This window comes from Ruegeria sp. CL7 (genome assembly GCF_056536445.1).
Genome location: NZ_JBQFPQ010000004.1, coordinates 1 through 54,152, shown reverse-complemented (window position 1 = coordinate 54,152; position 54,152 = coordinate 1). Strand labels below are relative to the sequence as shown.

At 57.2% G+C, this 54,152-nt stretch carries 61 protein-coding genes and 1 tRNA gene (1 of these 62 running past the window's edge); 41 read left to right on the top strand and 21 right to left on the bottom strand.

The genetic code is table 11. The features are described from left to right. On the bottom strand, positions 1 to 741 hold the 5' portion of the coding sequence (locus ACR0LI_RS12215; protein ID WP_480718587.1) for a hypothetical protein. The gene continues 381 nt to the left of window position 1, outside the view; only the first 741 of its 1,122 coding nucleotides appear in the window; the start codon lies at positions 739 to 741; its stop codon lies off the left edge, out of view. Between the two features lie 119 nt (positions 742 to 860). On the opposite strand from ACR0LI_RS12215, the gene lepA reads away from it, so the two are divergent. From lepA to ACR0LI_RS12190, 5 genes are all read left to right on the top strand, one after another. Continuing rightward, positions 861 to 2,660 (top strand): translation elongation factor 4, encoded by a 1,800-nt coding sequence (gene lepA, locus ACR0LI_RS12210; RefSeq protein ID WP_480718586.1) that lies wholly within the window; start codon positions 861 to 863, stop codon positions 2,658 to 2,660. A 383-nt stretch (positions 2,661 to 3,043) separates the two neighbouring features. Next, a complete protein-coding gene (locus tag ACR0LI_RS12205; protein WP_480718585.1) occupies positions 3,044 to 3,457 on the top strand; it encodes a hypothetical protein in 414 nt (137 codons plus the stop codon). Between the two features lie 343 nt (positions 3,458 to 3,800). Then, complete coding sequence (locus ACR0LI_RS12200; protein WP_171641127.1) at positions 3,801 to 4,154, top strand: hypothetical protein; 354 nt, start codon at positions 3,801 to 3,803, stop codon at positions 4,152 to 4,154. A gap of 83 nt (positions 4,155 to 4,237) precedes the next feature. Continuing rightward, positions 4,238 to 4,558, top strand: coding sequence for a hypothetical protein (locus ACR0LI_RS12195; RefSeq protein ID WP_170345061.1), 321 nt, complete (start codon positions 4,238 to 4,240; stop codon positions 4,556 to 4,558). A 106-nt stretch (positions 4,559 to 4,664) separates the two neighbouring features. Continuing rightward, the gene (locus ACR0LI_RS12190; protein ID WP_171724389.1) at positions 4,665 to 5,114 is read left to right on the top strand and encodes a hypothetical protein; all 450 of its coding nucleotides are present in this window, start codon (positions 4,665 to 4,667) and stop codon (positions 5,112 to 5,114) included. A 100-nt stretch (positions 5,115 to 5,214) separates the two neighbouring features. On the opposite strand, the gene ACR0LI_RS12185 is transcribed toward ACR0LI_RS12190, so the two are convergent. The 3 genes from ACR0LI_RS12185 to ACR0LI_RS12175 form a co-directional block, all read right to left on the bottom strand. Further along, positions 5,215 to 5,631, bottom strand: a complete 417-nt coding sequence (locus ACR0LI_RS12185; protein ID WP_171724388.1) for a type II toxin-antitoxin system Phd/YefM family antitoxin — start codon at positions 5,629 to 5,631, stop codon at positions 5,215 to 5,217. Between the two features lie 828 nt (positions 5,632 to 6,459). Beyond that, the gene (locus ACR0LI_RS12180; RefSeq protein ID WP_152457342.1) at positions 6,460 to 6,597 is read right to left on the bottom strand and encodes an entericidin A/B family lipoprotein; all 138 of its coding nucleotides are present in this window, start codon (positions 6,595 to 6,597) and stop codon (positions 6,460 to 6,462) included. 61 nt (positions 6,598 to 6,658) lie between these two features. After that, positions 6,659 to 7,000: an ArsR/SmtB family transcription factor gene (locus ACR0LI_RS12175; RefSeq protein WP_480486979.1), complete on the bottom strand. Its 342-nt coding sequence runs from the start codon at positions 6,998 to 7,000 to the stop codon at positions 6,659 to 6,661. Positions 7,001 to 7,368: 368 nt separating this feature from the next. On the opposite strand from ACR0LI_RS12175, the gene ACR0LI_RS12170 reads away from it, so the two are divergent. The 6 genes from ACR0LI_RS12170 to ACR0LI_RS12145 all read left to right on the top strand — a co-directional run bounded on the left by ACR0LI_RS12170 (position 7,369) and on the right by ACR0LI_RS12145 (position 11,249). Further along, on the top strand, positions 7,369 to 8,001 hold the full coding sequence (locus ACR0LI_RS12170; protein ID WP_117869644.1) for an ATP-dependent Clp protease proteolytic subunit: 633 nt from the start codon (positions 7,369 to 7,371) through the stop codon (positions 7,999 to 8,001). A 131-nt stretch (positions 8,002 to 8,132) separates the two neighbouring features. Beyond that, positions 8,133 to 9,401, top strand: a complete 1,269-nt coding sequence (clpX, locus tag ACR0LI_RS12165; protein ID WP_152457344.1) for an ATP-dependent Clp protease ATP-binding subunit ClpX — start codon at positions 8,133 to 8,135, stop codon at positions 9,399 to 9,401. 193 nt (positions 9,402 to 9,594) lie between these two features. Continuing rightward, positions 9,595 to 9,957 (top strand): RidA family protein, encoded by a 363-nt coding sequence (locus tag ACR0LI_RS12160; protein ID WP_171724386.1) that lies wholly within the window; start codon positions 9,595 to 9,597, stop codon positions 9,955 to 9,957. Positions 9,958 to 10,036: 79 nt separating this feature from the next. Continuing rightward, positions 10,037 to 10,420: an NADH:ubiquinone oxidoreductase subunit NDUFA12 gene (locus tag ACR0LI_RS12155; protein ID WP_152457346.1), complete on the top strand. Its 384-nt coding sequence runs from the start codon at positions 10,037 to 10,039 to the stop codon at positions 10,418 to 10,420. 11 nt (positions 10,421 to 10,431) lie between these two features. Continuing rightward, positions 10,432 to 10,884 carry an outer membrane lipid asymmetry maintenance protein MlaD gene (gene mlaD / locus ACR0LI_RS12150; RefSeq protein ID WP_480718584.1) on the top strand — a complete coding sequence of 151 codons (453 nt, stop codon included), beginning with the start codon at positions 10,432 to 10,434 and terminating at the stop codon, positions 10,882 to 10,884. After that, positions 10,881 to 11,249: a DUF2155 domain-containing protein gene (locus tag ACR0LI_RS12145; RefSeq protein WP_209547016.1), complete on the top strand. Its 369-nt coding sequence runs from the start codon at positions 10,881 to 10,883 to the stop codon at positions 11,247 to 11,249. Before mlaD ends, ACR0LI_RS12145 begins: the two co-directional genes overlap by 4 nt. On the opposite strand, the gene aat is transcribed toward ACR0LI_RS12145, so the two are convergent. The 4 genes from aat to ACR0LI_RS12125 all read right to left on the bottom strand — a co-directional run bounded on the left by aat (position 11,204) and on the right by ACR0LI_RS12125 (position 14,426). Next, a complete protein-coding gene (aat, locus tag ACR0LI_RS12140) occupies positions 11,204 to 11,836 on the bottom strand; it encodes a leucyl/phenylalanyl-tRNA--protein transferase (RefSeq protein WP_245218137.1) in 633 nt (210 codons plus the stop codon). The genes ACR0LI_RS12145 and aat overlap by 46 nt on opposite strands. Positions 11,837 to 11,884: 48 nt before the next feature. Then, entirely contained in the window at positions 11,885 to 13,234 is a 1,350-nt protein-coding gene (gene accC, locus ACR0LI_RS12135) for an acetyl-CoA carboxylase biotin carboxylase subunit (RefSeq protein WP_171638176.1), read from the bottom strand. A gap of 9 nt (positions 13,235 to 13,243) precedes the next feature. Beyond that, positions 13,244 to 13,738 (bottom strand): acetyl-CoA carboxylase biotin carboxyl carrier protein, encoded by a 495-nt coding sequence (accB, locus tag ACR0LI_RS12130; RefSeq protein ID WP_171638174.1) that lies wholly within the window; start codon positions 13,736 to 13,738, stop codon positions 13,244 to 13,246. Between the two features lie 151 nt (positions 13,739 to 13,889). Next, a complete protein-coding gene (locus ACR0LI_RS12125; protein ID WP_152457352.1) occupies positions 13,890 to 14,426 on the bottom strand; it encodes a LuxR C-terminal-related transcriptional regulator in 537 nt (178 codons plus the stop codon). A gap of 189 nt (positions 14,427 to 14,615) precedes the next feature. Here ACR0LI_RS12125 and ACR0LI_RS12120 point away from each other — a divergent pair, with 189 nt between their 5' ends. From ACR0LI_RS12120 to ACR0LI_RS12100, 5 genes are all read left to right on the top strand, one after another. Continuing rightward, complete coding sequence (locus ACR0LI_RS12120; RefSeq protein WP_209835007.1) at positions 14,616 to 15,908, top strand: helix-turn-helix domain-containing protein; 1,293 nt, start codon at positions 14,616 to 14,618, stop codon at positions 15,906 to 15,908. A gap of 78 nt (positions 15,909 to 15,986) precedes the next feature. Continuing rightward, complete coding sequence (locus tag ACR0LI_RS12115; protein WP_152457354.1) at positions 15,987 to 16,367, top strand: response regulator transcription factor; 381 nt, start codon at positions 15,987 to 15,989, stop codon at positions 16,365 to 16,367. Continuing rightward, positions 16,364 to 16,672: a hypothetical protein gene (locus tag ACR0LI_RS12110; RefSeq protein WP_245218138.1), complete on the top strand. Its 309-nt coding sequence runs from the start codon at positions 16,364 to 16,366 to the stop codon at positions 16,670 to 16,672. Before ACR0LI_RS12115 ends, ACR0LI_RS12110 begins: the two co-directional genes overlap by 4 nt. After that, the gene (locus tag ACR0LI_RS12105; RefSeq protein ID WP_171638170.1) at positions 16,672 to 19,350 is read left to right on the top strand and encodes a sensor histidine kinase; all 2,679 of its coding nucleotides are present in this window, start codon (positions 16,672 to 16,674) and stop codon (positions 19,348 to 19,350) included. The genes ACR0LI_RS12110 and ACR0LI_RS12105 overlap by 1 nt, the downstream gene beginning before the upstream one ends. A gap of 78 nt (positions 19,351 to 19,428) precedes the next feature. Further along, positions 19,429 to 20,532, top strand: a complete 1,104-nt coding sequence (locus ACR0LI_RS12100; RefSeq protein ID WP_480718583.1) for a FliM/FliN family flagellar motor C-terminal domain-containing protein — start codon at positions 19,429 to 19,431, stop codon at positions 20,530 to 20,532. Positions 20,533 to 20,535: 3 nt separating this feature from the next. Here the strand turns inward: ACR0LI_RS12100 and ACR0LI_RS12095 are convergent, their stop codons facing one another. From ACR0LI_RS12095 to ACR0LI_RS12080, 4 genes are read right to left on the bottom strand one after another with little or no spacing between them, the layout of a single operon-like run. Beyond that, positions 20,536 to 20,967 (bottom strand): protein tyrosine phosphatase family protein, encoded by a 432-nt coding sequence (locus ACR0LI_RS12095; RefSeq protein ID WP_171724383.1) that lies wholly within the window; start codon positions 20,965 to 20,967, stop codon positions 20,536 to 20,538. A gap of 9 nt (positions 20,968 to 20,976) precedes the next feature. Beyond that, positions 20,977 to 21,408, bottom strand: coding sequence for a DUF6691 family protein (locus ACR0LI_RS12090; RefSeq protein ID WP_171724382.1), 432 nt, complete (start codon positions 21,406 to 21,408; stop codon positions 20,977 to 20,979). Then, the gene (locus ACR0LI_RS12085; RefSeq protein WP_480718582.1) at positions 21,408 to 21,836 is read right to left on the bottom strand and encodes a YeeE/YedE family protein; all 429 of its coding nucleotides are present in this window, start codon (positions 21,834 to 21,836) and stop codon (positions 21,408 to 21,410) included. The genes ACR0LI_RS12090 and ACR0LI_RS12085 overlap by 1 nt, the downstream gene beginning before the upstream one ends. A gap of 35 nt (positions 21,837 to 21,871) precedes the next feature. After that, positions 21,872 to 22,735, bottom strand: a complete 864-nt coding sequence (locus ACR0LI_RS12080; RefSeq protein ID WP_171638162.1) for an MBL fold metallo-hydrolase — start codon at positions 22,733 to 22,735, stop codon at positions 21,872 to 21,874. 243 nt (positions 22,736 to 22,978) lie between these two features. Between ACR0LI_RS12080 and ACR0LI_RS12075 the strand changes: the two genes are divergently transcribed. Further along, positions 22,979 to 23,194, top strand: a complete 216-nt coding sequence (locus tag ACR0LI_RS12075; RefSeq protein WP_171638160.1) for a hypothetical protein — start codon at positions 22,979 to 22,981, stop codon at positions 23,192 to 23,194. A gap of 9 nt (positions 23,195 to 23,203) precedes the next feature. Here the strand turns inward: ACR0LI_RS12075 and ACR0LI_RS12070 are convergent, their stop codons facing one another. Continuing rightward, positions 23,204 to 23,422: a hypothetical protein gene (locus ACR0LI_RS12070; RefSeq protein ID WP_480718581.1), complete on the bottom strand. Its 219-nt coding sequence runs from the start codon at positions 23,420 to 23,422 to the stop codon at positions 23,204 to 23,206. A gap of 160 nt (positions 23,423 to 23,582) precedes the next feature. On the opposite strand from ACR0LI_RS12070, the gene ACR0LI_RS12065 reads away from it, so the two are divergent. Together ACR0LI_RS12065 and ACR0LI_RS12060 are read left to right on the top strand one after the other, a co-directional pair. Next, on the top strand, positions 23,583 to 23,771 hold the full coding sequence (locus ACR0LI_RS12065; RefSeq protein ID WP_171638158.1) for a hypothetical protein: 189 nt from the start codon (positions 23,583 to 23,585) through the stop codon (positions 23,769 to 23,771). Between the two features lie 79 nt (positions 23,772 to 23,850). Further along, a complete protein-coding gene (locus ACR0LI_RS12060) occupies positions 23,851 to 24,114 on the top strand; it encodes a DUF2312 domain-containing protein (RefSeq protein WP_480718580.1) in 264 nt (87 codons plus the stop codon). Positions 24,115 to 24,692: 578 nt separating this feature from the next. On the opposite strand, the gene ACR0LI_RS12055 is transcribed toward ACR0LI_RS12060, so the two are convergent. From ACR0LI_RS12055 to ACR0LI_RS12045, 3 genes are all read right to left on the bottom strand, one after another. Continuing rightward, on the bottom strand, positions 24,693 to 25,754 hold the full coding sequence (locus ACR0LI_RS12055) for a YeeE/YedE family protein (RefSeq protein ID WP_480718579.1): 1,062 nt from the start codon (positions 25,752 to 25,754) through the stop codon (positions 24,693 to 24,695). 41 nt (positions 25,755 to 25,795) lie between these two features. After that, entirely contained in the window at positions 25,796 to 26,104 is a 309-nt protein-coding gene (locus ACR0LI_RS12050) for an ArsR/SmtB family transcription factor (protein WP_152459831.1), read from the bottom strand. A gap of 100 nt (positions 26,105 to 26,204) precedes the next feature. Next, positions 26,205 to 26,579: a hypothetical protein gene (locus tag ACR0LI_RS12045; RefSeq protein ID WP_480718578.1), complete on the bottom strand. Its 375-nt coding sequence runs from the start codon at positions 26,577 to 26,579 to the stop codon at positions 26,205 to 26,207. Between the two features lie 80 nt (positions 26,580 to 26,659). On the opposite strand from ACR0LI_RS12045, the gene ACR0LI_RS12040 reads away from it, so the two are divergent. The 14 genes from ACR0LI_RS12040 to ACR0LI_RS11975 all read left to right on the top strand — a co-directional run bounded on the left by ACR0LI_RS12040 (position 26,660) and on the right by ACR0LI_RS11975 (position 39,584). Then, a complete protein-coding gene (locus ACR0LI_RS12040) occupies positions 26,660 to 27,400 on the top strand; it encodes a cytochrome c biogenesis CcdA family protein (protein WP_480718577.1) in 741 nt (246 codons plus the stop codon). Positions 27,401 to 27,414: 14 nt separating this feature from the next. Further along, on the top strand, positions 27,415 to 27,993 hold the full coding sequence (locus tag ACR0LI_RS12035) for a thioredoxin family protein (RefSeq protein WP_171724377.1): 579 nt from the start codon (positions 27,415 to 27,417) through the stop codon (positions 27,991 to 27,993). Between the two features lie 131 nt (positions 27,994 to 28,124). Beyond that, entirely contained in the window at positions 28,125 to 28,601 is a 477-nt protein-coding gene (gene soxX, locus ACR0LI_RS12030; RefSeq protein ID WP_171638149.1) for a sulfur oxidation c-type cytochrome SoxX, read from the top strand. Positions 28,602 to 28,648: 47 nt separating this feature from the next. Further along, positions 28,649 to 29,065, top strand: coding sequence for a thiosulfate oxidation carrier protein SoxY (gene soxY, locus ACR0LI_RS12025; protein WP_152457370.1), 417 nt, complete (start codon positions 28,649 to 28,651; stop codon positions 29,063 to 29,065). Between the two features lie 36 nt (positions 29,066 to 29,101). After that, positions 29,102 to 29,431 (top strand): thiosulfate oxidation carrier complex protein SoxZ, encoded by a 330-nt coding sequence (soxZ, locus tag ACR0LI_RS12020; protein ID WP_171724376.1) that lies wholly within the window; start codon positions 29,102 to 29,104, stop codon positions 29,429 to 29,431. A gap of 70 nt (positions 29,432 to 29,501) precedes the next feature. After that, complete coding sequence (gene soxA, locus ACR0LI_RS12015) at positions 29,502 to 30,347, top strand: sulfur oxidation c-type cytochrome SoxA (RefSeq protein ID WP_480491586.1); 846 nt, start codon at positions 29,502 to 29,504, stop codon at positions 30,345 to 30,347. Between the two features lie 88 nt (positions 30,348 to 30,435). Further along, positions 30,436 to 32,133 carry a thiosulfohydrolase SoxB gene (gene soxB, locus ACR0LI_RS12010; RefSeq protein WP_480718576.1) on the top strand — a complete coding sequence of 566 codons (1,698 nt, stop codon included), beginning with the start codon at positions 30,436 to 30,438 and terminating at the stop codon, positions 32,131 to 32,133. Between the two features lie 24 nt (positions 32,134 to 32,157). Further along, the gene (gene soxC / locus ACR0LI_RS12005; RefSeq protein WP_480718575.1) at positions 32,158 to 33,420 is read left to right on the top strand and encodes a sulfite dehydrogenase; all 1,263 of its coding nucleotides are present in this window, start codon (positions 32,158 to 32,160) and stop codon (positions 33,418 to 33,420) included. Continuing rightward, positions 33,404 to 34,729, top strand: coding sequence for a c-type cytochrome (locus ACR0LI_RS12000; RefSeq protein WP_480718574.1), 1,326 nt, complete (start codon positions 33,404 to 33,406; stop codon positions 34,727 to 34,729). The genes soxC and ACR0LI_RS12000 overlap by 17 nt, the downstream gene beginning before the upstream one ends. Before the next feature lie 2 nt (positions 34,730 to 34,731). Continuing rightward, the gene (locus tag ACR0LI_RS11995) at positions 34,732 to 35,439 is read left to right on the top strand and encodes a c-type cytochrome (protein ID WP_171724371.1); all 708 of its coding nucleotides are present in this window, start codon (positions 34,732 to 34,734) and stop codon (positions 35,437 to 35,439) included. Between the two features lie 24 nt (positions 35,440 to 35,463). Beyond that, positions 35,464 to 36,726, top strand: coding sequence for an NAD(P)/FAD-dependent oxidoreductase (locus ACR0LI_RS11990; RefSeq protein ID WP_171638135.1), 1,263 nt, complete (start codon positions 35,464 to 35,466; stop codon positions 36,724 to 36,726). Between the two features lie 81 nt (positions 36,727 to 36,807). Further along, positions 36,808 to 37,242: a DUF302 domain-containing protein gene (locus ACR0LI_RS11985; protein ID WP_480491590.1), complete on the top strand. Its 435-nt coding sequence runs from the start codon at positions 36,808 to 36,810 to the stop codon at positions 37,240 to 37,242. 1 nt (position 37,243) lies between these two features. Then, positions 37,244 to 38,467, top strand: a complete 1,224-nt coding sequence (gene hemA / locus ACR0LI_RS11980; protein WP_480718573.1) for a 5-aminolevulinate synthase — start codon at positions 37,244 to 37,246, stop codon at positions 38,465 to 38,467. A gap of 58 nt (positions 38,468 to 38,525) precedes the next feature. Further along, positions 38,526 to 39,584: a YeeE/YedE family protein gene (locus ACR0LI_RS11975; RefSeq protein WP_171724368.1), complete on the top strand. Its 1,059-nt coding sequence runs from the start codon at positions 38,526 to 38,528 to the stop codon at positions 39,582 to 39,584. Position 39,585: 1 nt separating this feature from the next. Here ACR0LI_RS11975 and ACR0LI_RS11970 read toward each other — a convergent pair whose 3' ends face one another. Next, positions 39,586 to 40,530 (bottom strand): MBL fold metallo-hydrolase, encoded by a 945-nt coding sequence (locus ACR0LI_RS11970; protein WP_480718572.1) that lies wholly within the window; start codon positions 40,528 to 40,530, stop codon positions 39,586 to 39,588. Next, positions 40,527 to 41,453 (bottom strand): MBL fold metallo-hydrolase, encoded by a 927-nt coding sequence (locus tag ACR0LI_RS11965; RefSeq protein ID WP_480718571.1) that lies wholly within the window; start codon positions 41,451 to 41,453, stop codon positions 40,527 to 40,529. The genes ACR0LI_RS11970 and ACR0LI_RS11965 overlap by 4 nt, the downstream gene beginning before the upstream one ends. A gap of 386 nt (positions 41,454 to 41,839) precedes the next feature. Here ACR0LI_RS11965 and ACR0LI_RS11960 point away from each other — a divergent pair. Then, a tRNA-Leu gene (locus ACR0LI_RS11960) sits at positions 41,840 to 41,925 on the top strand. 96 nt (positions 41,926 to 42,021) lie between these two features. Here ACR0LI_RS11960 and ACR0LI_RS11955 read toward each other — a convergent pair. Next, positions 42,022 to 42,519, bottom strand: coding sequence for a hypothetical protein (locus tag ACR0LI_RS11955; RefSeq protein ID WP_245218139.1), 498 nt, complete (start codon positions 42,517 to 42,519; stop codon positions 42,022 to 42,024). After that, on the bottom strand, positions 42,512 to 43,102 hold the full coding sequence (locus ACR0LI_RS11950) for a helix-turn-helix transcriptional regulator (protein WP_480620881.1): 591 nt from the start codon (positions 43,100 to 43,102) through the stop codon (positions 42,512 to 42,514). Before ACR0LI_RS11950 ends, ACR0LI_RS11955 begins: the two co-directional genes overlap by 8 nt. Positions 43,103 to 43,865: 763 nt before the next feature. Between ACR0LI_RS11950 and ACR0LI_RS11945 the strand changes: the two genes are divergently transcribed. The 6 genes from ACR0LI_RS11945 (at position 43,866) to ACR0LI_RS11920 (ending at position 52,566) form a co-directional block, all read left to right on the top strand. Further along, positions 43,866 to 46,148: a hypothetical protein gene (locus ACR0LI_RS11945; protein ID WP_209835021.1), complete on the top strand. Its 2,283-nt coding sequence runs from the start codon at positions 43,866 to 43,868 to the stop codon at positions 46,146 to 46,148. Between the two features lie 131 nt (positions 46,149 to 46,279). Then, positions 46,280 to 48,220, top strand: a complete 1,941-nt coding sequence (locus ACR0LI_RS11940; RefSeq protein WP_480718570.1) for a type I secretion protein — start codon at positions 46,280 to 46,282, stop codon at positions 48,218 to 48,220. Positions 48,221 to 48,411: 191 nt separating this feature from the next. Then, positions 48,412 to 50,475, top strand: a complete 2,064-nt coding sequence (locus tag ACR0LI_RS11935) for a type I secretion system permease/ATPase (protein WP_480487012.1) — start codon at positions 48,412 to 48,414, stop codon at positions 50,473 to 50,475. A gap of 2 nt (positions 50,476 to 50,477) precedes the next feature. After that, positions 50,478 to 51,830: an HlyD family type I secretion periplasmic adaptor subunit gene (locus tag ACR0LI_RS11930; RefSeq protein ID WP_480620887.1), complete on the top strand. Its 1,353-nt coding sequence runs from the start codon at positions 50,478 to 50,480 to the stop codon at positions 51,828 to 51,830. Between the two features lie 79 nt (positions 51,831 to 51,909). After that, the gene (locus tag ACR0LI_RS11925) at positions 51,910 to 52,287 is read left to right on the top strand and encodes a rhodanese-like domain-containing protein (protein WP_209835025.1); all 378 of its coding nucleotides are present in this window, start codon (positions 51,910 to 51,912) and stop codon (positions 52,285 to 52,287) included. Between the two features lie 93 nt (positions 52,288 to 52,380). Beyond that, a complete protein-coding gene (locus ACR0LI_RS11920) occupies positions 52,381 to 52,566 on the top strand; it encodes a hypothetical protein (RefSeq protein WP_480718569.1) in 186 nt (61 codons plus the stop codon). Here ACR0LI_RS11920 and ACR0LI_RS11915 read toward each other — a convergent pair whose 3' ends face one another. Next, a complete protein-coding gene (locus ACR0LI_RS11915) occupies positions 52,567 to 53,325 on the bottom strand; it encodes an alpha/beta fold hydrolase (RefSeq protein ID WP_171724360.1) in 759 nt (252 codons plus the stop codon). Positions 53,326 to 53,416: 91 nt separating this feature from the next. On the opposite strand from ACR0LI_RS11915, the gene ACR0LI_RS11910 reads away from it, so the two are divergent. After that, positions 53,417 to 53,791 carry a hypothetical protein gene (locus ACR0LI_RS11910; RefSeq protein ID WP_209547087.1) on the top strand — a complete coding sequence of 125 codons (375 nt, stop codon included), beginning with the start codon at positions 53,417 to 53,419 and terminating at the stop codon, positions 53,789 to 53,791. Positions 53,792 to 54,152 lie beyond the last annotated feature (361 nt).

Below are 54,152 nucleotides of genomic sequence, written 5' to 3'. Positions count from 1 at the left end.
CGATAAGGCTTTCTCGACTTCCCACCTTGCCTGAATTTCCGCAATTTCTTCAGCAACAGCTTCCGGGCCTGCGTTCCAAATACTATTGCCAGTCAAAGCAACCCGCCGCTGAAGTTCCCAGTCCAACGGTTCACCCTTCAGCATTCCCTCGTACCATTCAGCCCAAAACTCCCATGGCGTCTCGGTGGCGTTTTCGGAAAACCGCTGCGACAAGCTGGCGTACGGCTCTGGTACTGCACCATGCCACAGTTCGGTGGCAAACACCTGCTCAGTTTCATCTGGTGTCGCGGCTAGCGCAATAGCATCGGCAGATAGCGCTTGGATAATTTCGGCACCGTAGGTGAATGCGTTGGCATTGAGATCTTGAATTGTTTCGGCAGGCGTGGCGCGCGTTGCATAGAAGGTTGCGGCGACGGCAGTAGCGACGTTGGATAAGGTCGGGTCGGTTAATGTACCGTACCCGTTTTCGGTATTGGCGGCGTCGAGGGTGCCTAGAGTACTAGAGGTGATCGAAGCTATTTCTGGGTAAAGCCCAGTACCAACGAGTCCAGAAACAATATTGGCTCTAAAGCAAGCTAGAAGAAATTGCGCCTGTTCGCGGCTGCTACTTTCTTGATCTGATAAAACAAAAGCATAGGGAAGAACTTGTAAGGCTGAACGCGTGGCAAATGCTTTCAGTGCCGTGTTTGAAAGCGAATTTAGCCAATCTTCAAACTCTTCTGGACGGGTTAAAATAACCATGTGCATTCCTGCTAATACAAGCGGTCCAATCTGCCCTCTTGAAGTTTAGCGGACAAGGCACCGAAACTCTGTCGCGTTTCTATTGACCAATCCACGATTCCTCTACATATCCCCAACCCATGACAGACCTCGCTCATATCCGCAATTTCTCCATCGTCGCGCATATCGACCATGGCAAATCCACCCTTGCTGACCGGCTCATCCAAGAGACCGGAACGGTGAAGGATCGCGACATGAAGGAACAGCTGCTCGACAGCATGGATATCGAGCGCGAACGTGGCATCACCATCAAGGCCAACACGGTTCGCATCGACTATACCGCCGACAATGGCGAGCAATACGTGCTGAACCTGATCGACACCCCCGGCCACGTGGACTTCGCCTATGAAGTCTCGCGGTCGATGCGCGCGGTCGAGGGCTCTCTGCTGGTGGTCGACTCGACCCAAGGGGTCGAGGCGCAGACGCTGGCGAATGTCTATCAGGCCATCGACGCCGATCATGAGATCGTGCCGGTGCTCAACAAGATCGACCTGCCCGCGTCCGACTGTGACCGCGTGGCCGAACAGATCGAAGATGTGATCGGTATCGACGCGACCGACGCCATTCAGGTTTCCGCCAAAACGGGGCAGGGCATCCACGAAACTCTGGAAGCAATCGTACAGCACCTGCCCGCACCGAAGGGCAATCTGGACGCACCGCTCAAGGCGATGCTGGTGGATTCGTGGTACGACGCCTATCTGGGCGTCATCGTTCTGGTCCGCATCATGGACGGCACGCTGAAAAAGGGGATGCGGGTCAAGTTCATGTCAAACAACACCCTGCACCATGTCGACCGTGTCGGCGTCTTCCGCCCCGAGATGCAGATGGTCGACTCGCTTGGCCCCGGCGAGATCGGATTCCTGACCGCATCCATCAAACAGGTCCGCGACACCCGCGTAGGTGACACCATCACCAATGACCGCAACGGGACCGAAGTCGCACTGCCGGGCTTCAAACCCGCGCAGCCGGTGGTGTTCTGCGGTCTGTTCCCAGTGGACAGCGCCGAATTCGAAGACCTGCGGGATGCAATCGACAAACTGGCGCTCAACGATGCCAGCTTCAGCTTTGAAATGGAAACTTCGGCCGCGCTTGGCTTTGGCTTCCGCTGCGGTTTCCTGGGCCTGCTGCATCTTGAGGTCATCCGCGACCGCATCGAACGCGAATACGATATCGAGCTCATCACCACCGCGCCGTCGGTGATCTATCACGTCTACATGAAAGACGGCGAGATGATCGAGCTGCACAACCCCGCCGACATGCCCGACCCGTCGAAGGTCGACCATATCGAGGAACCGCGCATCAAGGCGACCATTCTGGTGCCCGATGAATACCTCGGCGACGTGCTGAAACTGTGTCAGGACCGCCGCGGCATCCAGCTGGACCTGACCTATGCGGGCAGCCGCGCCATGGTCGTCTATGACCTGCCCCTGAACGAGGTCGTCTTTGACTTCTACGACCGCCTGAAATCGGTGACCAAGGGCTATGCCAGCTTCGACTACCAGATGACGGGCTACCGCGAGGACAATCTGGTCAAGATGTCGATCCTTGTGAATGACGAACCGGTCGATGCGCTGTCGACCATGGTTCACCGCGACCGGGCCGAGATGCGGGGCCGCGCGATGTGCGAAAAGCTCAAGGACCTGATCCCGCGCCACATGTTCAAAATCCCGATCCAGGCCGCCATCGGAGGCAAGGTCATCGCCCGCGAGACCCTCTCGGCGCTGCGCAAGGACGTGACCGCCAAATGCTACGGAGGCGACGCCACGCGGAAACGCAAACTGCTGGACAAGCAGAAGGCGGGTAAGAAGAAGATGCGTCAGTTCGGGAAAGTGGATATCCCGCAGGAGGCGTTTATTTCTGCGTTGAAGATGGACAGCTAATGGAAGTCCTAGTCGATTTTTACAATAGGCACAGGTGGCTTATCGTTTGGTCGGCGGTGATTTTTGGCGCATTTAGCGTTTTTTCCTATTCTGTTTTATTGGAGTTTCCGCAACACGTCCGGCAAGCCGTTGGAGTGCAAATACTAGTGTATTGCACTCAAGACGCAATTTTTCGAGTTGCTTTTGCGGTTTTTTTGGCAAGGGCCGCGACACTTGTACTCTACGACCCGATATTCGGCCTTGCTAGGCTGCTGATAGTCCAATTTCCTTGGTCCGCTTCAAGAATTCTTCCCGCCCAAGCTAAGCGTTGGTCACGGAAGTACATAGTTAAGTGTAGAAGGCTACTCGACGCGGTACTACTTATATGGGTCGGTAGGCCTGTCTTGATTTCGTCAATCTTTGCTTTTGGCATTTTCTTTTTCACCCTAATTGGAGAGTTCCGATTTCTGATAGCAATTGCATTCATTTTGGCGATTGTAATTTTGGGCGGCTATCAAGCAGAAAAACTTTTTGAAGAAAGAAAATGGAGAGTGCGTTTTGTTTATTCAAATAGGCGAGTAGACCTGAGTGAAATAAAGGCCATGGGGGCTTCCACAGCTGTCCTTTTGTGCTCTTGGTTGATTGGCACTGCAGAGGGTCGGGCTCTTGAAAGGAACGCACCGGAGATCAAACTGTCTGGAGAAAAGCAAAAACTTATATTCGTTGACTCAGAGCTTTTCGTAACTCGCCGAACAATAGAGGATGACGATATCTGGATCTTAAATGATATTCAGAATATCGGTGAAATTATTAACTAGGAACCAACGCGCTCATAATAGTAGTAGAGTTCGCTAGTCAACCCACCCGCCCGGCGGCACCGCCGGGCCGCGCCGACCCGCCCCCATGGGGCGGTGCGTTTGCGCCTCCCCTCGGGTCGGTCGCGGCCCTCATCTCTCTTGATCAACCGTTGCAAGCGCGCTTGCGCCCCGGAGCTCCGCCCGTTCGCGGCTGAATTCGTCCACTGGACGAATTCCGAGACGCCGCTCATCCCCTCGGGTCGGCGCGGCCCTCGGTTCTACCCGACCCCCCCAATTTCTGAAATCCAGCCAAAAGTGCTAGACTCCCCGCATTCCAAACAGATTTTTCAAAGGGGGAAGTGTTATGGACCCGCAATTGCGTTCCGAGATTTCGATGCGCCGTCTTGACCATTATTACGACGTCATGCGCACCTCGATCTTTGCCTATGTCGCCATCGCCGCGGTCATTGGGTTTGGGGCCGAAGGAGTTGCTCTGCCGCTGATCGTGCTGGTGCTTGTGATCACCACCTATGGTGTTCTGGCGGGCAAGACCGCGCTGGAAGATGTTGAAAACCTGCGCGGCGACATGACCGAGGAGTTTGCGCAGACCAGCTTTGCCCAAGGATTGAAGGCGCGTAACCTGAAAGGGCTGATCCTGACGTCGAATGTGTTGCTGGGTCTGATTGGGCTGTCCGAACTCATCGCAATCGTGTTCTGACCGAAGTCTGTGATCAACCTCACAGCTTCAACTTCGCCCACCTGCTAAAGTTGACGCGACGGCAACCTCGGCAGGAGGCCCTTATGTCCACATCGCTCATCCCTCTCATCGCCCTCGGGTCGGCGGGTCTTTATTCCGTTGCCATGATCTCGATGAAGTTCTGGTGGAAAATTCCCGGTGTTGGCCTGACCCTTCTGATTGTTGCCACGCTGCTGGCCGCCGCGACGCTGGAACTTGCCGCGCTGCGCAACGAACGGTTGGGCATCATCTATACCGGCATTCTGGGGGCCGAGGTCGTGCTGATCGCCATCGCCTCGTATTTCCTGTTTGGCGAGAACTTTTCCTATCGCGAGGGGATTGGCATCGCGCTGGTCATTGTCGGGACAGCTTTGGCCTGGGCCTGAAACTCCATTCTAAGCCCCCGCTGAACCAATCATGAAGTTTCCCTTAAGTAAGTTGTAACCGGTTCGGGCGGTCCCAATCTGTTGACCAGACAGAAGGAGAGAGCCCATGACCAGATACATGACTGCCGGAGCAGCCGCTTTGGCCACGACCCTCGCCCTTGGAACGGCCGCGCTGGCCGATACCACGCCCGACCTGCGCGGCACCTGGCTGGGGTCTTACACGACCGTTCAGCCCAGCCATTACTACAAAGGCGATCAGCCCCGGTTCAATCAGGCCGAATGGATGCTGGATGTGCAGCTTCAGGACGGCAACGTTTTCTGGGGGCACAGCAAATGGCGTCGCGATGGCGATTCCGACTGGAATGAATACGAGGCCACCGGCACCATCAGCCTCGATGGGACGGGCAGCATCGGCATCGTCGAAACCTCACCTCTGCTGATCGGCGCGAATGCGTTGATCGATGCGCGGTACGAAGATGGCAAGATCTTTGCCGATTTCCGTAGCCTGCGGAACGGAACGACCTACAGCACCGTTCTGGAACGTCAGGTGAACTGAAGCGCGTCCGGCCCGGACGATTGTAGGGGGTAAGTATCGCTGCTGCAATTTTGACTGCGGCGGAGGTTAGTAGGTTGCCACGTGCGGGTCGGACCGCTTCTCAAAAACGGAACAATCGTCTCCACAGCGCGGAGACGGGCCGGGCGGCCAGTTCACCGCCTGCGATAGGAACCAGACCACCCCGCGCAAGAATGCGGCGTTCCTCGGCGCGGGTCATCTGGATCTCGCGAACCTTCAGCGCGGCTTCGCGCGCGGTGACATAGCTGCCGTCCGGTCCCGGTTCCATTCCGGGGATGTTGCGTCCCCGCGACCACATTCCGCGAATGCCCGACAGCGGGTGTTTCCACCCGATCTCGTCATCATCCTGCAAATGCCAGATCCGCTTCGCTTCTGCGACCGAGACCAGAGCGGCCAGCGGTTTGCCGTGCCGGGTCAGTATGATCACTTCGCGCGGGTCCTGTGCGCGGGTGACCAAAGCGCCCAAATGGGCGCGCGCATGGGAAATGGTGCAACGCATCGGCGAATCTCCGTATGTACGATTCGAAAGATTGGTGGTCCGAGAGTTGTACAAACCCCGCAATTCTCAACTAATGGCGCGTGCGGTGGCCTTTGCGCCCGCAGCATTGGGCCAAAAGCCGGGCTCAGGTTCAGGCCTGAAAATGTCCCGGGACAAACATGCGTGGAGTCGAAACTTCTCGGATTATCCACAAAGATTTCCCGGCAGATACCAACAATTTATCCCCGTCTAATTTTCATGCTGCAGTGCTATTTTCTTGTCAGATACAAGGCATGCTGCAACAGTCTGAACACCACACAGGTTCTTCGGAACCGAAGGTGGGACGCAAAGGCCCGGGGGTCTTGGCAGAGAGACTGGATCTTAGGATTTGCGTTGAACTGCAATGGCTTACCGGTGGGTGATCAGCTGAACGAGGGTTTCGTGCCCAAGTCGGATGGCCACTTTCTCAGAAGGCCGATGCACGTTGTGATGTCTCTTCGGGGACAATGCAGCCGCTGCAGTCTCTCAGGGGGCTGTAGCAACTGGATCGGGTGCTCTTCGGAGCGCATCGACCCGGTAAGGCGTCAGGAGTGTCCGAAAGGACGCATGCAAAGACCGCGTCTGCGCACCTGGCGCCTTTTCCTTTGCCGGATTTCGGTTTCATACAGGCTACCACTCACCCCTGCCGAAAGGGACCGGGGCTCTTCTGCGTGTGCGAAAGAGCCCCGATTTAGCGTCAGATGATGCAATGCCGCGTCTATGCACCTGTAAGGGAAAGCTACCGCGGCATGCCATGTCTTTCAACTACATATTGAGAGAAGGCCCGCGCGCGGCGCAAAATAAAGTGTATTACAGGCTTTCCTGCACGTCGGTTGCTGCGCCTTGGATGGCATCTCCGGCTTTTTCGATATCCTTGCCGGCGCCTTTGGCGGTTTCGCAGGCAGTCAGTGCAAACAGGCTCAGGCCCATCAGAATTACGCGGATCATGTTCGTCTCCTTGGTGCTCGATTATTTTTCGGTAGCACCTTTTTTCAGCCGGAGCCAGTTCCTAGGTCGGGCCGTCGCCGCAGAAGAGCTCGTAAACGACTTCGAGCATGCGGCGGGGACGATCATCCGCCAGACGATAGTAGATGGCTTTACCTTCCCTGCGAGGTATCACCAACCCTTCAAGTCGCAGACGGGAAAGTTGCTGTGATACAGCGGCTTGTCTGGCGGACAGCAATTCTTCCAGTTCGGTGACGGATTTTTCACCGGACACCAGATGGCAGAGGATCATCAATCTGCCTTCGTGGCTTATCGCTTTGAGAAAATTGGAAGCGCGTGTCGCGTTGGTGACCATGCGGTCAAAATCTTCTTTTGACATGTCATTGGACAGCTGAGGAAGTGCCATCGATTGAGTTCCTTGCAAACCCGTTGGTCGGGTGTTGTTTCCGTAACGTAAAGAGACGTGAGTGTAAGACCCTTCAGTACATGTTTCGTACATTCATTTCTATATGTATGAATCAAAATAGCGTGATGTATGAAAGGGGAATTCGGATTGAACGTTCCCGCAACGCGAGGGGGCAGATGATTCACTTTAAGGCGATCTGCTGATCGTTGCCGGAAACAACAGATGGTTCGCCTTGACGATTAATGATGATCCACATTCGGTCAGCGTTCTCACTTGCCCCCCTTGCAGCCCCCCTTAGCCGACACTAAGACTCAGGTAACACTTGTTGGGATATTGTCCCGATCCATAGCTAAACAGGCAGGTTACGAATGTTCGATCCCGTAGAAACCTACATGAATACACTTGTTCCCATGGTCGTTGAGCAGACCAGCCGGGGCGAGCGCGCCTATGATATTTTCTCCCGCCTGCTGAAAGAGCGGATCATATTCATCAACGGACCGATTCATGATGGGATGAGCCATCTTGTTGTGGCGCAATTGCTGCACCTCGAAGCTGAAAACCCCAACAAGGAAATCTCGATCTACATCAACTCGCCCGGCGGAGTGGTAACCAGCGGTTTGTCGATTTACGACACAATGCAATATATCAAGCCGAAATGTTCCACATTGGTGATCGGTCAGGCGGCCTCGATGGGCTCGGTCCTGCTCGCCGGGGGCGAGAAGGGAATGCGCTTTTCACTGCCCAACAGCCGCATCATGGTGCACCAGCCCAGTGGCGGGTACCAGGGCCAGGCCAGTGACATCATGATTCACGCGGCCGAAACCCAAAAGCTGAAGGATCGCCTGTATGACATCTACGTACGTCATACGGGGCAGACGAAAAAGGCGGTCGAAAAAGCGCTGGATCGTGACAATTTCATGAGCCCGGAAGAGGCCAAGGAATGGGGTCACATCGATGAGATCGTTGAAAATCGAGCGAAAATGGACACGGAAGAGGCCTGAGGCCGATACCCCGCGTCACCGGCGCGGGGGTCATTTTGAGATTGTAGCCGCCAGAGTGCTGGCCTAAGCTGCACACACAGGTGTAAGCGCCCCCGAAAAGGGGCGCAGGGACGAAGCCCGAAAGGTAGATCATGGCGACGAATTCAGGCGGCGATGGGAAAAACACGCTCTACTGCAGCTTCTGCGGCAAAAGCCAGCATGAGGTCCGTAAGCTGATCGCAGGCCCCACGGTTTTCATCTGTGATGAATGTGTTGAGCTGTGCATGGACATCATCCGCGAAGAGACCAAGGCCAGCGGACTGAAGTCATCTGACGGCGTTCCGACGCCAAAGGATATCTGCGAAGTTCTGGACGATTATGTAATCGGTCAGGCCACGGCAAAGCGGGTTCTGTCGGTTGCCGTTCACAACCATTACAAGCGTTTGAACCACGCACAGAAAGCGGGCAGCGATATCGAACTGGCAAAGTCGAATATCCTGCTGATCGGTCCGACCGGTTGCGGTAAAACGCTGCTGGCGCAAACGCTGGCGCGTATTCTGGACGTGCCGTTTACCATGGCTGACGCGACGACCCTGACCGAAGCCGGCTATGTTGGTGAGGATGTCGAAAACATCATTCTCAAGCTGTTGCAGGCGAGTGAGTACAACGTCGAACGCGCGCAGCGCGGCATCGTCTATATCGATGAGGTTGACAAGATTACCCGCAAATCCGAAAACCCCTCGATCACGCGTGACGTGTCGGGTGAGGGCGTGCAGCAGGCATTGCTGAAACTGATGGAAGGGACAGTGGCCAGCGTCCCCCCACAGGGTGGCCGCAAGCATCCTCAGCAGGAATTCCTGCAAGTGGACACGACGAACATTCTGTTCATCTGTGGCGGTGCATTTGCGGGTCTGGACAAGATCATCGCGCAACGTGGCAAAGGCTCGGCCATGGGCTTTGGCGCCGATGTGCGCGACAATGACGACCGCGGTGTAGGCGAGATATTCAAAGATCTGGAACCCGAGGATCTGCTGAAATTCGGACTGATCCCGGAATTCGTCGGTCGTCTGCCGGTTCTGGCGACGCTTGAGGATCTGGATGAAGACGCGCTGGTGACCATCCTGACCAAACCCAAGAACGCATTGGTCAAGCAATACCAGCGTTTGTTCGAACTGGAAGATGTTGAACTGGCCTTTACGGATGATGCCTTGAAAGCAATCGCCAAAAAGGCCATCGAGCGCAAAACCGGCGCGCGCGGCCTGCGGTCTATTCTCGAGGATATTCTGCTGGACACCATGTTCGAACTGCCGGGCATGAAAAATGTCAGCGAGGTTGTGGTGAACGAAGAGGCGGTGATGTCCGACGCGCAGCCGCTGTTCATCTATGCCGATGCGGCCAAGGAATCGGCCTCGGCGGGCTGAGGCCGGGCTTTTACCGCGACGGTGGGACTTCACTTGAACCGGTTCAGGGGGCTCTGCCCCCGCTGCCCTTCGGGCATCCCCCCGGGATATTTTTAGCCAGATGAAGCTGTGGATCCGTCGCTCGCACGCGAAGTCATGCGTGGTCAGGCGGCGGAAGCTTAAGCAAGTTTTCGAACATCAAAGGTGACGGATTATGGCAGTGCAGCGCATTTCTTCGGGTGGTGAGTTCGAAGCCAAGGTCGGGTACTGCCGCGCAGTGGTTGCGGGCGGCTGGGTTCATGTCGCCGGGACCGTCGGGCGGGGCGAGGACGTGGTGGCGCAATGCCGGTCTGCGCTGGACATCATCGGCAAGGCGCTGGCTGAGGCAGGCGCAGGCTTTGACGATGTGGTTCGGGTCACCTACATGTTGCCGGACCGCAACGAGTTTGAGCCGTGCTGGCCGATCCTGGCCGAGACTTTTGGCGCCAATCCACCGGCTGCGACGATGATCGAATGCGGTTTGATTGATCCGAAATACAGGATTGAGATCGAAGTGACCGCCTTTTTGCCGGAGTGACGCAGGTGGTATCAGGGGCACTGGACCTTGGCGGGCCTTTGGTCCATACCTTTCTTCGACGAAATGCCGGAGGCACCCGATGGGAATCCTGAACAGTCTTTTGCGAGCCGTGACCTGGTGGAATGGGTCAACTTTGAACACTCAGATCTACACTGCACGCAAGGGCGTGAAAGTGGGCGAAGACAATGAAGGCAACGTGTTTTACCGCAATGCTGATGACAGCAAGCGTTGGGTTATCTTCAATGGCGAGGCCGAAGCCAGCCGGGTTGATCCTGAATGGCATGGTTGGTTGCATCGCACTTGGGACGAGCCTCCGACAGATAAACCGCTGCCGCATAAATCCTGGGAAAAACCACATCAGGAAAACCTGACCGGCACCGCGCTGGCCTATGCTCCTGCCGGATCTCTGCGTCGCGCGGAACCGGTTGAACGTAAGGACTATGAGGCCTGGAGCCCGGAATAAACGAGGCGATAATGTCGACCCATAACTGGACCGAAGTTCTTGTCGGCGGCGTCGTATTGGCCGGTGCCGTTGCATTTGGTGTCTATGCCAGCCAATCGACGGGCTTGTCGCAAGGTGCCGCTGGATATGAACTGGGCGCGTCTTTCAGATCTCTGGAGGGGGTGGGTGTCGGTACGGATGTGCGCCTTGCGGGCGTCAAGATCGGGACCGTGACGGGCGTCACCCTGAACTCGGATACCTACCGCGCTGACACGACTTTCACGATTGCGGACGGCATTCTGGTGCCGGACGACAGTGCCATTGTCGTTTCCTCAGAAGGTTTGCTGGGGGGCAATTTTGTCGAGGTGATGCCAGGTGGGTCACCATTCTACTTTGATCCCGGCGACGAGATCGAGGATACGCAGGGCGCGGTCAGCCTGATTTCGCTGCTGGTCAAGTTCGTAGCCGGAGACGGCAGCGAATGATGCGCGCCACGATTCTTGCCTTGTTGCTGGCCGCCACAGGTGCGGCCGCGCAGCAGAAAGTTCAATCTGGGCCCGGGGCAATGCTGCGGGGCCTGGACAAGGTGAACGGCCAGACTGTCGATGTTGAATTGCAGACCGGCGCGACGGCAGCGATTTTTGGGCTGGATGTTGCCTTGGGAGATTGCCGTTTTCCCGTTGACAATCCAACGGGTGACGCATTCGCCTATCTGACCATCTGGGAGAGTGGGAAGGCCGATCAGCTGTTTGACGGTTGGATGATCGCAACCTCCCCTGCATTGAATGCGCTGGATCACGCGCGTTATGACGTTTGGGTCATACGGTGTATCACACCCGCCGCCGATTGATTCAGCGGCACCGAGAAATCGGCGCTGTGGTTCAAGGCCTTTTCCAGCTCTTTCTTGTAGGCGCCGCGCGGAATTTCGATTGCGCCCAAAGAGGCCAGGTGCGCGGTCAGAAACTGCGTGTCAAACAGACGGAACCCGGTTTGCCTCAGGCGGTCCACAAGATAGGCGAGGGCGATCTTCGAGGCGTCTTTGCGTCTTGAAAACATGCTTTCGCCGAAGAATGCTGCGCCCAGGGTCACGCCATAGACGCCGCCCACCAGCGTGTTGTTTTCCCAGACTTCCAGTGAATGCGCATACCCTGTTTGGTGCAGCTGGCGGTACAGGTCATGAAGTTCGGCGTTGATCCAGGTATCTGCCCTGTCGGCGCACCCGTCGACGACGCCGGAAAAGTCCTGGTCGATCGAGAAATCGAACCCGCAGTTTCGGATACGGCGCGCCAGGCTTCGAGAAATGTGGAAACTGTCCAATGGAAAGACGCCGCGAAACTTGGGATCGACCCAAAACAGGTCGGGGTCATCGCGATGCTCGGCCATCGGAAAGATACCGATGGAATAGCCATGCAACAAAAGTTCTGGGGACAGGCTCATGTCAGGTATGAGGCAACCGGAGGGCAGGCGCCCTCCGGTCCTTGGTGACTATTGTTCCATGTTCTCCGCAAGCCAGCGCTCCAGCCAGTGGATGTTGTAGTCGCCGCTGTGCAGATCGGGTTCCTGCAGCAGTGCGTGGAACAGAGGGACCGTGGTATCGATACCGTCGACAATCAATTCCCCCAGTGCGCGTTCCAGTCGGGCCAGCGCTTCGGCCCGGTCACGACCCTGCACGATCAGCTTGGCGATCAGAGAGTCATAATAGGGTGGAATCGAATACCCGTCATAGAGAGCCGAGTCCATTCGAACACCAAGGCCCCCCGGCGCGTGATAGGCCGTGATCTTGCCGGGGCAGGGTGAAAATTTCGGCAGCTTTTCAGCGTTGATCCGAACCTCGATGGCGTGGCCGTTGATTTCCAGATCGTCCTGACCGAACGACATCGGTTCACCCGCTGCGACAAGGATTTGTTCGCGCACCAGATCGACGCCAAAGATACCTTCGGTGACCGGATGTTCCACCTGAAGGCGGGTGTTCATTTCGATGAAATAGAACTCGCCATTTTCGTAGAGGAACTCGATGGTGCCGGCGCCGATATAATTGATTTTCGCGACCGCATCCGCGCAGATCTTGCCGATCCTGGCGCGTTCTTCGGGTGTGATGCAGGGGCCTGGGGCCTCTTCGAACACCTTCTGGTGGCGCCGCTGAAGCGAACAATCCCGTTCGCCCAGATGAACAGCCTTGCCTTTCCCGTCGCCAAACACCTGAATTTCGATGTGGCGCGGCGTGGTCAGGTATTTCTCGATATAGACTTCGTCATTGCCAAAGGCGGCCTTGCCCTCGGCCCGCGCAGTCATGAAGGCGCTTTCCATTTCGTCAGCGTTCATCGCAACTTTCATACCGCGACCGCCGCCGCCTGCGGTAGCCTTGATGATGACCGGATAGCCGAATTCCTCACCGATCTTCTTGGCCGTCGCAAGATCAGGCACGCCGCCGTCTGATCCCGGCACGCAAGGCACTCCCAGCGCCTTCATCGTGTCCTTGGCAGTGATCTTGTCGCCCATGACGCGGATGTGTTCTGCGGTGGGGCCGATGAACGTGATGTCGTGATCTTCGACGATCTGCACGAACTCGGCATTCTCGGAAAGGAAGCCATAGCCAGGGTGGATCGCCTGCGCACCGGTGATTTCACAGGCCGATATGATCGCGGGCACGGACAGGTAACTCTGGGGGCTGGGCGGGGGGCCGATGCAGACCGATTCGTCCGCCATGCGCACATGCATTGCGTCGCTATCCGCGGTGGAGTGGACGGCAACCGTCTTAATCCCCATCTCGCGGGCAGCGCGGATGACGCGCAGGGCGATCTCGCCTCGGTTGGCAATCAGGATCTTGTCGAACATGGGCCCGCCTTACTCGATGATGACCAGAGGTGTGCCAAACTCCACAGCGTCGCCATCGCCGACCAGAACACGCTTGATCGTGCCCGACTTGGGCGCGTGGATGTGGTTCATCGTCTTCATCGCTTCGACGATCAGCAGCGTGTCGCCTTCGGAAACGGAAGCGCCGACCGAGATAAATGCGGGCGCGCCGGGCTCGGGCTGCATATAGACGGTTCCAACCATGGGAGAGGTCACAGCACCAGGGTGGCTGGCCGGATCTTCCTGAGCGGCAGGGGCTTCGGCCACGGCAGGCGCAGCCGCAGCGGCAGGAGCTGGTGCTGCCGCAGGCACGGCAACCTGAACTGGTGCAGCTGCGGCCTGTGTCATGCGGCTTACGCGCACGTTCAGGCTGTCTTCCTCGCCATATTCGCGCTTGACCTGCAATTCGGTCAGGTCATTGTCACGCAGCAACTCGGCCAGAGCCTTGATGAATGCCACATCCGCTTCGTGTTTGGTGTCTGTCATGAGTGTCCTCGACGGTTCCCCTTTGGCCCGTCTGTTTCTTGCGGGCTCTGATCAAATTACGCAGGGTTATAGGCTAAGCGGCGGTGCATGAAAAGCGCCGACTCGCACCATCACAGGCGGGAATCCCGCATAATTTAAAGGGGCGGACAGGTTACAGAGGCATCCCTGACAATTTGGCGACAAGCTCGGACAGTTTGCGGGCGCCGAATTTCTCAAGCAGACGGGCGCGATAGGCTTCGATTGTGCGGTAACTCAGGCCCAGTTCAGCACCGATTTCCTTGGCGGACAGGCCACGGCAGGACAGGATCGCCACTTCGCGTTCTCGAACGGTCAATTCGACAAGGGGACGTTCTTCCGAGATGTCGGAAAAGCTCCAGATTCCATGGCGGAACGGGTCATCGGGCGTCAAAGAGCGGCCACGGGCGCGGCACCAGAACAGATCACCATTGCGGCGCCGCATGACGCGTTCATCCGTGTAGTATCCGGTGTCTCGCATCACTTGCAGGCTGCGTTCCCCGATCCTCTCCCAATCCGCGACCGAGGGATAGAGATGCAACAGCGGCATATTGCGGTAATCGGCCTCTTCCCCGCCGAAAGTGCGGGCAAATTGCAGATTGCAGCGTCTGATGATCCGGTTTTCCAGTTCAACAAGCCCGATCGGTGCATATTCAAAGGCGGGGTCACTCATCCGCTTATCGTGCCGGGAAACCACGCGGAATTGAAGGGGAGATGCGGTTTCTTGTGGCCATTGATGCGCATTGGCGGCTGCCGCTTTTGTTAAGGTTGTAAATATGGTTTGAAAATACCTCGGTAAACCAGCGAAACACATGATATGTTCTGAAAAAAGTGGCTGAAGCCTGGTCAGGAGAATACGATCATGCGTGATATGTTGACGGGAAGCCGTATTCGGGAAAGACGGCAGATTGCCGGGCTTCGGCAGGCGGAACTTGCCCGCCTTGCCGGGATATCCGCGTCCTACCTGAACCTGATCGAACATAACCGCCGCCGGATCGGTGGCAAATTGCTGGTGGATATAGCGTCAGCGCTTTCCGTCGAACCCTCTGTCCTGACACAGGGGATCGAGGCAACCCTCGTGTCGGCCTTGCGGGAAGCGGCGGATGACGCCGTCGGGCAGCAGGCCGAAGTGGACGGGCTGGAAGAATTTGCCGGGCGCTTTCCCGGATGGGCCGGGGTTCTAGCGCAGATGCACCGCCGGGTTGTTTCGCTTGAGCGGAATGTCGAGATCTTGTCGGACCGCCTGACTCATGACCCGCATCTTGCGGCATCAATGCACGAAGTGCTGTCAACGGCGGCGGCGATTCGTTCAACAGCGGCAATTCTTGCAGACACAGAGGACATCGAAGCAGAGTGGCGGGAACGGTTTCACAAAAACCTGCACCAGGATGCAGAGCGGCTGGCCGGTAGTTCAAAGGCACTTGTAACCTTTTTGGACGAAAGCGACTCGTCAATTGATCCGCGCGGTGTTCCGCTTGAAGAGGTCGAAGCGTTCTTCGAATCCCGCAGGTACAGTTTTCCGGAATTGGAACAGGGCGAGGACGTGGATGCCGTTGATCTGAGCAGTCTCAACACGTCGGCTGCCCGAACTGTGGCGCGTGAAGTTCTGAAGATGTATCGCGATGATGCAATCGCTTTGCCGCTGGATGCGCTTCGATCGAGCCTGCAAAAAGGCGACACGGATCCCATTGCGTTGGCTTATCGCTTTTCCGTGGACGTCGCCACCGTTCTGCGTCGATTGGCGTTCATACCCGATGACGTGTTGCCGCAGCCGGTTGGCATGGTGCTGTGCGATGCATCCGGCAGCATATTGTTCATCAAGCCGATCCCGGGCTTTGCTTTGGCGCGGCATGGTGAGGTTTGCCCGCTGTGGCCGTTGTTCACGGCTTTGAGCCGCCCACTTGTTCCGGTGCGCAAGCAGGTTGTCCAGATGGGGCGGACCCCGGCTGAATTCGAATGCTTCGCCTATGCTTGGCCTTATGCGGTATTGGGGTATGATCAGGATCCCGTTTATCGCTCGGTTATGCTGGTCCGTTCGGGCAACGAGGCGGCAGGTGCCGCTCCGGTCACGCAAGTCGGGCCAAACTGCCGCGTCTGTCCCAGCAATGCTTGCGAGGCCCGCCGCGAACCGTCGATTTTGAGCGAAGGCTTTTGACACTTTCCCGACAGAAGGCTTAATCTGGCGGGGACCGATCTGAGGATGGAGGAACGGTCTTGGGGAGGAACTGAAAATATGAGCCGTAAGGTTCTGTTAATCGAGGACGAGCCGAACATTGCCGAAGCAATCCGGTTTCTGCTGACCCGCGAGGGATGGCAGGTGGACACGCATGGCGATGGCACGGATGCGGTTCAGGTGATTCAGAGGGCACAGCCCGATCTGGTCATTCTGGACGTCATGCTGCCGGGCAAGAGTGGCATGGATATCCTGCGGGACATCCGAGAGATGGAAGAGCTGGCAGGTTTGCCGGTTTTGATGCTGACGGCGCGCGGTCAATCGCGCGACAGGGAAATGGCGGAAAACGCTGGTGTCAGCCGTTTCATGACCAAACCGTTTTCCAATGCCGAAGTTCTGACGGCTGTGCGCGATCTTCACGCGCAGGCGACGCGAATATGATGTCTGGCGAGGGCAAAAAGGGCGCACCACAGGGCGCACGCCCCTCGCTTTTTCTCGAACGTCAAAGCTATCGCCGACGTAGGCTGGCGGATGCGGCGCGGCTGCTGCCGTTCTTGGGGGCGGCTCTGCTGGCGCTTCCGCTATTGTGGCCCGATCAGCCCGGCAAGGGCGAGGCTGTCCCCTTGTCTTCAGCAATGTATTACATCTTTGTCTGCTGGGGCGCTCTGATCGTGGTTGGGTTGGTTTTTGGAATTGCCGCCCGCCGTTTGGGCGTGCGCGAGGATCAAGACGCGGACGCTGAGTGATGGCAACCATTAACACGCTGATCCTGGTCTGCCTTGGCTATGTCATTTTCTTGTTCGCCGTGGCTTTCGCCGCCGATCGGATGGCTGCGGCAGGGCGGGGCAAGTGGCTGCGCTCGCCCCTGATCTATACCTTGTCGCTGTCGATCTATTGCACGGCATGGACGTTCTATGGTGCGGTGGGCAATGCCGCGCGGTCCGGGTTGGAGTTTGTAACGATTTACCTTGGCCCAACCCTGGTGATGGTCAGTTGGTGGTGGGGACTGCGCAAACTTGTGAGGGTCGGGCGCAGTCAGCGGGTGACCTCTATCGCGGACCTGTTGTCATCGCGCTATGGCAAGTCGAACACGCTTGCCGTGTGTGTGACCATTCTTGCCGTGCTTGGCGGAACACCCTACATCGCGCTCCAGTTGCAATCAATCACCTTGTCCTTTTCGATTTTTGCCGAAGCCGATTCATCGGGTCTGTACCGCGAAGGGTCCAGTGTATTCTGGATGGCAGCGGGGCTTGCGGTGTTCGCAATTCTTTTCGGCACGCGCAATCTGGACGTGAACGAGCGCCACCACGGTGTGGTCACCGCCATTGCAGTGGAGGCCGTTGTCAAATTGTTTGCTCTTATCGCCGTGGGCGTTTTCGTGGTGTGGGGCATTGCCGGTGGCGTTGGCCCGATGATGGATAGGATAGATGCCTCGGAAATCGGAGAGTGGAACGTCGATGCCGGGCGCTGGACGACTTTCATATTCCTGTCCGCCGCGGCCTTTATCTGCCTGCCGCGCATGTTTCAGGTTATGGTGGTCGAAAATGATGACGAAAGCCATCTGCGAACCGCCGCCTGGGCGTTTCCGCTCTATCTGCTTTTGATGAGCCTTTTTGTCGTGCCAATTGCCGTCGTTGGTCTGGATCTGTTGCCAGAGGGGGCCAATCCCGATCTGTTCGTGCTGACGGTACCGCTGTCGCAGGGCAATGACTGGTTGGCCATGCTGTCCTTTATCGGCGGGTTTTCGTCCGCAACGTCGATGGTCATCGTCAGCGCAATGGCCTTGTCGACGATGGTTTCGAACCATGTGGTCATGCCCATTTGGTTAAACACGCATGAGGGTACGGGCTCGGTTTCGGGCGATGTGCGCAGCATCGTTCTGGTTGCGCGCCGCGTGTCCATCGCCGTGATCATGGCGTTGGGTTACTTTTACTATCGGTTGTCCGGTGGTGGTGCGGCGCTGGCCTCGATCGGATTGATTGCCTTTGCCGGAATCTCGCAGATTCTACCTGCTTTGGTCGGGGGATTGTTCTGGCGCGGAGCAACCCGGACAGGGGCGCTGGTCGGGTTGAGCGTCGGTTTCGCACTTTGGATATATACGCTTTTGTTGCCAGGTATGGGCGCGCCGTGGATGCCGGAGGCCGTCATGCAGAATGGGCTGTTCGGCCTTGCCTGGTTGCGTCCTCATGCCCTGTTCGGGATCGAAGGGATCGATCCGATGGTCCATACCGTGATGTGGTCCCTGTCCCTGAACACCATTGCCTTTTGCATAGCGTCCCTTCTGAGCTTTCCCAGCCCTCTGGAGCGTTTGCAGGGTGCGCAATTCGTCAATGTTTTTGACCACTCGGTTTCACCTGGTGGCTGGTCCGGCTCGGTTGCGCAAAGCGAAGACCTGATGATCATGACACAGCGTATTCTGGGCACCGCGCCAGCGCAGGAGTTCTTTCAGGCAGAGGCTGAAAAACAGGGCGGCCGGTCGCATATGCCGGAACCGACCCCGGGTTTCCTGAACCGGCTGGAGCGAGAGTTGAGCGGGTCGGTTGGCACCGCCACGGCGCATGCGATGATTGCCCAAATCGTCGGAGGGTCTTCAGTTTCCGTAGAAGATCTGCTGGCGGTGGCGGATGAATCGGCGCAGCTTCTGGAGTATTCGGGGAAGTTGGAAGAGAAGTCGTCGGAGTTGTCCCGTACGGCGCGCCAATTGCGCGAAGCAAACACCAAGCTTACGCAGATTTCCGAACAAAAAGACAGCTTCCTCAGCCAGGTCAGTCACGAGTTGCGCACGCCGATGACCTCGATCCGGGCATTTTCCGAAATCATGCGGGATACAGAGGGGCTGAGCCGTGAGGAACAGACCCGTTATGCCGCAATCATTCACGATGAGGCCTTGCGCCTGACCCGGCTTCTCGACGATCTGCTGGACCTGAGCGTGCTGGAAAACGGGCAGGTCAATCTGAACCTCAGCGATGACAGTTTGCGTTCGGTTCTGGACCGGGCGGTGTCCAGCGCGCTGGCCGGAGCAGAGCGGAAAATCACGGTTCGCCGGACTCTTACGGCCGAGCGAATGTCCCTGCATACGGATCTGGACCGGTTGGGGCAGGTGTTCATCAACCTGATCTCGAACGCGCAGAAATACTGTGACGCGGAAGAACCGGTATTGGTCATTTCAGCCCACGACGTCGGCGGCAGGGTCATCATAGATTTCATCGACAACGGCAGCGGCATTCCACCCGGCGCGCGTTCGATGGTGTTCGAGAAATTTGCTCGTGTCGGGGTCGACAAGGCAGGGGGCGCAGGTCTGGGTTTGGCCATTTGCCGTGAGATCATGCAACGGTTGGGCGGTGAGATCACATATTTGCCCGGGCAGGGCGGTGCGGCGTTCCGGGTCAGCTTGCCTTTGGCTTTCCAGCAGGCCGCGCAATGACACGGCCATAAAGAACTTCGTAACGCTCGGCAGGGTAAACCAATAGCCAATTATTGAAGCAACTGGTGATCGGGCGCCATGTCACAAACCGTCAGCGCTGCTTTGGCGCGCAAACTGTCTGTTGGACGAAAAGATCTGGGCGATCGCCCGCGTTCGGTTTTGCGGGCGCTGCGCTTGGGGTTTGCGCGGGCAGCAAGTGATCGATTGAACCTTCCCCTGGCTGTCATCGGGGCAAAACAGGCCAGCCGCACGCAGGATGACATGGCGGAATCATTCGCTCAGGATTGGCTTATGTTGGTGTTTGACGGGCCGGAGGGGCGCGCAGGGATTTGCCTGAGCCCGCATGTGGTGTCCGCCATTGTGCAAACCCAAACCATCGGTGAAATACTGCCCGGTGATCCGGCCCCAAGGGCCTTTACGGATACGGACGCCGCCATGGTGGTGCCATTCATCGAAACCGCTCTGACCTTGACTGCCGGCTCAATAGACGCTGCGGCCGAGCAGGTCTGCCTGACGGGATACGAGTTCGCGGCACGTACGAAAGATTCGCGCGGCTTGTCGTTGGCCATGACAGAAGATGAATACCGCGTCTTCGATCTGACGGTTGATCTGGCCGGCGGGGCGCAGCAGGGACAGATCTCGATCTTTCTTCCAGAGCATCTTGCCACGCCGGAAAAGGCAGAGGAGGTCACGAATCCGGCCGGTCCCCGGCTTGAGCAGGCATCGGGTGTTGTTCGGGCGGAACTGAAGGCCGTTTTGTGCCGGATGTCGCTGCCACTGTCCGATCTGTCAGAGATACAACCTGGATGTGTTTTGCCATTGCGCGGGGCGCGCCTGGACAGAACTGAGATATTGACCATCGACCGAAAGCCAACGGGTATTGGCCGCCTTGGTCAATGTGGCGGGTTGCGCGCCGTTCGGTTGAACGAACATTCGACCCTGCCCGCCTTGTCGGGGGACGAAGCGCAGGAGTTCATCGAAAGCCGAGGGAGAATGCAGCCGCACGATGACCTGGTCGAACCGGTTTCCGGCGCGTTGGATGCCATGCCTCCGGAAATTGAGGACGCGGGTTTGGATCTTACGGACAACGATCTGTCACTGAACGATTCCGAACGGATGGTCGCAGAGATTTCGCAACTGGCTGGCCTTGACGCAGCCGACACGAATTCCGACGCAGAATAGGGTTTAGTCTGCCTGGCTGCGAAAATGCTCTAGTGCAGGGCGCAGGTTTTCCAGTTGATATCCGGCATTTGTCGTGGCGGCCAGAATGTCGTCTGTGCTCATGCGGTCGCATTGACCAAGGGCCCAGACCACCGAACACCGAGTGCCCGAGGCGCAATAAGCCAGAACCGGGCCATCGCAGCTTTCTGCCAGGTCACGCTGCTGCTTTGCAATCTCGGGCGTCATGGTCTGGTGGGTCAGCTCCAACACCTCGTAGTCCATGCCTGCCGCACGGACGGCTTCACCGATCGCGTCGGATTGCATGACTGCGGGAACCTCAACATCGGGCCGGTTGCAGATCACCTTGACAAAGCCTGCCTCGGCAATTGCCGGGACGTCTTCTATAGTGATCTGCGGTGAGACAGCATAGCGGGGCGTGATCGGTCGAATCTCCATGCCAAATCCTTAGGCCGCGTTTGCGGCTCTGTCCAGTTGCGCCCCCAGCGTTGGCGCGATGAACATGCCTGCAACCATCGCGATCAGGAAGACCAGGCCACCCAAACCACCATAGGTCAGCGAGGCCATCGCCGGTCCCGGGCAAAGCCCGGCCAAGCCCCAGCCCATTCCGAACAGGACGGAACCAATGATGAGCCTGCGATCAACCTCGGACCTTGCAGGGGGTGGAAAATCGCCTCCGGTCAAGGCCTTGCGCCCAGAGGTAAGCCTCCAGGCTACAAGCATCGGCAGGATGGCGCCGCCCATCACAAAGGCCAGGGTCGGGTCCCAGTTTCCGAAAACATCCAACCATCCCTGAACCTTGGTCGTGTCCGTCATGCCCGAAATCAACAATCCGGCACCGAACAGCGATCCTGCGAGCAAAGCAATCAAAAGGCGCATCAGATCAACGCCCAAACATGGCGCAGCAGAACGAGGGTCATTCCGCCGGCAAGGATATAGAATACGGTGGCCACGATGCCGCGCAGAGAAAATCGCGAGATGCCACAGACCCCGTGACCCGACGTGCAGCCATTGGCGATACGCGTTCCCACACCGACCAGAAGCCCGGCCACAACAACAAGGCCCAGATTGCTGGTGAGATGCGTTTGGGCCTCGGGGGCGATCAGTGGCCGCAGCAGAAGCGGCACACCGATCAACCCGGCGATAAAGGCCACGCGTTCGGCTTTGGTGTCGCGGGCCTCACCGTCGACAAGGCCACCCAAAATGCCACTTGCACCCATGATCCTGCCATTTCCAAGCAGGTACACGGCTCCGCCCAGGCCAATCAGCAGGCCACCGCACAGCCCCCAGATCCACTCGATGTTCATGTGGGATAATCCTTTTTAGAGTGACTTGTCTCGCGTCAGATTTTGTTCACCGGCAGCTTCAGGAATACATCGCCTTGCTCATCGGCAGGCGGCATCTGCCCCGCCCGCATGTTGACCTGCAAAGAGGGCAGGATCAGGCGCGGCATGGCAAGGGTGGCGTCCCTTGCGTCACGCATTTCCACGAATTCTTCGATGCTGCGTCCTTGTCCGATATGGACGTTCAGCGCTTTCTGTTCGCCTACCGTCGTTTCCCAGGCGTATTCATCGCGGCCCGGCGCTTTGTAGTCGTGCCCGACAAAGATGCGCGTTTCGTCCGGCAGCGACAGGATTTTTTGGATCGATTCAAACAATGTGGCTGAGGAGCCTCCGGGAAAATCGCAGCGGGCCGTGCCGAAATCCGGCATGAACAGCGTGTCGCCCACAAAGGCGGCGTCGCCTATCACATAGGTCAGGCAGGCCGGGGTATGGCCCGGGGTATGGAGAACATCGCCGCGCATCTGCCCAATGTGAAAACTGTCCCCCTCCGAGAACAAGGCGTCGAACTGGCTGCCATCGCGCTGGAACTCGGTTCCTTCATTGAAGACTTTGCCGAACGTGTCCTGCACGGTGACGATCTGAGCGCCAATTCCAATTTTGCCGCCCAGTTCCTGTTGCAGGTAGGGGGCCGCAGACAGGTGATCGGCGTGAACGTGGCTTTCCAGAATCCATTCGACCTTTAGATCGCGCGCGCGCACAAAGTCGATGATTGCGTCAGCCGATTTTGTCTCTGTGCGCCCCGAAGCATGATCGAAATCCAGAACACTGTCGATGATGGCGCAGGCACGCCCTTGCGGTTCATGAACAACATAGGACACCGTGAAGGTTTGATCGTCAAAAAACGCTTTCACTGCGGGTGTCATGATTTCCTCCGTATCGGTTATCATTATCATATATGTAAAATGGAATGTGACGCAACATCGAACCTGTGTTTGATGCGCGTCAAGGCATTCACGATTAAATCAGCTTAAACTTTAGCCCATCCGCGCCGGATTGCCGAAAACGCGAATGTGTTGGGCAATATCCTGCACAATTTCAGGTTAATATCAGCGGGTCTTATTCCCGTTACCTATATCTGGGATACTGGCGACACTTGGGAGGGTACTATGACATCAACAAGTCTTTATTCCGAAGCAGAACGGCTTGAACAAGAGCTCAGAAATGCGAGCCTTGATACGCGTTTGGCGCTTCAACCGAGTGTGAGCAAGGTTGTCGACCGTATGCGACAGCAGGGGATGCAGGTGCCGTCCCGCCTGCGGCGTCTGGATGCAGCCCTGTGCGAAGACGCCATGGAAGCGCAGTTCGATAACCTGCCGATTTGAAACAAGTGGTCATTCAAAGGATATCCCGAGGATGACCAGCATCAATCCAAGGACGGACAGGAACAAAGACGCCAGGTTCCAGGGCAAAACGCCCTGAACGGTCGCGCGCAGTTCGTCGTCTGACAGACCCGCCTTGCGCGCTTTCATCACGCGAAGAATGCACCAGATCAGGCCGGCGAGGCCGGTCAGAGAAAGGGCTGCGCCGCCCCAAGTGATGAATTCGAACATGGTGCCCTACATCTCTTCGTGAACTACCCCAGCGCTTACCGGAACGGATCACGCCGTACAAGTGCGCTTGGGGATTGGGTGGGATTGGGTGCTTGCGACCCGGGCGGCGGCATTGTATCCGGCTTCCTGCATCAGATTTCAGCCCTTGGGACCGACGCGTATGGAAGGCATCATCAAAGATCAGACTGCCGCCAACTGTCGCGTGACTGCCGATGAGCCGTGCCAGTTCATCGAACGGTTTGAGGGTCTGGATGCGGTGAAAACAACCTGGTGGAACAGCGGAAAGAAGCCATGGCCGAGGCCCGGGCACGTCGTTGCTTTTGCCTCCAGAAAACTGTTTTGTGTGTAGCAACCACAGCTTGAGACGAATACACGAGGTATGAACTGTATTCTCTTAGCGGTGATGATCCAGAATTGGGAAGAATTGGATGAGCATGTCGGAAGAAGCAGAAGCAAGTTACAAGGTCACCTCTGGGGAGCTGCGCCAATTTGTTGAGCGTATCGAGCGCCTGGAGTTGGAAAAGAAAGACATCACGGATCAAATAAAGGAAGTGTACGCAGAGAGTAAATCGCGCGGCTACGATGTGAAGGCTCTTCGCAGCATCATTTCTCTCAGAAAAAGAGACAAGGATGATATTGCCGAGCAAGAGGCTGTCATCGAGATGTACAAAGAAGCCTTGGGCATGAACTAAGGCCGGTTCTTGGCAAAAGCGCTAATTCGTTCAGGCTGACAAAAGCTTTACGAAGAAATGCGTGTCACTTGCCGAGACTGCAACATGTGCAGCCAGACAGGGCGGAGATTTCAAATATCGCAGACCTGGCTGGCTGTGCGGTGATGTCTGCTGCCTCAGTGGCCTTGTGGGTTTGCAGGGTCTTTGCTGACGACGAATTCTCGTTTTCGCTGGAAGATCTTCAATGTGTCAGAAAGCCGAAGCTGCGGTTGCTGAAGACCTTGTTGCCTTTTTTGATAGTTTGTCCGAGGCAAGACCTGCCTCGTGATTGCCTGAAGGCTTGCGGCTCAAAGGCTGGGTTCTTTTAGCATTGAAGATCGTTGAAGATTCCTGTTCCGCCTTTTGCGGAGTGACACATGCGATTGGGCTGTGGAGGTTTCTCGACCGACCCTGCGGCATTGCGGGTGAGAGCGCTGCAAACCATCCTGTCGGTCAACCAAAGGCCGTTCATGCACCAACTTACAAAGCCAGACCACTCAAGTGGGGCTAATCAGCGCGATCAACACCTTTTTGGCATAAGGCATGGTGGTGTTAAGAACTCAGCGCTCGGTAATGAAGGACAGTCCGGACACGAGCTGTCTCAATCCAAGCGCCGCGCCCGCAAAGATCGCGGCGAATGTCACGGGCGCGCTGTAGGCCAGAAGTGAAAAGGCAGATATGCCTTGTCCGACGCTGCAACCGACTGCGATGATCGCTCCGGGGCCCATGATCGCCGCGCCCAGCATCTGCCGTTTCAATTCGCGTGGATCTTCGCAGGCTTCCCAGCGAAAATGACCCTTTGACCAAGACCCCAAAAACGCGCCGATCAGAACGCCCGAGACTGATCCGACGGCAAAAGACAAAGTGTTGCCGGACGCTGTCATCAAGTAGAATATCGTGTCACCCAAGGGTGCAGCGAAGGTATGGGTTTGCACCGGCTCACCGTCAAAGCCGTGGGTCGCTACCCAGTTCGTGCCAAGCCAGCCCGAGACGATCGTCAGTCCAACCACAGATCCCCAGAACACCTGCGCTGGCTTACGGCGGAACTGCTGGTTCGCCAAAGCGAAGACCACCAAAATAACACCGACGGCAGAACCAACGAGCCACGCCGGAACAGAGGTCAACCGTTCAGCAAGAAAGCTGACGCTTTGGGGGGCACTGATATCTATTTCTACTGGAAACAGCCAAACCCGCAGATATGCCAGGGGGCCGGACATTACGACATACGCCGAAAGTCCCATGATCAGAACGATGACGAAGGATCGAAGGTCGCCACCTCCCAGCCTTGCCAGCGCCCCATAACCGCAGTTCCCGCTGATGGCCATTCCATAACCGAACATGAGGCCGCCCACGATCGAACCGATCGGGTTCCAGGTCTGGGCAAGGTAGCGTGTTCCGACCGGGTCAAGCCACCCGAACGCCATGGCGGCATGGCTTCCAACAATGGCGACGCCAATCGCAACCGCCCACATGCGAAGTCGCCGATCATCGCCTGCGTAAAGGAAGTCTTCGATTGCACCCAACGTGCAAAAGCGACCGATGCGTGCAGCCAGCCCCAAAGCGATGCCCCCAATCAAACCGATCAGAGCAACGGCATTTGCGTCTCCCAATGCTTCGAACATTGCCAGTCTCCTCCCAAAGCTGGCGGCGTCTTGACCGGCTTCTACGTCTCCCGGCAGAAAAGATCGTAAACGACTTCCAGTATTTGCGTCGAACGATCATCAGCCAATCTGTAATAAATTGTCTTACCCTCGCGCCGTGTTTTGACCAAGCCTTCAAAGCGCAGTCGGGATAATTGTTGGGATACGGCGGCCTGTCTCGCCGACAGCATCTCTTCCATCTGGGTGACGGACTTTTCACCCGATGACAGATAGCACAAGATCATCAGCCGCCCTTCGTGGCTGATGGCCTTCAGGAAGTTTGATGCCGTCTGGGCATTCTCCATCATTCGGTCCAGATCTTCTGCACACATGTCCTTTGTGAACACCGGCAGTTTCGATGGTTTGTCCAAAAGGATCGCCTCGCTTTCTCAGCTTCACGCATTCAAAACAGTTTATGTAATTTGCCGCCGATTAGCCAGAGGTCTCAACCTGTACCCCTGCGTCACGTAGCATCACGCCCAACAACCCCCAGAAAAAGTCTTCGCCGGGGTAGCCTTCGATCCGGCCGACTTCGTGGCCGTTGTCCAACAAAACAAAGGTCGGAGTGTAGTAGAGAGGTCGTTTTAGGGTGATCCCATCCGGCAGGGTTTCATGGATGTCGACACGCCGAAGCGGGGCGGCATTTCCTTCCTGTGTTTTCGGGTAGATCCCCGAGATTTCGGAATCCCATCGGGCACACCACATGCACCCATCTTCTTCGGCCATCAGAAGCGTCATTTCAGCCCGTAAAGCCAAAGGCGAAACAAGCAACGTGACCGCAAGCACAAGCAGGAAAAGGTGGCGCATCTCAAGCTCCGATTGACCGCAGCGTTATATCTTTATTACTTTGAATGTATGAATGATAGCGTGCCAGGACGGGTTTGACCATGCTCGACATCACTTTTGCAGGGGCTTTGGTCGCAGGGGTGTTGTCATTTCTGTCCCCGTGCATCCTGCCGATTGTGCCGTTTTACCTCAGTTACCTGGCGGGTGTCGGGATGGAGCAGATTTCTGCAAGTTCAGTCATTTCCGGCAACGTTCGCCGCAGGGCAACGCTTTCTGCAATCGCTTTTGCAGCAGGGATCATAACGATTTTTATGGCGCTTGGAGCCACGGCTTCGATATTCGGTCAAATGATCCGCGAATACTTCGATATCCTTCGATGGATTGCCGCGGCCATCATCATGGCGATGGGCTTGCATTTCCTGGGGCTGATTCGCATCGGATTCCTGTATCGCCAGTTTCAGGCGGATGTCGGTGAAACATCTAACCTGAGCCTGATTGGTGCGTATGTTCTGGGACTGGCATTTGCTTTTGGCTGGACGCCCTGTGTCGGGCCCGTGCTTGCTGCAATCCTGTTTACGGCGGCCGGAACCGAGACGGCTTGGCGCGGTGCGATGCTTTTATTCGTTTACGGGGCGGGAATGACTGCCCCCTTTGTTCTGGCGGCCTTTTTGGTCCGCCCCTTCATGCAGTGGATGGCGCGGTTCAGAAAGCATTTGCCCCTGATCGAGAAGGCCATGGGCTGTCTGTTGATTCTGTTCGGCGCTCTGATCGCAACCAACTCGATCAATCGCGTGGCCCAATGGATGCTGGGCCATATGCCCTGGCTTGCGGCCATCGGATAATACGGGAGGAAAACATGAAGCGAACATTGTCAGTTTTGATGGCATGCATAGTGGGCGTGGCGGTTTCCGCCGCCGAGCTTGGCGACGACGGGTTGCATAAAACACCGTGGATGCGCGACACGTTCAAAGACCTTCGCGAGGATCTTGAAGAAGCGTCAGATGAAGGCAAGCGCCTGGTTTTGTTAATCGAGCAACAGGGCTGCATCTATTGCAAGAAAATGCACGAAGAGGTTTTCCCCCAGCCCGACCTGGCGGCGTACATCGAAGAGAATTTCTTTGTCGTCCAACTGGATCTGCACGGAAGCACCACGGCCACCGACTTTGACGGGGAAGAGAGCGAGCAAAGAGCGTTGATGCGCAAATGGGGGATTCTGTTTACGCCGACCCTTGTATTTCTGTCGGAAGAGGTTCCCGAGGACGCCACCGCCATTGATGCAGCGGTTGCAGTCATGCCGGGGGCGTTTTCGAAGGGAACAACTTTGGATCTGTTCACCTGGGTCTTTGAAAAGCGGTACGAACTTGAAAATGGTGAAGATTTTCAGCGCTACCACGCACGGCGCATTCAGGAGCGAAACAATATTTCACAAGACTGAGGTTCGGGGATATAAATAAAAAAATTCATTGTAATGAATTTAATGTTGCGACAGACCGCCCTCGTCGACTACGGTACACAAATGCTTTGGGTCGCAAAGCGCCGTCGGCGTGTTAGCAAATGGGAGGGATCATGAAGCTGAGACTCTTAACATTGGTCTGCGCAATGACAGGGGGTGCCGCGTTTGCCGCGGATACCGACCCGAAAAACGTAACCTATGGTGAATACGGTGCCGTAGAGGTCTCGTTGACCGGCGCAGCCGGTGACGCGGCAAATGGCGCGCTGATCGTTGGCGACAAGTCAAAAGGCAATTGCGTGGCGTGCCACTCGGTCTCGGCTTTGGCCGATATCCCGTTCCATGGCGAGGTTGGCCCGGCGTTGGATGGCGCCGGTGATCGTTGGTCCGAGGCCGAGCTTCGCGGATTGGTTGCAAACGCGAAAATGACGTTCGAAGGCACGGTGATGCCGGCATTCTACAAGGATGACGGCTATATCCGCCCGGGCGACGCCTATACCGGCAAAGCCCCGACCGAGCCCCTGACGTCGATCCTGACAGCGCAGGAAATCGAAGACGTGGTCGCGTTTCTTGCAACCCTGAAAGAGGAATAGTCGCGCTTCGATAGCGTGATTTTTCGAAGATTCAAAGGAGATTGAAAATGGAACTCTCTCGCCGCGAAACTCTGGCCCTTGGGCTGGGCGCCGCGTTCCTGACAATGATGCCGTTTCGTGCAAACGCGGCCGCCGAGGATGCGATTGCCGCGTTTACCGGTGGGGCGGATGTGGCTGACGGCGGTGTTACACTGACGGCACCTGAAATCGCCGAAAACGGAAACACCGTACCGATCGAAGTAAGCGCCCCGGGTGCGGCGTCGATTCTGATCGTTGCAGCAGGCAACCCCGAACCGGGCGTCGCAACGTTCAACTTTGGCCCGCTGGCTGCTGAACAGGCTGCCTCAACTCGTATCCGCCTTGCCGGAACGCAGGATGTCATTGCCGTGGCGAAGATGGCAGATGGCAGCTTTGCCAAGGCATCCGCGACCGTGAAAGTGACAATCGGCGGCTGCGGCGGCTGATAGCCACGCGCGCCTCGAAGAACAGGAGACTAACCAATGGCATCCGGTGTGAAACCCCGCGTCAAGGTTCCGAAGAAAGCCGCAGTTGGCGAAACCGTCACGATCAAGACATTGATCAGCCACAAGATGGAAAGCGGTCAGCGCAAGGACAAAGAAGGCAACGTCATACCTCGATCGATCATCAACCGTTTCACCTGTGAGTTTAACGGCGAAATGGTGGTCGATGTGACGATGGAGCCGGCAATCTCAACCAACCCGTATTTCCAGTTTGAGGCAACCGTGCCCGAGGCAGGTGAGTTCGTGTTCACCTGGTACGATGACGACGGCTCTGTCTACGACGAGAAGAAATCGATCGAGATCGCCTGACGGCTCGACCAATAAGGCAGATCAGCGCCGGACATGACGTTTGGCGCTGGTCCACCAAGGGAGGAACGTAATGAATACAAAGGCATTAACGGCGATCGCGTCAGTTCTGGTTTTCCCAGTGGCAGCATTGGCCGGACCTGACGAAGACAATCTTGTGATCAATGACGAGCTGGACATGACCTCGGTCACCGAAGCGCCGGCGCATCTGGAAAACCTGGACACGATCTATTCCGGTTGGCATTTCCGTACGGATGAAACCCAGGCCCTTCAGATTGATGATTTCGACAATCCGGCGATGATCTTCGTCGACCAGGCTGCCGACCTTTTTGAGACAGTCGATGGGGCTGCCGGCAAAAGCTGTGCCTCTTGCCACGACGGGGTGGAAAGCTTCAAGGGATTGCAGGCTTCCATGCCGAAGGTTGATGCCGAAACCGGCAAGCTGGTGGTCATGGAAGATCTGATCAACGCGTGCCGGACCGAGCACATGGAGGCCGATGCCTGGAAATGGTCCGGCGGCGATATGCAGGGCATGGTCGCTTTGATCGGCCTACAGTCACGCGGGATGCCCATGAACGTTGCCATTGACGGTGACGCCGCCCCGTATTGGGAACAGGGCAAGGAAATGTACTATACGCGCTATGGCCAGTTAGAGCTGAGCTGTGCCAACTGTCATGAAGACAATTGGGGCAATATGATCCGGGCAGATCACCTGAGCCAGGGAATGATCAATGGGTTCCCGACGTATCGTTTGAAACAGGCCAAGCTGATTTCGCGACACAATCGTTTCCGCGGTTGTATTCGTGATACGCGGGCGGAAACCTTTGCCGAAGGTTCAGACGAATTTCGTGCGCTGGAGCTTTATGTTGCCTCGCGTGGCAACGGGCTTTCAGTCGAAACTCCGGCCGTACGCCAGTAACAACAGGCCCGCGTAGGAAGTGTCCAGCGCGGGTTTTTCCGTTAGTTTAACATTCACACATTTATATGTGAAACAGGAAAGCCGAAAGATGATTTCTCGACGTGACTTCTTGCAGGTTTCAATGGCGGCATCGGCTCTGTACGGGGCATCCGGGTTTGGCAATTGGGCCAGGCTTTCCGCACAGCAAAGTCTGACGCAGGATCAGCTGCTGGAGTTTGAGACCTTTGGCAATATCAGCCTGATCCATGTCACCGACATTCACGCACAACTCAAACCGATATTCTTCCGTGAACCCGAGATAAACCTGGGTATCGGTGAGGCAAAGGGGCAGATGCCGCATGTCACGGGGGCCGCGTTCCGCAAGGCCTACGGGATCGAAGATGGCAGCTCGTCGGCCTATGCGCTGACCTACGACGACTTTTCAGCCTTGGCAAAGACCTACGGTCGGGTTGGTGGTTTGGACCGGGTTTCGACGGTGATCAATGCCATCCGTGCGGACCGGCCCGATGCCCTGCTTTTAGATGGCGGCGATACCTGGCACGGGTCTTACACCTGTTACCAGACGGCTGGTCAGGACATGGTCAATGTCATGAACGCGCTGAAACCTGATGCAATGACCTTTCATTGGGAGTTCACGCTGGGCAGCGACAGAGTCAACGAAATCGTCGAAGGGCTGCCCTTTGCCGCCTTGGGTCAGAACATCTTTGATGCCGAATGGGATGAACCTGCGGAACTGTTCAAGCCCTACAAGTTCTTTGACCGGGGAGGTGCAAAGGTTGCCGTGATCGGACAGGCGTTCCCTTACATGCCAATCGCGAACCCGGGTTGGATGTTCCCTGAATACTCTTTCGGCATTCGGGACGAAAACATGCAGGCCGTGGTGGACGAGGTTCGCGATGCCGGTGCCGATGTCGTCGTCGTCCTCAGCCATAACGGCGTTGACGTGGACAAGAAAATGGCAGGCCGGGTGGAGGGGGTCGACGTGATCCTCAGTGGCCACACCCATGATGCGCTGCCCGAGCCCGTTCTGGTGGGCAAAACGCATATCATCGCGTCCGGCTCGAACGGCAAGTTCGTCAGCCGCGTGGATCTGGACGTGCGGGATGGGCAGTTGATGGGGTTGAAGCACAAGCTGATCCCGATCTTCTCTGATGTTATCGCTCCGGATCCTGCGATCACCGCCCTGATAGATGAGCAGCGCGCGCCCTATGAGGCGACGCTCAGTGAAGTGATCGGCAAAACGGACTCGTTGCTCTATCGTCGCGGCAATTTCAACGGAACCTGGGATGACCTGATCTGTGATGCCCTGCTTAAGGAGCGGGAGGCAGACATTGCCATGTCCCCCGGTGTTCGTTGGGGGCCGTCGATCCTGCCGGGGCAGGAGATCACGCGCGAGGACATCTGGAACGTCACTTCGATGTCGTATCCGAATGCCTATCGCACGGAAATGACGGGTGAATTCATCCATGTGATCCTTGAGGATGTTGGCGACAACCTGTTCAATCCCGATCCCTACTACCAGCAGGGCGGGGATATGGTCCGTGTCGGTGGGCTGGGTTACCGCATCGATGTGACCAAGCCGCAAGGGCAGCGGATCAGCGAGATGACCCTGCTGAAGACGGGTGAAGCGATTGATCCGTCGAAAACCTATGTCGTGGCCGGCTGGGCCAGCGTCAACGAAGGCACCGAGGGCCCGCCGATCTGGGATGTCGTCGAAAACCACATTCGCAACCTTGGAACCGTAACGGTGCAAGAGAACACCAGCGTCGATGTCGTCGGCGTCTAAGAAACAGATGGAGACCTAAGAGATATGGATGACGCGTTCAAACCGTCCCGCCGGGCCTTCCTGAAAGGCAGTGCTGCGGTCGCCGCGGGGTCAGTTGCAGGTGCGGCAGTGGCAGAAACGCCCGACCCCCTGATAACAGAGCTTCAGGATTGGGCATCGTACACGGGTGCAGGCGTTGACGAGACACCCTATGGCATGCCGATCAGCTATGAATCCCATGTCGTGCGCCGCAATGTGGAGTGGCTGACCGCCTCTCCGATTTCGTCGATCAACTTCACGCCGATCCACGAGCTTGATGGTACAATCACACCCCAGGGCTGCGCCTTTGAACGGCACCACTCGGGCGCAATCGAGCTGCGCAAGGAAGACTATCGGCTGATGATAAACGGTCTGGTCGATCGCCCGCTTGTCTTTACGTATGACGACATCGAACGTTTCCCGCGCGAAAACCACGTGTATTTCTGCGAATGCGCAGCGAACACCGGGATGGAGTGGGCGGGTGCGCAGCTCAACGGCGTGCAATTCACCCATGGTATGATCCACAACATGGAATACACCGGTGTTCCGCTGCGCACGCTGTTGCAAGAGGCCGGCGCCGATATCTCGCCCGACAAATGGGTCTATGTCGAGGGCGCGGACGCGTCGTCCAATGGCCGCTCCATTCCGATGGAAAAAGCGCTGGATGATGTGTTGGTGGCCTTCAAAGCAAATGGCGAGGCCCTGCGGATGGAACATGGCTATCCTGTGCGCCTGGTCGTGCCAGGCTGGGAAGGCAACATGTGGGTCAAATGGCTGCGCAGGATCGAGGTCGTCGACAGGGCGGTCGAAAGCCGCGAAGAAACATCAAAGTACACCGATGTTTATGCTGATGGCACGGCCCAGAAATGGACTTGGGTGATGGATGCGAAATCCGTCATAACCTCGCCCAGCCCGCAAATGCCGATCAAACATGGGCCCGGGCCGCTGGTGATTTCAGGGCTTGCATGGTCAGGCCACGGACAGATTACCCGTGTGGATGTATCCAAGGACGGCGGCATCACGTGGGAGACGGCACGCCTTGGCAAGCAGGGCGACACCAAGGCTTTGACACGTTTCTATCTCGACACGAATTGGGACGGGGCGCCCATGCTCCTACAGGCCCGAGCAATGGATGAGACCGGCTATGTACAGCCAACCAAAGACCTGCTGCGCGAAAAGCGCGGCGAGAACTCGGTCTATCACAACAACTGTATCCAGACGTGGTACGTAAGCGCAGAAGGGATCGCCGAGAATGTCGAAGTCTCTTAGCCATGTTTTCCTGCCCGTATTCGGCGGCACAGCGTTACTGCTTGCGGGGGCGTTGGTGTTCGCCAACCGAAACTTCGGCCAACTGAAGATCGAAACTTTGGAAACCCGGATTGGTCAGGTTGAGGCCCACGCAGCAGCCGCACAGGAAAAAGCGAAGTCAGAAGCCGAACGAGCAGCCCAGCTTGAGCTCAAAGTCCAGGAAATTCAGGCCGCCGCAGCGGAACGGGTTGCGAATGGCGCGAACCTGACCGCACCTGCGCCCAGCCGCGAGGGCACCTATGGGCTCGGACGGCCTGCGCTGGAGGAAGAGATCGCGGCCTGGGACGTTGACGTTTTGCCGGACGGGCGGGGCTTGCCTGTCGGATCGGGCGACGTTTGGACCGGGGAAGAAGTGTTTGCCGACCGCTGCGCCTCCTGTCACGGAGAGTTCGCGGAAGGTGTGGACAACTGGCCCGTTCTTGCCGGTGGGTTCGATACGCTTGCAAACGAAGATCCCGTGAAGACCGTCGGGTCCTACTGGCCGCATTTGTCTACTGCCTGGGATTACATTTCCCGTTCCATGCCATTTGGCGAGGCGGGCACTTTGACCGCGGATGAGACCTATGCGATTGTTGCCTACATCCTGTATTCAAATGATTTGGTGGATGACGATTTCGAACTGAGCAACGAAAACTTCGCCGAATTCGAGATGTACAACAAAGACGGTTTTGTCGTCGATACGCGACCCGAGACCGAGTACGCCGAATCGCGCAAAGAGCCTTGCATGGAAAACTGCAAGGCAGAGGCCGCTGTCACAATGCGTTCCGTTTTTCTGGTCGAGACGCCGCCCGAAGGTGGGTCGAACTCGGTGATGAATGATGCCACCGTTGAGGGGTTGCCGACATTCACTGCGGACGGCCCGTCGTTCATTCCGGCAGCGGCACCCAAGCCCGAGGAAAAAGCCGCCGCGGAGCCAGCCGTTCAAGAGGCAGAAAAGACCGACGAAGCAACGGAACTGGTTGCCGCCGGAGCGAAAGTCTTCAAGAAGTGCAAAGCCTGCCATCAGGTGGGTGAAGGTGCAAAGCACGGCACCGGGCCGGCGTTGAACGGAATTGTCGGGGCCAATGCAGGATCGGTCGAGGGGTTCAAATACTCCAAGGCGATGAAAGCCGCATCCGAGGCCGGCCTTGTTTGGACGGATGAGGAAATGGCGGCCTTCCTGACGAAACCCAAGGATTACATGAAGGGCACGCGAATGTCTTTTGCGGGGCTCACGAAGCCAGACGACGTTGAGGCCGTGATTGTCTACCTCAAATCGTTTGGAAGCTGATCATGCGGTGGCCGGACATACTGGCGTGCACGGCGGTCTTGGCGGCTTTCGCCACATCGACCTACGCAACCGAAGACCTTGGTGATGCCGAGGCCGGGAAAACAGTGTTCGCCAAATGCAAGGGCTGCCATCAGGTTGGCGAAGGAGCGGAAAACAAAATCGGCCCGCATCTGAATGGTGTCTTTGGGCGCAAGGCCGCGGGCCTTGACGGTTTCAATTATTCCAAAAGCCTGGTGCGCGCGGGAAATTCGGGTTTGGAATGGCACGCTGACACTCTGTCAGCCTATATCGAAGATCCACGTGCATTTGCGTCGGGCACAAGGATGAGCTTTCGCGGTCTGAAAGACCCGGAAGACCGGGCCAATGTGATTGCCTATTTGCGGGGGTTTTCAGACAACCCTCGGGATATTCCCGAAGCGGACCCAACCGCGAAAGGCACGGACCATTCCGTCGATCCAGCGATCCTGGCGATTCAGGGAGACCCCGAATACGGCGCATATCTCAGCAGCGAATGCACGACGTGCCATCAGATCGAGGGAAGTGACGAGGGTATCCCGTCGATCGTGTATTGGCCCGACGAGGATTTTGTCGTCGCCATGCACGCATACAAGGACAAAAAGCGGCCACACCCGGTTATGCAAATGATCGCCGGAAGGCTGAGCAATGACGAGATCGCGGCCTTGGCCGCATATTTCAATAACCCAGAGTGATTGTGCCCAAGGGGAGGAAACGCGATGACACTCAATAGACGTACATTTCTAGGAGCCGCCGGGGTGGCGGCAGCCGGATTATCTGCACCGATGGTTCTGGCTCAGGGCAGGCCTCGGGTCGTTGTTGTCGGCGGCGGTGCAGGCGGCGCTACGGCTGCCCGCTATATTGCAAAGGACAGCAAAGGTGAGATCGACGTGACGCTGATCGAGCCGTCGCGGACCTACTACACCTGCTTCTTCTCGAACCTGTATCTTGGAGGGTTCCAGGAACTGTCGGATATCGCGCACAGCTATGGCACGCTTGCCGCCGACTATGGGATAAACGTGGTCCACGATTGGGCCATCGGTGTTGACCGCGATGCCAAGACTGTATCATTGGCCGGGGGTGGCTCGGTTCCGTATGACAAGCTGATCCTCAGCCCGGGTATCGATTTTGTCGACGGGGCTGTTGAAGGCTGGGACGTCTCGGCGCAAAACAAGATGCCGCATGCGTACAAGGCCGGCTCGCAGACAGAACTTCTGAAAGCTCAGATCATGGCGATGCCCGAAGGCGGTACTTTTGCGATGGTTGCACCACCAAACCCGTACCGCTGCCCGCCCGGACCCTATGAACGGGTCTCGATGGTTGCGCATGTTCTGAAAGCAAACAATCCCACTGCGAAAATCATCGTGGCGGATCCGAAGCCGAAGTTTTCGAAGATGGCATTGTTCCAGGAAGGCTGGGCAAACCATTACGAAGGCATGGTCGACTGGATTGGTGAAGACTTCGGTGGCGGCAATGTCTCGGTAAACCCGGACGCGATGACGGTGACCATCGACGGAGAAGAGACCACAGTCGACGTCTGCAACGTGATCCCGGCGATGAAAGCCGGACGCATTGCCGAAATGGCCGGAGTGACCGAAGGCAACTGGGCGCCGGTGAACGCCGCGGACATGTCCTCCAAGGCGGATCCGGACATCTATGTTTTGGGCGATGCCAGCCAGCAGGGTGACATGCCGAAATCGGGTTTCTCGGCCAACAGTCAGGCGAAAGTGTGCGCGAATGCCGTGCGGGGCGCGTTGACCGGATCCAAGGTGTTCCCGGCCAAGTTCTCCAACACATGCTGGTCGCTGATCGACACGGATGATGGCGTGAAGGTTGGCGCAACCTACGAGGCGACGCCGGAAAAAATCGCCAAGGTGGACGGCTTCATCAGCCAGACCGGCGAAGATGCCGATCTGAGAAAAGCAACTTACGAAGAGTCGCTGGGTTGGTACGCCGGTATCACCTCGGACATGTTTGGATAGAAGTTCTCGGGGGGTTTGACACGGGTCAAAGCCCCCGAAGCTCAATCTGAGAAACTGCGGCTCAGGAGGAGGATCAAGATCATGAAACACTCAATCATCACGGCCGCGTTCTTTGCAGTCTCTGCCAGTCAAGGGCTTGCCGAGGATATCATCACGACCCCCTTTGACGGAAGTTTTGATGATGCCACCTTTGCGGTCGAGTCCGCAATTGTCGGGCAGGGGCTGGTCATCGACTATGTGAGCCACGTTGGCGAAATGTTGAACCGAACGGGCGATGATGTCGGCAGCGACAAACAGATATTCGCGGCGGCGGACATCTTTATTTTTTGCTCGGCAAAGATTTCGCGTGAGGTGATGGAAGCTGATCCGATGAATATCGGCTATTGCCCATACGGGATTTTCGTGGCCGAGGACGATGACGGGGTGAAGGTCGGATACCGAAGCTATCCGGACGGCCCAATGCAAAAGGTCCAGACCCTGTTGTCTGGAATCGTTGAAGAGGCCGTTGGGGATTGAAATGAACTACCGGCAGTATTTTCGAGATCAACTTGATCTACTGAAACAGGAAGGAAACTACCGGGTTTTTGCAGACCTCGAACGTCAATGCGGCGCGTTTCCAACGGCGCGCAGTTACGCAGGGGGTGGTCCCGAACAAGTCACTGTCTGGTGCTCGAACGACTATCTTGGAATGGGACAGCATCCCAAGGTTCTTGCGGCCATGCACGAGGCGATCGACAGATGCGGTGCAGGTGCCGGTGGGACGCGGAATATCTCGGGGACCACGCACGAACATGTGCTTCTGGAGCAGGAGCTTGCGGACCTTCACGGCAAGGACGCAGCATTGCTGTTCACGTCCGGCTACGTATCCAATTGGGCGGCCTTGGGAACCTTGGCGTCCGGCATCCCCGGAATCACGGTACTGTCCGACGAATTGAACCATGCCTCGATGATCGAGGGGATTCGTCACAGCCGTTGTCAAAAGCGGATCTGGAAGCACAACGATCTTGAAGACCTTGAAAGGCAACTTGCGGACCTGCCTGCAAATGCGCCCAAGCTGATCGCGTTTGAAAGCGTCTATTCCATGGACGGCGATATTGCACCGATTGCCGAGATCTGTGATCTGGCGGACCGGTATGGCGCGATGACCTATCTGGATGAGGTTCACGCGGTCGGGCTGTACGGTCCGCGCGGCGGGGGCATCGCCGAGCGCGAGGGCCTGATGGACCGCCTGACCGTGATTGAAGGGACTTTGGGCAAGGCGTTCGGCGTGGTCGGCGGGTACATCGCGGCGTCGAAGGAGCTTGTCGACTTTGTCAGGTCCTTTGCTAGCGGGTTTATTTTCACCACTGCTTTGCCTCCGGCCGTGGCGGCAGGAGCTGCGGCTTCGGTGAAGCACCTGAAGCAAAGCAATGCAGAGCGGCAACAGCACAAAAAGCGCGTGCGCGAAGTCCGGGACAGGCTGGACGATCTGGGTATTCCCCATACACCGAACCCAAGCCATATCATTCCGGTCATGGTCGGCGATCCGGTCAAGTGTCGATTCATTTCGGATGTGCTGATGCGTGATTATGGGATCTACATCCAGCCCATCAACTATCCAACTGTCCCCAAAGGAACGGAACGTCTGCGGATTACGCCGTCGCCGGTGCACACCTGTGAAGACGTGGACCGACTGGTATCTGCATTGGGTGAGTTATGGACGCAATGCCAATTGGCACGCAGGCCAATGGCTGCGCAATGACGCTGACGAATTGACCAAAGACAAAGACACACACGCAACGAAGTGAGAGTTTCTGTCCATGGAGAGGCTCATCGATTTGCTAGGAGACCCGGGCACCCTGGCGTTTGCCGGAGTGCTAGTCGGTATCCTGTTCGGCGTGACGGCTCAGAAGTCCCATTTTTGTTTGCGCGCATCGACGGTGGAAGTCGCCGAAGGTAAGTTTGGCCCCCGCTTGGCGGTTTGGCTGATCGCCTTTACCGCGGCACTGACGCTTGTACAGGCGCTTGTCTCGCTTGAATTGCTGGACCTTTCCGAGGCACGCGCCATCGCGTCCACCGGCAGCCTTAGCGGTGCGGTTATTGGTGGGGCGATGTTTGGCATCGGCATGGTTCTTGCGCGCGGATGCGCATCTCGCCTGCTGGTATTGGCCTCGTGCGGCAATCTACGAGCACTTGTGACAGGGTTGATTTTGACCTTGGTGGCTCAGGCCGCCTACACAGGCGTTCTCAGCCCGGCCCGTGAAGCGATTTCCGGTCTGTGGACCATCTCAGGAGGTGCAGAGCGCGATCTTGCAGAAATAATGGGGTTCCCCCCATCGGTCTATTCGGCCGTCGCCGCAATTGGATTTGTCTTGTCGATCGTGTTTGCCCTTCACAGGAAAGTCGCGCCTGCAAAGATCGTGACAGCCGCCGGAGTTGGCGGGGCAGTGGCGCTTGGCTGGTTCATGACGTTTTCCATCGCGCAGGCATCTTTTGAGGTCGTCCCCGTGTCTTCGGTGACGTTTACCGGCCCGGCCACAGACACGCTGATGGCGTTGGTTGCAGAGCGAAATGTGGTGCTGTCTTTCGGTATCGGTCTTGTGCCGGGCGTGGCCATTGGGGCAGCAGGATCTGCCATCATTTCCAGCGAGTGGAGGATCGAGCGTTTTGGCTCGGACACTCCGATGGAACGGTACCTCGTCGGAGCTGTCCTCATGGGATTCGGGGCGATGCTGGCCGGAGGTTGCGCCGTGGGCGCGGGACTTTCAGGCGGGTCCGCCCTGTCATTGACAGCCTGGCTTGCAGTCTTCTTCATGTGGGTTGGGGCGATAGGAACGCACAGGTTTTTGATGCGGCTGCCGGTATTGCAGCATTCCTGACTTACTCGAACTCCATCTGTTCGAAAACGCGCCCGGCGTTCTTGGTTGCCAGTTCCTCGAACGCGTCCAGATGGGCATAGGGGGACTGATCGACATAATAGGCTTCAGTCAGATCGCCGCCCGCATCCATATGTTCTTGAATCCTGGTTCGCAGATACACCAGGTAATCGCGCGTATAACGGCGCACCTGATCCATATTCGTGGGATGACCGTGCCCGGGTATGACATATGTGGCATTCAAAGCCTCGAACTCGTTGTCCCAGGTTTCCAGCCAATCCGCGGTATAGGTATCCTGAAAGATCGGCAGCATGCGCTCGTGGAATGCCATGTCACCCGCGATGACAAGGCGTTGGTTCGGCAACCAGATCGAGATATCGCCGGGGCTGTGGGCCGGTCCGAGGTATTTGGCCTCGATCCGGAAGTCTCCCATCTCGATCACGTATTCATCATCGAATGTCTCGGTTGGGCCTGCCAGAAACGTGCCCTCTGCCTTGTCCTGATTGTATCGTTTCATTCCCTCCAGAATCTGAGGGCCATATTCCGCGAACTCAGCTGCTGCATCCGAATGGGCGACGATAGGAACCCCGATTTCCGACCAGTAGGCATTGCCAAGCATCGCGTGCCCCTGACCGTTCTCGTTGAAGACAAGCGTGACCGGCTGATCCGTAATCGCCTGAATTTCCTTGTGAAGCGCTTGGGCAAGGACATAGGCGGCTCCGCCGTTGACAACGACCACGCCCTCACGTGTTACGATGAAGCTCAGGTTGTTGTTGTGACCAGAGTTTTCGTAGGTCGGCGGAGCGGTTGCGCCAATGGCGGAATAGACGCCAGGGATGAATTCGACCGGCTTGGAATACAGAACGCTTTGCGGATACTGGTCTGCAATATCCTCGCTTGCCCAGGCCGGTGTGACGAAAGCAACCGCAATCACGAATGATCGTATCATGACGCCTCTCCAATGAACCTGTAGGCCGAGCCGGTCTTTTCGACGCGGCCAATTCCACCGTTTGGCAGGTGGAAGCCGATTATTCTCATTTCCTCTTCGGAAACCTGATCCAGAAGTGAGTAACGCGCAGCTGCGGCGACCTGGGGATCCTGATCCGTTCCACTGTGCCAATCGGGGTGTTCAAAGGCCACGTGCGGATTTCCCAGCGCGTCGCCGACGACCATCACGGCCTCATTCCCATTTCGAAGCTCAAAAGCCATGTGACCGGGCGTGTGCCCAAAGCTTGCCCGTGCCGCAATGCCCGGAAGTATCTCTTGCCCATCCTCGAAGAACGCGACCTGATCCTCAATTGCTTCCAAACGCCGCTTGGCACCGGCCGCGAACGCGGTGCGATCTTCACCTATCGTGTCCACCGTTGAGGGGTTCCACCAGTAATCCCATTCTTTGCGTCCAATGAGGTGCGTCGCATTTGGGAAAAGCAGGTCGTCGAAATCATCCAGAACACCCCAGATATGATCCGGGTGCGCGTGGGTGAAAACCACATGCGTGACACTTTCGGGCGACAAACCAATTGCTTCAAAAGTTTCCATAAGTTTGCCCGATGTGGGCATGAAGTCCGGCCCCGCTCCAGCATCGAACAGCACGGTGTTTTCGTCATCCCGATAAAGCGTGACGTTGCACTCTGGCTCGTACTTGGTCGCGTCCGCTTGATAGCGGGTCAGGAATTGCTCGACCGCCTCTTTGGGCATGGCTCCGAAAACAACATCAGGTGGCAATGACAGGTATCCGTCTGACACGGTCGCAATTCGGGCTGAAGGACCGAGCCGCAGCTCTGCCTGAACGATTCTGGCTTGAGCTCCAAGTGCCGCAAGACACGTGGCATTGAACAGGAAGCTGCGTCGGGACAAAGGAATTTCACTCATACGCAATCATTAAAATGAATATTTTTATTTGTAAACGATGGAAGCACCAACAAAGGATCATTCCAAGACGCTGAAAAACCGGCCAGGTCTTCTTTGCGATTGGGCGAAGAACGGTTTTCAGCGGTGGCAAATGGACGCGACACAAAGGTCATGCGCAAAGTGAACGCACAGCGCAATCCGCGCGAAGATGGATTGCCGAGGAAGGGATGATGTCGGAAAGGCGATTGTCACGTGACCTCGAAACAGGGAAGGGACCCAGCCGAAGAACGACGGCGATGGCAGACACAGCTTTCCACCGAAAAATCCCGGTCCATCTGCGTCAAAGCGCATTGTTCTCATCCCGCTGTGCTTGTAAGGAAATTGCACGGCCCCAGGGGCTGCGCCGTGCGGGCGTGATGGAATGGTAGACATATCAGACTTAAAATCTGAAGGGCGTATGCCCGTGTGGGTTCGAGTCCCACCGCCCGCACCAAAAAATCTCGGTGACTTATGCGTGCGTGGCAGGTGGCGCCGTGGGGGACGCGCGGGTGCTGCGAGGGGCCCACTCAACTCTGCTGTGCGACCGAGCCTAAACCGGAAACCCCAATTGTCGGATCAGTTTCCAAATGTCCCTGTTCGCGGCTGACAGCTGATCAACGACTGCTTCGATTTGGAGCAGGGCATTGTCATCGACGGTATCTTCGCGGCCTAGTTTTATGTCGGTTTTGCGGTCAGCGATCCGCATAAGGATCGTTTTCGGGTTTCCGCTTTCAGGGTCGAAGGAATAGATGCAATGGTTGTACTTGTTGCGGATGCCAGAAAGCTTGGCCAGCCTTTGCGTATGTTCGAGGATCGGATCTCGGACCTGGGCAGGGCGCCCTTCCATTTTTGCAAGTCTTTCAACCAGATCTATTCGCGCGCGGGTGGTGTTCAAAGTCAGAAAGATGATTACGGCCACGTCCTTGGACGTTCCGGTTAGGCCGGCGATCAGATGGATCAGCAGGCTTTCGGTGTTTGTCCACATATAGTTCAGCCTGCCGACCAAAAGGATCAGGCGGTCGAACCGGGCTTCGAACGGATCAGTCAAGGGCGGTCTGCTGCGCCTCATGAGGCGCAACCTCGAAATAGAAATGAGCAGCCGCCGTCCGGTTGCTGACGCCAATCTTTCCGACAACGTTATGCATGTGCAGCTTGACCGTGTGTTCCGTGATGCCCAGCTTGGCCGCAATCAATTTGTTGCTTTTGCCTTCTGAAACCAGTTGCAAAACCTGTTTTTCGCGGCGTGTCAGCTTGGAATACTGTACGTGCCGATCTGCGCCGTTGGAAGTAATGGCCTCCCGTCGCCGTGGTCTCTCGGGCGCGCGCTGACAGTGGGGTGAAACACAGTCAGCCAGAAAGCTGGGAAGATAAAGTTCCTCGTGCATCAGCAGTCTGAGGATGGCGCGCCACGCGTCCGGTGCCACGTTCATCGGTAAAAAGCCGACATCTCCAAACTGCGCGCGGTTCCAGCCTTCGAACAGGTGTCGGGCGGATTCCTCTTTGCGATAGGCGAAAGCAAGACAGCCGGAACCAGCACTTTTGGTGTATGCATCGGCGCGCGTCAAAAGGTCCTCGATCAACATCTGATCAACAACGACGATCTTGCCGCTGTCCGGAACATGTGTGTGCATTGCCTCGAGTGTTTCGAAGCGAAAAGCGCGGACGCCAAATTCAGTTTGAACGCTTCTTAGAGTTTGATTTGAATAGAATAGTTCTTTCCCGAGGAAGACAATCGAAAAATCTTCTGAATAAAAACTCTGATTGCCGGTTTCATTGTTCAAAGACTCACTCATTATATTCCCTCACAAAACGGGGTTAACCGGAAATGGCTTTATCGAAATGGAATTGCCGGTGAAAAAGTAGTTAACTAATCAAAGAATTACGTGAGGTTTATTGTAGCTGAAAACGTGATTTTCTACAACCAGACGGTATAGTTCAAGTGCCTTAGATATAGAACTATTGTTTAGGTTTTTCGGTGTGGCATTGTGTAACCAGCGGAAACAATTGCATTATTTTTTATTGCTTTCTTAATTTAGAACTTTTTGATCCAGTTCGGCTAAAGCTCCACTGCATTCTCAAAATAAACAATAAAAACAATATGTTATTCTCACCAGAACTTTCAGTTAGCTAGTCGCAAGCGTGCGTCACTGCGAACATGGTCAGGCTTTAATTGTGAAAGCGTCTGTCCCTGCCGCGCCCGTTCCTTGCGTATTTCAGCATCGATTGTGAACGGTCGCGTATTCGGCTTAGCCGGGAAAGGAGGTGGCCTTAAGAAAACGACGGTGGACCGCATTCAGCGTGTTTGAACGCTGTGCGGGTATTTTAGTTTCAATCACGCCCGTTGCCGCTTTGTAGATGAATGGCGGTCAGGCGTTCCAGAAATGGGAATTTGTTATGAGACGTAATGTAAACAATACAAACGTAACGACCGTTGACGAAATTGTTGTCGAAAACCTGGAAGCTCCGGTTGATGTTGAAATTCAGGTTGATGAGGCTCTTGTCGAAGCCGATGTGACTGCGCAGCAACAGCAGCAGGACCAAAATGTAGAAAACGCCAACGAGCAGGGCCAGGATCAGGGCCAGGGCCAAGACCAAGGTCAGGACCAGGGTCAGGATCAGGACCAGGGTCAGGATCAGGACCAGGGTCAGGATCAAGACCAGACGCTTAATGCCGGCGACAACACCAACGACAACTCCAACAGCAACTCAATCAACATCGATTTCGGCGGCGGTGAGTGGATTCCGCGCGACGATGATCAGGTTGATCTGGATCTTGGTGACTCGGCGACAGTGGGTGACGTGATCACTGCTGGCCGCGATCTGACCTATGATCCAGGCGATGACATGAATCTGGATATCTCGATGGACGACGCCGGAACGGCAATGTCATCCGTGAACAGCCAGGTCGCCAGCCTGAGCGACGACGACACGCTTGATTCACCGACCGTATCCAACAACGCCGACTTCACCCAGAACGGCGATGCCAATGGCGGCACGGCAACTGCGGCTGAAGGTATCAGCTCGGATGCCAACGGTGGAAAATCGGGCGACGGTGGAACCAGTTACGGTGGAGCGGCCGATTCATCAACCTTGGGCAGCCACGCGTGGGCTGACGGTGGTGATACCGGCAGTGCAGATGCCGATTCCAGCGCCGGCCGGGGCGGATCGACCGGTGACGCAAGCAATGCCAGCAATGGTGTTGGTATGGCGGGCGCAGGATCCGACGGTGACAGCGCCGGTGGAGATGGCGGTGCCGCGGATAGTTCGGCTTCGTCCGACAATGATGGCAGCACAAGTGCCGATGGCAGCGGAACCGGCGGAGCCGGCGGCAGCGCGGATTCGTTTGGTCTGGGTCTGGGCCTGGGTCTGTCCGGTTCGAACGCAGCCGGTAACGCAAACGGCGGCGACAGCGATTCCGACTCGACAGGAACCGGGACCGGAACGGCGGACAACGCTGCGGATGCGTCCGGCGCGGATGGTGGCGATGGTAATGCTGCGGCAGATGGTTCGGCTTCGAACACCAGCGACAGCAACACCGATGCGAATGACGCCACTGCGGGTGACAACACTGCTGACGGCTCTGCTGACAGCGGCGCGGACAGCTCGGCTGACGGCTCTGGCGGAACCGGAACCGGTGGTGACGGATCCGGCGGTGACGGCACTGGCGGTGACGGCACCGGTGGCGACGGTACCGGCGGCGACGGCGAAGGTGGATTCGGCGCGATGGTCGAAGCTGCAATCATGGCTTTGCAGGAAGAGCTGGGCATGATTGACGCCGAAGCAGGCGAAGGCGGCGACGGTACCGGCGGTGACGGCACCGGTGGCGACGGCACGGCCGGCGACGGTTCAGGTGGCGACGGCTCGGGCGGCGACGGCTCCGGTGGGACCGCTGATGCGGATTCCGATGCGCAGGGTGTTGGCGATCAGTCGGCAAGCGGGCCGGATATCGACCAGAGCCCCGGCGACGTGAACGGCGCGGCCAGCAACTCGCAGGACACCGACGGCAGCGGCGGTAACGGCGGGTCGAACGCAGCAGATGGCGCAGCGGATGCGGCCGGTACCGGAACATCGGCTGCCGACGGCGACGGCGGCGCGGGCGGTAGCACAACGCCAACATCGACGTCTACCGGCAACGGAGCCGGGTCTGCCGACGCGGCCAATACCGCAGGCAACGGCGGAGCTGCCGACATCTTCGGAGACGCCGACACAAACGGTGCGGCTGACAGCTTGGCCGAAGCAATTGCCGGATACGGTGGCGAAGGCAGTTCCGACAATGACGCCACATCGACTGGGTCGGGCGACGCAGCTGGTGCGGCCGACTCGGGCAACGGTGGTGCCGGTGGCGCATCCGCCGCGAACGGCGGAACCAGCGGAGCTTCGATGGGCACTGCAACGTCAGGCGATACCATGGGTGGCATGATCACCGGTGGTAACGGTGGCGGCGCCTATTCAGGTGACGGTGGTGCCGGCGGCAATGGTGGTGCCTGGGGCGCGAACAATGGTGGCGATGGCATCGTGACCGGCGAGTCCTATGCATCGGCGGCAGCTGTCGTTGATACGTCTGCGTTCAACCAGTCGATCATCATGGGCGCCAACGTCCTGGGCAACACGGTCGATACGACCATGGTGGGTGGTTCGATGACCATGTCCCACGCCAGCGACGACACGGACGTTTAAGTCAAAAGGCGGGGCTCGCATTTTCGGGCCTTGCTACCTTTCGAAAATGCCGGGGCCGCAAAACGCGGCCCCGGCCCAACTGAACCCAAAGCGGAAATTACGAGCCGCCGCGGGCAAAAAGGATAACCGACATGGCACTTGACGGTATTACGGAAACGATAGCGCATTTTGTTGGAACTTTTGAGCTAACGATAGAACAAGCCCGCCTGAGGGATCAGTACGAGGAATTCAGCGCCCTGAGGCGTAAAGCCGAAATAGACGGGCTTGACGAGCCTACCTCGATCAACATCAAAGCTGATCTGGATATCCCGGCGGGCGAATACAAAGCCCTGCCATTCAATTTTCTTCCCTCTCAACCGGAACTTCCGTTGCCAAAAGCTCCTGTCGGGCCGGTGCATGAGTCGGTCATCATCCTTAACGGTGACAGCGCGGAATCCACGCGATTTGTGCCAGACAGCGTATCCGGCCCGTCTTCTGCACCGGAACTGATTATTCTGCGACCGGATACGGTGCCACTGGGTTCGGCAATGACGTTCACCGTGCAAAAGGTGGTCATGCGCGACAACGACACGGTGGGAGAAGGGGACTTTCGCGATACCGAAGCGCTGATCGCCCAGGGCGAAGAGATGATGGACATGGCGCTGTCGCTTCATGCCATGGCGGCCCCTACGCTTTCGCTCGCGGATTACAAGTCGACCGAAATGCTCGAGGCGCTGGCCGAACAGATGTTGGCCCCGGCAAACGCGAATATAGACGGGGTCACGGTACATCAGTTTCATGGCGATGATGCGTTGGGGGTGATCGTAAACGGCAAGTACGTTGACGAATCTCCGGTATGGACAGACATCCTGCCTGCGTTCCATCAGCCGGATGAAGCCGGAGAGGATGAGACAGAGGCCATGCTTCCGGCCGAGTGGGATCAGTCGAAAGATCCAGACTTTGACGACGGACACCTGGTCGTGACCGGAGGGAACCTTGCGATCAATGCTGTCTCGGCATCTATAGGTTGGGTTGATGCCCCCTATATCGCCGTCGGAGGGCAGGCGATCAGCCTGACCGCCATCAGCCAGGTCGCGCTTGTGTCAGATTGGGATGTGGGGGCGCCGGGAACGGGCAGCGGCACCAATGTGATTCAGTCCTCGAAGATCGAAGTCGAAGGCCGAGAGGCCCCCTGGCTGGACAATGGCACCGGAACAACCGGACAGCCCGAGTTCATCGTTGTGGATTGGGTCCACGGTGATCTGGTTGTGGCCAACTTCGTCAAGCAAGCTATCGACGCCACGGATATAGACAACATACAGACCGAGATTTCGGCCGCATCGACCTTGTACGCGCTGGGCGACAACGAAATGTTCAATGTCACCGACATCGTGCAGCTGGGCAGCTTTTACGACCTGATCATGATCGACGGGAATATGATTTCCGTGGACATGTTGTACCAGACCAACGCCCTGATGGATGACGATATCATCAACGGCGGTATGCCCGGCGCAATGGCCGGAGATGATGAAAACGTGATCATGAATGACGCGTCGGTCAAAACGATAGGCGCAGATACACATCAGGATCTGCAGCAGAACCTGTCCGACGCCATGGCGCTTGATCAAACGGATATGGATGCGTTGGAGAACGCGCTGCTCAACGATCCCTTGTTCGCAGGAATGGAACAGTTGCGCGTGCTCAAGATCGACGGAGACTTGTTGCAGGTGAACATTGTTGAACAGGTCACCATGATGCTGGATCAGGATCAAATTGACCTGTCCGGTCCAAGTGCCGCCGATACCGATGTCGTCGCAGGCAGCAACGCCCTGTTGAACTCTGTCAATCTGACCAAAATGGGTGTGGATTCGACGGTTATGGCCGCTGACGGATCTTATTCTGACCTGCTGCTTCATCAGGCCAGCCTGATTGACGTGCCAGACAACCAAGAAATCACAGATATGACCAACGAGGCGATCGCCGCAATCATGGCGGACATGTCTGTGCCGCAACCGGATGCCGCCCTGGCACTGGACGCACAATCCACTGACACAACGACACCAGATGACGGCCTGCAATCCATGCTGGCCTGACCCCCCAAGTTTTTACCGAGTGACCAGAAGGTTTGTATATGTCGATTGTTTTTTCGTCGCGCCGTCCACTCTTATCCAGTCCACTGGACAGGCAGGGCGGTTTGGGCCCGAAGCGCCAGCGCGCAGACGGTGGGGCAGATCCAACGACACAACGGGTCAAAGCCCGGTTGCACCTGACGCAGGAGATGCGCGTGTCTGAGTCAGATCCAGATTCGACGGTTGAAACCGAAGCGCCACAGCAATCCGAAGACCAAAAACACTCACGCGAACGACGGCGCGCTGATCCTCCCCATCAGCGTGCGCAGCCGCAACCCGCGCAAGATGAAGAAACGGCGGGTGGCGGCAATGGGGTGGCCGACGCCGACGGCCCGGATCCGGCATCCGCCGGGGACTCGACTGCGCGCAAGACCCCCTCTGCACGCTCATCCGGTGGGAACGGCATAGGCACCACGATCGAGGCCAAGGCAAACCAGCCACTGTTGCAAACGAATTCCGGCGGCGGTGATGGGAACGGGCCACCCCAAACCTTCCACAAACGCACCCCGCCCGAAGATTTCCAGCGCACGCTGCGCGTTTCGATGCGGGCGATCCGGCGCAATCTTGCGTTTGTTCTGGTCCTGACCTGCGCCACGAACATCCTGATCCTGGCGATCCCGATCTATCTGTTCCAGATCAGTGACCGTGTTCTGACCAGCCGGTCGCTGGATACGCTGATCATGCTGACGGCCATCGTGGCAGGGGCGGTGATCTTCCAGTCTGCTTTTGATGCGGTGCGGCGGTTCATGCTCATGCGGACCGGGGTCGAAGTGGCGGCCCGGCTGGGCGCACCGGTTCTGAGCGCGGCGGCCCATGCGTCGCTGCACGGAAACGGGCGCGAGTATCAGACATTGGGCGATCTGCAACAGCTTCGCGGTTTTCTGGTCTCGGGCACGCTGCTTTCATTTCTGGACGTGCCGTTTGCGCCGCTGTTCATCCTGATGATTTTCCTGGTGCATCCGCAACTGGGCATGATCGTGGTGGTTACTGCGCTGATCCTGATGACGATTGCGCTGATCAACCAGAAAATGACTGCCAAGCCGTTTGCCGAGGCCAACAAGGCACAGTCCATGGCGAACCTGCATCTGGATTCGATGTCTCGCAACAGCCAGATCATCAACGCCTTGGCAATGATCCCCGAAGCCGTGCGGATCTGGGGGCGGGACACTGCCCAATCGCTGACCTGGCAGGTGCGGGCGCAGGACCGCAACGTGATCTTTGCTTCAATCTCGCGCGCCGTTCGCCTTTTGACGCAGATCGGAATTCTGGGTTGGGGCGCGTTTCTGGCGCTGCAAGGAGAGATCACAGGCGGTATGGTGATTGCGGCCTCGATCATTGCCGGACGTGCCTTTGCGCCAATCGAAGGTTCGATTGAAGGGTGGAACAGCTATCTGCTGACTCGCGGAGCTTACGGCCGGATCAAGGCGCTGTTGTCGACCTCGGCCCTGCAATACGAAAAACTGCGTCTGCCACGCCCCGAAGGTCGGCTGGATGTCGAACGCCTGCTCTATGTACCGGGCGGAACCAAACGCGTGGTTCTGAACGGCATCACGTTCTCGCTGGTTCCCGGTGAAACTTTGGCCATCATCGGTAATTCCGGTGCCGGGAAAACCACGCTTGGGAAAACTCTGGTGGGATCCATTCTGCCCACATCGGGCAGCGTAAGGCTTGACCTGATGGACATCCGAAACTGGGACCCGCGCCAGTTTGGCGAAAGCATCGGCTACCTGCCGCAGGATGTTCAGCTGTTCCCGGGCACGATCAAGGACAATATCGGCCGGATGCGGGCGGATGCCACTGACGAACAGATCCACGATGCCGCCGTTCTGGCCGATGTTCACAACATGATTGCAACGCTGCCGCAGGGATATGAGACCGTGGTGGCCGCTGATGGCTCGCCTTTGTCCGGTGGTCAGAAGCAGCGTATCGCACTGGCGCGGGCGTTCTTCGGCAACCCCAGAATGGTTGTGCTGGATGAACCGAATTCAAATCTCGACGTCGCGGGCGACAAGGCGCTGGCATGTGCGATCGAACAGGCGCGTCAAAGCAAGATCACCGTTGTCGTCATTACGCAGAAGCCAACGTTGTTGAATGTTGTCGACAAGATCATGCTGCTGACGGACGGGCGTGTGGCCCTGTTTGGTCAACGTGATCAGGTTCTTCAGCAGATCAACGGGCCGCGCAAGCAGACTGGAATTGAAGGCCAGCAGGGGGGCTGACCATGAATGACCTCGTACCTGTGAACAACTCAGACAATGAACCAGAAGTTTGGTATGCCGAGGTTCCGCGCTCGATCAACAGGTTGATAGTGATCGGGGTGGTCTTGCTTGTCGTGTGCTTCGGCGGTTTCGGGGTATGGTCCTTCAGTGCCCCGCTGGCCGCAGCGGTCATCGCGCAAGGCAGCTTTGTGGCCACGGGCCGCAACAAGATTGTCCAACATCTTGAAGGCGGCATCATCGAAGACATCAAGGTTGTGGAAGGTCAGGCGGTTCAGGCAGGTCAGGTTCTGATGACCCTGGACCAGACCTCGGCCCAGGCCAATGAACGTGAATTGCATATTCGCAAGCTGCGCCTTCAGGCCATGACCGAGCGGTTGCTGGCCGAGTACGGGGAGCGCGACCGCCTCGTGTTTTCGCAGGCGCTTGTCGAAGCATCCGACGATCCTGAAGTAATGGCCATTCTGGATGGGCAAAAGCTCAGCTTCGATGTGTCGCGCAAGACGCTGCTGAATGACTTAGCCCTGCTGGAGCGCAACATGGAAGCACTGAAAATCCGATCAAGCGGATTTGAGGCGCAGCTGGACAGCATGGCACGGCGCGCCGAGATCTTGCAGGAGGAGTTCGAGGCCAAGAGCCAACTGTTCGAAAAGGGCCTTGTCCGCAAAGGAGAGCTGAACACCATCCGTCGTGTTCAGGCCGAAGCCGAAGGTCAGCAGGCCCGGTTGCAGGCGGAAGCCGCTGAAATCAACCAGATGCTGCTGAAATATGACGAACAGATCGCGCGTACGCGGTCCGCCTATCGTGAGGCCGCACTGGATGAACTGGGCGTGATCGAAGCTGATCTGGAAAGCGTGCGTGAAAAATCCCGACAGGCGCGCAGCGTTCTTGACCGGGCCGTGGTGCGTGCGCCGGTAACTGGAACGGTGGTGCGATTGCATTATCACACGCCGGGCGGTGTGATTGAGACCGGGGAACCGATAGCCGAGATCCTGCCCGCAGATGCGCCCCTGATCATCGAGGCACAGATTCCGCGTACCGAGATTGACAGTGTCGTCACGGGGCAGACCGCCACAGTCCGCCTGATCGCATTGAACCAACGTACGACGCCTGTTTTGTATGGCGAGGTCTTCTATATCTCGGCCGATGCGCTGCTTGAGGATTCGACCGGTGTTCCGCAGGAAGTCTATCTGGCACGAGTCTCACTGACCCCGGATGAGTTGCAGCGCGTGCGCGGCTTTGTTCCGACACCGGGGATGCCCGCTGAAATCATGATCCAGACCGAGGAGCGCACCTTTGCGGCCTATATCGCCAAACCGGTATCAGACAGCATGTCGCGCGCGTTTCGCGAGCAGTAACACGCGCGTTTCCTTCCATGTCTACACCTTCCAAAATTCGCATGTTAACCTCTGCGCGGTGACGTAAAGGAGAACTCACATGCCGGTGACGGTGAAAGAGATGATGGAGGCGGCCAACGCGGTGGTCGAGCGTATCGATGCGGCCAAGGCAAAGGCGATGACCGAACAGGGGGCGCTGCTGTTGGACATACGCGATGCGAATGAGCTGGAACACACGGGCCGCGCCGTTGGGGCGCATCATATACCCCGGAGCATGCTGGAGTTTCGAGCAGACGATGCATTGCAATCACATGACCCTGCACTGCGCAAGGATCGCCCCATCGTGTTGTACTGCGCATCAGGCGGGCGCGCGGCTTTGGCCGGAAAACTCCTGAAGGATATGGGATACCAGAGGGTGTACAATCTTGGTGGATTGACGGACTGGGTGAATGGGGGCGGTGAAATCGCCAAATCCTAGTTTCGGAACCGTCTGCATCTGACACAAATCAAAGCGCAACACATTCGAATCGTGAAATATTTGGCCGGAAGCCATCAAAAGGAAAACCCGGTCATGTTTCGCCTTGCCGCTATGCTGTATTCCCTGATTGCAACTGCTCTGTCCGGTTCGGCCATTATTGCCGTGCTTTCAGCTGGAATGGTATCCGTCAGCGCAATTGTGGGCGCCGCGGCCGCTGGGGCCGTAATCGCGGCTCCGGCATCCTGGATGGTGGCCAGGCGGCTGTATCAAGGCGCTTGATCAGGCGTTCAGGAAGGTCCTGACGGCAGCTTCGAACTCGCGCGGTTTTTCGGCGTGCAGCCAGTGCCCGGCGCCGGGGATCTTGGCAAATCGCGCGCCGGGAAACAGAGCGCGGATTTTGGCCCGATGTTCCGGCAAGACGTAATCTGACTCGCCCCCCGACAGGAACAGCGCGGCGCCTAACCACTGGGCGTCCAACTCGGGAAAGCCCATGATATTTGGCATCTGGTCCGCCAACACGTCCAGGTTCAACAACCAACGCTTTCCCTTGATGTCCAGCGATTGGGTGAAGAAGCTCTGCAATGCTTTTTCAACGCCTTGCTCGGCCAATTGTTGCTCGGCATCCGAGCGGCGTGCAATGCGCGAGAAGTCCACGGCACGCATGGCCTCGATGAACTGAATTTGGCTGTGCGTGTATTTCACCGGCGCAATATCTGCGACCACCAGTTTGTTCACCAGCGCGCCGTGTTGCAGCGCAAGTGTCATCGCTGCCTTGCCGCCCATTGAATGCCCAAGTACGTCCGCCGTCCCGCCGATCCGTTCGATGACCTCGGCGATATCCTGCGCCAGATGGGGATAGTCATGACAAGCGTCCCACGCGCTGTAGGCATGGTTACGCATATCGACGGCCACAACCTGCCGCTGGTCTGATAGCCGTCTGGCAATCACGCCCCAGTTTCGGGCCGATCCATACAGGCCGTGGGCAATGACAAGGGGCGGTCGGGCGGTCGGTTCGCCATGTATGATGGTGTTCAGCATGTACCGCGTGATACAAGCCACCGCCGGAAACGACCAGCCCCATTGTAGGTCATAGACGCTGCCGCTAGATTGCCTCCGCAGGAGGCCACCAATGCCGCAGGACCCAGACATTCAGACCCGGATCGCCGAAACGGTTGTGTTGCTGCGCGCAAAGCTCGGAGTGCGCGACAAGACTCTCGAGGCATCGATCCGCAAGGCCAGGCGCCGACTGCCGCGGCGCGTCTATAAGCAGGCCTTGATTCTGGCCCGGGCCGAGGCGATGGCGTCTCATCCCAAACTGAGGCTGGTTCTGGATAACCCCAGGCTGATCAAGGCGTCCGACGTGGTGCAGGAACATCTGGGGTCCATCAATCTTGCGGATCGCAGATGGGGGTGGTTCCTTGGCCTGCTGGGGGGGCTGGCCTTCAACATGCTGGCACTGACGACACTGTTGCTGGTTTTTCTGTGGTGGCGCGGCTTGATCTGAGCTTGGATTCCGGACAACGCGCCAAGGTCTGAACATGGCGCAAACCCCTGTGTGCGGTAACATCGAATGCACGGAGTCGGTGTGACCAGCGCGAAAGGCTGATCGGGGCGGAAAAAGCACGTTTTGACCAGAATGGCTTGGGCGACCGTGGGGCCCGGGACCTTGCCCAAAACATCGGATTTGCGCTGGGCGAGATCCAGACCGTTTTCAGGGATCTGACGCAAAAAAACGGCGCCTCAAGGCGCCGTTCCGTGTTTGAGGGTGGACCAGTTACAGGTTCGGATAGATCGGGAATTTGGCGCAGAGGTCTGCGACCTCGGCCTTGACCTTGGCTTCGACGGCGCCGTTGCCGTCTTCGCCA

Bases quoted from the DNA above. Each gene is read 5' to 3' on its own strand.
- lepA (WP_480718586.1), top strand. From the start codon at position 861: ATGACAGACCTCGCTCATATCCGCAATTTCTCCATCGTCGCGCATATC.
- ACR0LI_RS12200 (WP_171641127.1), top strand. From the start codon at position 3,801: ATGGACCCGCAATTGCGTTCCGAGATTTCGATGCGCCGTCTTGACCAT.
- ACR0LI_RS12195 (WP_170345061.1), top strand. From the start codon at position 4,238: ATGTCCACATCGCTCATCCCTCTCATCGCCCTCGGGTCGGCGGGTCTT.
- ACR0LI_RS12190 (WP_171724389.1), top strand. From the start codon at position 4,665: ATGACCAGATACATGACTGCCGGAGCAGCCGCTTTGGCCACGACCCTC.
- ACR0LI_RS12185 (WP_171724388.1), bottom strand. From the start codon at position 5,631: ATGCGTTGCACCATTTCCCATGCGCGCGCCCATTTGGGCGCTTTGGTC.
- ACR0LI_RS12180 (WP_152457342.1), bottom strand. From the start codon at position 6,597: ATGATCCGCGTAATTCTGATGGGCCTGAGCCTGTTTGCACTGACTGCC.
- ACR0LI_RS12175 (WP_480486979.1), bottom strand. From the start codon at position 7,000: ATGGCACTTCCTCAGCTGTCCAATGACATGTCAAAAGAAGATTTTGAC.
- ACR0LI_RS12170 (WP_117869644.1), top strand. From the start codon at position 7,369: ATGTTCGATCCCGTAGAAACCTACATGAATACACTTGTTCCCATGGTC.
- clpX (WP_152457344.1), top strand. From the start codon at position 8,133: ATGGCGACGAATTCAGGCGGCGATGGGAAAAACACGCTCTACTGCAGC.
- ACR0LI_RS12160 (WP_171724386.1), top strand. From the start codon at position 9,595: ATGGCAGTGCAGCGCATTTCTTCGGGTGGTGAGTTCGAAGCCAAGGTC.
- ACR0LI_RS12155 (WP_152457346.1), top strand. From the start codon at position 10,037: ATGGGAATCCTGAACAGTCTTTTGCGAGCCGTGACCTGGTGGAATGGG.
- mlaD (WP_480718584.1), top strand. From the start codon at position 10,432: ATGTCGACCCATAACTGGACCGAAGTTCTTGTCGGCGGCGTCGTATTG.
- ACR0LI_RS12145 (WP_209547016.1), top strand. From the start codon at position 10,881: ATGATGCGCGCCACGATTCTTGCCTTGTTGCTGGCCGCCACAGGTGCG.
- aat (WP_245218137.1), bottom strand. From the start codon at position 11,836: ATGAGCCTGTCCCCAGAACTTTTGTTGCATGGCTATTCCATCGGTATC.
- accC (WP_171638176.1), bottom strand. From the start codon at position 13,234: ATGTTCGACAAGATCCTGATTGCCAACCGAGGCGAGATCGCCCTGCGC.
- accB (WP_171638174.1), bottom strand. From the start codon at position 13,738: ATGACAGACACCAAACACGAAGCGGATGTGGCATTCATCAAGGCTCTG.
- ACR0LI_RS12125 (WP_152457352.1), bottom strand. From the start codon at position 14,426: ATGAGTGACCCCGCCTTTGAATATGCACCGATCGGGCTTGTTGAACTG.
- ACR0LI_RS12120 (WP_209835007.1), top strand. From the start codon at position 14,616: ATGCGTGATATGTTGACGGGAAGCCGTATTCGGGAAAGACGGCAGATT.
- ACR0LI_RS12115 (WP_152457354.1), top strand. From the start codon at position 15,987: ATGAGCCGTAAGGTTCTGTTAATCGAGGACGAGCCGAACATTGCCGAA.
- ACR0LI_RS12110 (WP_245218138.1), top strand. From the start codon at position 16,364: ATGATGTCTGGCGAGGGCAAAAAGGGCGCACCACAGGGCGCACGCCCC.
- ACR0LI_RS12105 (WP_171638170.1), top strand. From the start codon at position 16,672: ATGGCAACCATTAACACGCTGATCCTGGTCTGCCTTGGCTATGTCATT.
- ACR0LI_RS12100 (WP_480718583.1), top strand. From the start codon at position 19,429: ATGTCACAAACCGTCAGCGCTGCTTTGGCGCGCAAACTGTCTGTTGGA.
- ACR0LI_RS12095 (WP_171724383.1), bottom strand. From the start codon at position 20,967: ATGGAGATTCGACCGATCACGCCCCGCTATGCTGTCTCACCGCAGATC.
- ACR0LI_RS12090 (WP_171724382.1), bottom strand. From the start codon at position 21,408: ATGCGCCTTTTGATTGCTTTGCTCGCAGGATCGCTGTTCGGTGCCGGA.
- ACR0LI_RS12085 (WP_480718582.1), bottom strand. From the start codon at position 21,836: ATGAACATCGAGTGGATCTGGGGGCTGTGCGGTGGCCTGCTGATTGGC.
- ACR0LI_RS12080 (WP_171638162.1), bottom strand. From the start codon at position 22,735: ATGACACCCGCAGTGAAAGCGTTTTTTGACGATCAAACCTTCACGGTG.
- ACR0LI_RS12075 (WP_171638160.1), top strand. From the start codon at position 22,979: ATGACATCAACAAGTCTTTATTCCGAAGCAGAACGGCTTGAACAAGAG.
- ACR0LI_RS12070 (WP_480718581.1), bottom strand. From the start codon at position 23,422: ATGTTCGAATTCATCACTTGGGGCGGCGCAGCCCTTTCTCTGACCGGC.
- ACR0LI_RS12065 (WP_171638158.1), top strand. From the start codon at position 23,583: ATGGAAGGCATCATCAAAGATCAGACTGCCGCCAACTGTCGCGTGACT.
- ACR0LI_RS12060 (WP_480718580.1), top strand. From the start codon at position 23,851: ATGAGCATGTCGGAAGAAGCAGAAGCAAGTTACAAGGTCACCTCTGGG.
- ACR0LI_RS12055 (WP_480718579.1), bottom strand. From the start codon at position 25,754: ATGTTCGAAGCATTGGGAGACGCAAATGCCGTTGCTCTGATCGGTTTG.
- ACR0LI_RS12050 (WP_152459831.1), bottom strand. From the start codon at position 26,104: ATGTGTGCAGAAGATCTGGACCGAATGATGGAGAATGCCCAGACGGCA.
- ACR0LI_RS12045 (WP_480718578.1), bottom strand. From the start codon at position 26,579: ATGCGCCACCTTTTCCTGCTTGTGCTTGCGGTCACGTTGCTTGTTTCG.
- ACR0LI_RS12040 (WP_480718577.1), top strand. From the start codon at position 26,660: ATGCTCGACATCACTTTTGCAGGGGCTTTGGTCGCAGGGGTGTTGTCA.
- ACR0LI_RS12035 (WP_171724377.1), top strand. From the start codon at position 27,415: ATGAAGCGAACATTGTCAGTTTTGATGGCATGCATAGTGGGCGTGGCG.
- soxX (WP_171638149.1), top strand. From the start codon at position 28,125: ATGAAGCTGAGACTCTTAACATTGGTCTGCGCAATGACAGGGGGTGCC.
- soxY (WP_152457370.1), top strand. From the start codon at position 28,649: ATGGAACTCTCTCGCCGCGAAACTCTGGCCCTTGGGCTGGGCGCCGCG.
- soxZ (WP_171724376.1), top strand. From the start codon at position 29,102: ATGGCATCCGGTGTGAAACCCCGCGTCAAGGTTCCGAAGAAAGCCGCA.
- soxA (WP_480491586.1), top strand. From the start codon at position 29,502: ATGAATACAAAGGCATTAACGGCGATCGCGTCAGTTCTGGTTTTCCCA.
- soxB (WP_480718576.1), top strand. From the start codon at position 30,436: ATGATTTCTCGACGTGACTTCTTGCAGGTTTCAATGGCGGCATCGGCT.
- soxC (WP_480718575.1), top strand. From the start codon at position 32,158: ATGGATGACGCGTTCAAACCGTCCCGCCGGGCCTTCCTGAAAGGCAGT.
- ACR0LI_RS12000 (WP_480718574.1), top strand. From the start codon at position 33,404: ATGTCGAAGTCTCTTAGCCATGTTTTCCTGCCCGTATTCGGCGGCACA.
- ACR0LI_RS11995 (WP_171724371.1), top strand. From the start codon at position 34,732: ATGCGGTGGCCGGACATACTGGCGTGCACGGCGGTCTTGGCGGCTTTC.
- ACR0LI_RS11990 (WP_171638135.1), top strand. From the start codon at position 35,464: ATGACACTCAATAGACGTACATTTCTAGGAGCCGCCGGGGTGGCGGCA.
- ACR0LI_RS11985 (WP_480491590.1), top strand. From the start codon at position 36,808: ATGAAACACTCAATCATCACGGCCGCGTTCTTTGCAGTCTCTGCCAGT.
- hemA (WP_480718573.1), top strand. From the start codon at position 37,244: ATGAACTACCGGCAGTATTTTCGAGATCAACTTGATCTACTGAAACAG.
- ACR0LI_RS11975 (WP_171724368.1), top strand. From the start codon at position 38,526: ATGGAGAGGCTCATCGATTTGCTAGGAGACCCGGGCACCCTGGCGTTT.
- ACR0LI_RS11970 (WP_480718572.1), bottom strand. From the start codon at position 40,530: ATGATACGATCATTCGTGATTGCGGTTGCTTTCGTCACACCGGCCTGG.
- ACR0LI_RS11965 (WP_480718571.1), bottom strand. From the start codon at position 41,453: ATGAGTGAAATTCCTTTGTCCCGACGCAGCTTCCTGTTCAATGCCACG.
- ACR0LI_RS11950 (WP_480620881.1), bottom strand. From the start codon at position 43,102: ATGCACACACATGTTCCGGACAGCGGCAAGATCGTCGTTGTTGATCAG.
- ACR0LI_RS11945 (WP_209835021.1), top strand. From the start codon at position 43,866: ATGAGACGTAATGTAAACAATACAAACGTAACGACCGTTGACGAAATT.
- ACR0LI_RS11940 (WP_480718570.1), top strand. From the start codon at position 46,280: ATGGCACTTGACGGTATTACGGAAACGATAGCGCATTTTGTTGGAACT.
- ACR0LI_RS11930 (WP_480620887.1), top strand. From the start codon at position 50,478: ATGAATGACCTCGTACCTGTGAACAACTCAGACAATGAACCAGAAGTT.
- ACR0LI_RS11925 (WP_209835025.1), top strand. From the start codon at position 51,910: ATGCCGGTGACGGTGAAAGAGATGATGGAGGCGGCCAACGCGGTGGTC.
- ACR0LI_RS11920 (WP_480718569.1), top strand. From the start codon at position 52,381: ATGTTTCGCCTTGCCGCTATGCTGTATTCCCTGATTGCAACTGCTCTG.
- ACR0LI_RS11915 (WP_171724360.1), bottom strand. From the start codon at position 53,325: ATGCTGAACACCATCATACATGGCGAACCGACCGCCCGACCGCCCCTT.
- ACR0LI_RS11910 (WP_209547087.1), top strand. From the start codon at position 53,417: ATGCCGCAGGACCCAGACATTCAGACCCGGATCGCCGAAACGGTTGTG.